This window comes from Corallincola platygyrae, assembly GCF_039544265.1.
In the GTDB taxonomy this organism is placed as follows: domain Bacteria; phylum Pseudomonadota; class Gammaproteobacteria; order Enterobacterales; family Neiellaceae; genus Corallincola; species Corallincola platygyrae.
This window is the reverse complement of sequence record NZ_BAABLI010000008.1, coordinates 115,344-171,696: the sequence shown is the minus strand read 5'-3', so window position 1 is coordinate 171,696 and position 56,353 is coordinate 115,344. Positions and strand designations below refer to the sequence as shown.

62 protein-coding genes (2 of these 62 only partly in view) are annotated in these 56,353 nt (G+C 50.2%); 31 read left to right on the top strand and 31 right to left on the bottom strand.

The features are described from left to right. A protein-coding gene (locus tag ABEA14_RS06340; RefSeq protein WP_345339049.1) for a hypothetical protein crosses the window boundary here: on the top strand, positions 1–243 show its 3' portion. The gene continues 159 nt to the left of window position 1, outside the view; the window shows 243 of its 402 coding nt (coding positions 160–402); its start codon lies beyond the left edge, outside the window; it ends in the stop codon at positions 241–243. Positions 244–408: 165 nt separating this feature from the next. Here the strand turns inward: ABEA14_RS06340 and ABEA14_RS06335 are convergent, their stop codons facing one another. The 6 genes from ABEA14_RS06335 to ABEA14_RS06310 form a co-directional block, all read right to left on the bottom strand. Further along, positions 409–828 carry a hypothetical protein gene (locus ABEA14_RS06335; RefSeq protein WP_345339048.1) on the bottom strand — a complete coding sequence of 140 codons (420 nt, stop codon included), beginning with the start codon at positions 826–828 and terminating at the stop codon, positions 409–411. A gap of 230 nt (positions 829–1,058) precedes the next feature. Continuing rightward, positions 1,059–1,841 carry a metal ABC transporter permease gene (locus tag ABEA14_RS06330; RefSeq protein WP_345339047.1) on the bottom strand — a complete coding sequence of 261 codons (783 nt, stop codon included), beginning with the start codon at positions 1,839–1,841 and terminating at the stop codon, positions 1,059–1,061. Then, positions 1,841–2,755 (bottom strand): metal ABC transporter solute-binding protein, Zn/Mn family, encoded by a 915-nt coding sequence (locus tag ABEA14_RS06325; protein ID WP_345339046.1) that lies wholly within the window; start codon positions 2,753–2,755, stop codon positions 1,841–1,843. Before ABEA14_RS06325 ends, ABEA14_RS06330 begins: the two co-directional genes overlap by 1 nt. After that, positions 2,736–3,992: a hypothetical protein gene (locus tag ABEA14_RS06320; RefSeq protein WP_345339045.1), complete on the bottom strand. Its 1,257-nt coding sequence runs from the start codon at positions 3,990–3,992 to the stop codon at positions 2,736–2,738. Before ABEA14_RS06320 ends, ABEA14_RS06325 begins: the two co-directional genes overlap by 20 nt. 41 nt (positions 3,993–4,033) lie before the next feature. Beyond that, positions 4,034–4,351, bottom strand: coding sequence for a hypothetical protein (locus ABEA14_RS06315; RefSeq protein ID WP_345339044.1), 318 nt, complete (start codon positions 4,349–4,351; stop codon positions 4,034–4,036). A 164-nt stretch (positions 4,352–4,515) separates the two neighbouring features. Further along, entirely contained in the window at positions 4,516–4,740 is a 225-nt protein-coding gene (locus ABEA14_RS06310; RefSeq protein WP_345339043.1) for a DUF2375 family protein, read from the bottom strand. A gap of 396 nt (positions 4,741–5,136) precedes the next feature. Between ABEA14_RS06310 and frdA the strand changes: the two genes are divergently transcribed. The 4 genes from frdA to frdD are packed head-to-tail and all read left to right on the top strand — an operon-like array spanning position 5,137 to position 8,493. Beyond that, complete coding sequence (frdA, locus tag ABEA14_RS06305; protein ID WP_345339042.1) at positions 5,137–6,915, top strand: fumarate reductase (quinol) flavoprotein subunit; 1,779 nt, start codon at positions 5,137–5,139, stop codon at positions 6,913–6,915. Next, entirely contained in the window at positions 6,912–7,751 is an 840-nt protein-coding gene (locus ABEA14_RS06300) for a succinate dehydrogenase/fumarate reductase iron-sulfur subunit (protein ID WP_345339041.1), read from the top strand. The genes frdA and ABEA14_RS06300 overlap by 4 nt, the downstream gene beginning before the upstream one ends. Continuing rightward, positions 7,748–8,143, top strand: coding sequence for a fumarate reductase subunit C (locus ABEA14_RS06295; RefSeq protein ID WP_345339040.1), 396 nt, complete (start codon positions 7,748–7,750; stop codon positions 8,141–8,143). The genes ABEA14_RS06300 and ABEA14_RS06295 overlap by 4 nt, the downstream gene beginning before the upstream one ends. Beyond that, positions 8,140–8,493, top strand: a complete 354-nt coding sequence (gene frdD, locus ABEA14_RS06290; protein ID WP_345339039.1) for a fumarate reductase subunit FrdD — start codon at positions 8,140–8,142, stop codon at positions 8,491–8,493. Before ABEA14_RS06295 ends, frdD begins: the two co-directional genes overlap by 4 nt. Before the next feature lie 69 nt (positions 8,494–8,562). Here the strand turns inward: frdD and ABEA14_RS06285 are convergent, their stop codons facing one another. Next, positions 8,563–9,132 carry an NnrU family protein gene (locus ABEA14_RS06285; RefSeq protein WP_345339038.1) on the bottom strand — a complete coding sequence of 190 codons (570 nt, stop codon included), beginning with the start codon at positions 9,130–9,132 and terminating at the stop codon, positions 8,563–8,565. Between the two features lie 86 nt (positions 9,133–9,218). Here ABEA14_RS06285 and ABEA14_RS06280 point away from each other — a divergent pair, with 86 nt between their 5' ends. Then, positions 9,219–10,508 carry a glycosyltransferase family 4 protein gene (locus ABEA14_RS06280; RefSeq protein WP_345339037.1) on the top strand — a complete coding sequence of 430 codons (1,290 nt, stop codon included), beginning with the start codon at positions 9,219–9,221 and terminating at the stop codon, positions 10,506–10,508. Here the strand turns inward: ABEA14_RS06280 and arfB are convergent. The 4 genes from arfB to ABEA14_RS06260 all read right to left on the bottom strand — a co-directional run bounded on the left by arfB (position 10,505) and on the right by ABEA14_RS06260 (position 14,372). After that, positions 10,505–10,918, bottom strand: a complete 414-nt coding sequence (arfB, locus tag ABEA14_RS06275) for an alternative ribosome rescue aminoacyl-tRNA hydrolase ArfB (protein WP_345339036.1) — start codon at positions 10,916–10,918, stop codon at positions 10,505–10,507. The genes ABEA14_RS06280 and arfB overlap by 4 nt on opposite strands. 73 nt (positions 10,919–10,991) lie before the next feature. Beyond that, the gene (locus ABEA14_RS06270; RefSeq protein WP_345339035.1) at positions 10,992–11,339 is read right to left on the bottom strand and encodes a hypothetical protein; all 348 of its coding nucleotides are present in this window, start codon (positions 11,337–11,339) and stop codon (positions 10,992–10,994) included. 185 nt (positions 11,340–11,524) lie between these two features. After that, on the bottom strand, positions 11,525–12,322 hold the full coding sequence (locus ABEA14_RS06265; protein ID WP_345339034.1) for an alpha/beta hydrolase: 798 nt from the start codon (positions 12,320–12,322) through the stop codon (positions 11,525–11,527). 1 nt (position 12,323) lies between these two features. Next, entirely contained in the window at positions 12,324–14,372 is a 2,049-nt protein-coding gene (locus ABEA14_RS06260) for a VIT and vWA domain-containing protein (RefSeq protein WP_345339033.1), read from the bottom strand. A 174-nt stretch (positions 14,373–14,546) separates the two neighbouring features. On the opposite strand from ABEA14_RS06260, the gene ABEA14_RS06255 reads away from it, so the two are divergent. Next, positions 14,547–15,149: a TetR/AcrR family transcriptional regulator gene (locus tag ABEA14_RS06255; RefSeq protein ID WP_345339032.1), complete on the top strand. Its 603-nt coding sequence runs from the start codon at positions 14,547–14,549 to the stop codon at positions 15,147–15,149. Between the two features lie 58 nt (positions 15,150–15,207). On the opposite strand, the gene ABEA14_RS06250 is transcribed toward ABEA14_RS06255, so the two are convergent. Genes ABEA14_RS06250 through ABEA14_RS06240 form a run of 3 tightly spaced genes read right to left on the bottom strand, consistent with a single transcriptional unit; the run spans position 15,208 to position 17,019 of the window. Beyond that, a complete protein-coding gene (locus tag ABEA14_RS06250; RefSeq protein ID WP_345339031.1) occupies positions 15,208–15,804 on the bottom strand; it encodes a DUF3833 domain-containing protein in 597 nt (198 codons plus the stop codon). Positions 15,805–15,817: 13 nt separating this feature from the next. Further along, positions 15,818–16,384: a chalcone isomerase family protein gene (locus ABEA14_RS06245; RefSeq protein WP_345339030.1), complete on the bottom strand. Its 567-nt coding sequence runs from the start codon at positions 16,382–16,384 to the stop codon at positions 15,818–15,820. 2 nt (positions 16,385–16,386) lie between these two features. Further along, positions 16,387–17,019 (bottom strand): DUF2878 domain-containing protein, encoded by a 633-nt coding sequence (locus tag ABEA14_RS06240; RefSeq protein WP_345339029.1) that lies wholly within the window; start codon positions 17,017–17,019, stop codon positions 16,387–16,389. 148 nt (positions 17,020–17,167) lie between these two features. Here ABEA14_RS06240 and ABEA14_RS06235 point away from each other — a divergent pair, with 148 nt between their 5' ends. Then, positions 17,168–17,728, top strand: a complete 561-nt coding sequence (locus ABEA14_RS06235) for a PhnA domain-containing protein (protein ID WP_345339028.1) — start codon at positions 17,168–17,170, stop codon at positions 17,726–17,728. Between the two features lie 82 nt (positions 17,729–17,810). Here ABEA14_RS06235 and ABEA14_RS06230 read toward each other — a convergent pair whose 3' ends face one another. Continuing rightward, positions 17,811–18,605, bottom strand: coding sequence for a polysaccharide lyase (locus ABEA14_RS06230; RefSeq protein ID WP_345339027.1), 795 nt, complete (start codon positions 18,603–18,605; stop codon positions 17,811–17,813). A 227-nt stretch (positions 18,606–18,832) separates the two neighbouring features. Between ABEA14_RS06230 and ABEA14_RS06225 the strand changes: the two genes are divergently transcribed. From ABEA14_RS06225 to ABEA14_RS06215, 3 genes are all read left to right on the top strand, one after another. Next, positions 18,833–19,024, top strand: a complete 192-nt coding sequence (locus ABEA14_RS06225) for a hypothetical protein (protein WP_345339026.1) — start codon at positions 18,833–18,835, stop codon at positions 19,022–19,024. Positions 19,025–19,281: 257 nt separating this feature from the next. Continuing rightward, on the top strand, positions 19,282–20,253 hold the full coding sequence (locus tag ABEA14_RS06220) for an aldo/keto reductase (protein WP_345339025.1): 972 nt from the start codon (positions 19,282–19,284) through the stop codon (positions 20,251–20,253). A gap of 21 nt (positions 20,254–20,274) precedes the next feature. Next, positions 20,275–20,667, top strand: coding sequence for a GlcG/HbpS family heme-binding protein (locus ABEA14_RS06215; RefSeq protein ID WP_345339024.1), 393 nt, complete (start codon positions 20,275–20,277; stop codon positions 20,665–20,667). A gap of 34 nt (positions 20,668–20,701) precedes the next feature. Here ABEA14_RS06215 and ABEA14_RS06210 read toward each other — a convergent pair whose 3' ends face one another. The 3 genes from ABEA14_RS06210 to ABEA14_RS06200 form a co-directional block, all read right to left on the bottom strand. Further along, positions 20,702–21,475 (bottom strand): hypothetical protein, encoded by a 774-nt coding sequence (locus tag ABEA14_RS06210; RefSeq protein ID WP_345339023.1) that lies wholly within the window; start codon positions 21,473–21,475, stop codon positions 20,702–20,704. Between the two features lie 62 nt (positions 21,476–21,537). Further along, on the bottom strand, positions 21,538–22,515 hold the full coding sequence (epmA, locus tag ABEA14_RS06205; protein ID WP_345339022.1) for an elongation factor P--(R)-beta-lysine ligase: 978 nt from the start codon (positions 22,513–22,515) through the stop codon (positions 21,538–21,540). A 121-nt stretch (positions 22,516–22,636) separates the two neighbouring features. Next, positions 22,637–23,701: a TDT family transporter gene (locus tag ABEA14_RS06200; RefSeq protein ID WP_345339021.1), complete on the bottom strand. Its 1,065-nt coding sequence runs from the start codon at positions 23,699–23,701 to the stop codon at positions 22,637–22,639. Positions 23,702–23,794: 93 nt separating this feature from the next. Here ABEA14_RS06200 and ABEA14_RS06195 point away from each other — a divergent pair, with 93 nt between their 5' ends. Next, entirely contained in the window at positions 23,795–24,679 is an 885-nt protein-coding gene (locus ABEA14_RS06195; protein WP_345339020.1) for a LysR substrate-binding domain-containing protein, read from the top strand. Here ABEA14_RS06195 and ABEA14_RS06190 read toward each other — a convergent pair. Then, positions 24,665–26,119, bottom strand: coding sequence for a glycoside hydrolase family 13 protein (locus ABEA14_RS06190; protein ID WP_345339019.1), 1,455 nt, complete (start codon positions 26,117–26,119; stop codon positions 24,665–24,667). The two genes, ABEA14_RS06195 and ABEA14_RS06190, sit on opposite strands and share 15 nt — an antisense overlap. 241 nt (positions 26,120–26,360) lie before the next feature. On the opposite strand from ABEA14_RS06190, the gene ABEA14_RS06185 reads away from it, so the two are divergent. Continuing rightward, on the top strand, positions 26,361–26,729 hold the full coding sequence (locus tag ABEA14_RS06185; protein ID WP_345339018.1) for a DUF2237 family protein: 369 nt from the start codon (positions 26,361–26,363) through the stop codon (positions 26,727–26,729). A gap of 58 nt (positions 26,730–26,787) precedes the next feature. Here ABEA14_RS06185 and ABEA14_RS06180 read toward each other — a convergent pair whose 3' ends face one another. The 5 genes from ABEA14_RS06180 to ABEA14_RS06160 form a co-directional block, all read right to left on the bottom strand. Further along, positions 26,788–28,959 (bottom strand): S46 family peptidase, encoded by a 2,172-nt coding sequence (locus ABEA14_RS06180; protein ID WP_345339017.1) that lies wholly within the window; start codon positions 28,957–28,959, stop codon positions 26,788–26,790. 450 nt (positions 28,960–29,409) lie between these two features. Beyond that, positions 29,410–30,846, bottom strand: coding sequence for a glycoside hydrolase family 13 protein (locus ABEA14_RS06175; protein WP_345339016.1), 1,437 nt, complete (start codon positions 30,844–30,846; stop codon positions 29,410–29,412). Between the two features lie 156 nt (positions 30,847–31,002). Beyond that, positions 31,003–32,187 carry a maltose/maltodextrin ABC transporter substrate-binding protein MalE gene (gene malE, locus ABEA14_RS06170; protein WP_345339015.1) on the bottom strand — a complete coding sequence of 395 codons (1,185 nt, stop codon included), beginning with the start codon at positions 32,185–32,187 and terminating at the stop codon, positions 31,003–31,005. A 95-nt stretch (positions 32,188–32,282) separates the two neighbouring features. Further along, positions 32,283–33,281: an aldo/keto reductase gene (locus ABEA14_RS06165; protein WP_345339014.1), complete on the bottom strand. Its 999-nt coding sequence runs from the start codon at positions 33,279–33,281 to the stop codon at positions 32,283–32,285. Positions 33,282–33,606: 325 nt separating this feature from the next. After that, positions 33,607–34,164, bottom strand: coding sequence for a hypothetical protein (locus ABEA14_RS06160; RefSeq protein WP_345339013.1), 558 nt, complete (start codon positions 34,162–34,164; stop codon positions 33,607–33,609). 255 nt (positions 34,165–34,419) lie between these two features. On the opposite strand from ABEA14_RS06160, the gene ABEA14_RS06155 reads away from it, so the two are divergent. Further along, positions 34,420–35,448, top strand: coding sequence for a porin (locus ABEA14_RS06155; RefSeq protein WP_345339012.1), 1,029 nt, complete (start codon positions 34,420–34,422; stop codon positions 35,446–35,448). 122 nt (positions 35,449–35,570) lie between these two features. On the opposite strand, the gene efp is transcribed toward ABEA14_RS06155, so the two are convergent. After that, positions 35,571–36,137 (bottom strand): elongation factor P, encoded by a 567-nt coding sequence (gene efp, locus ABEA14_RS06150; protein WP_345339011.1) that lies wholly within the window; start codon positions 36,135–36,137, stop codon positions 35,571–35,573. Positions 36,138–36,170: 33 nt separating this feature from the next. Between efp and epmB the strand changes: the two genes are divergently transcribed. The 3 genes from epmB (at position 36,171) to ABEA14_RS06135 (ending at position 38,005) form a co-directional block, all read left to right on the top strand. Then, positions 36,171–37,226 (top strand): EF-P beta-lysylation protein EpmB, encoded by a 1,056-nt coding sequence (gene epmB, locus ABEA14_RS06145; RefSeq protein WP_345339010.1) that lies wholly within the window; start codon positions 36,171–36,173, stop codon positions 37,224–37,226. Between the two features lie 60 nt (positions 37,227–37,286). Further along, the gene (locus ABEA14_RS06140; protein ID WP_345339009.1) at positions 37,287–37,610 is read left to right on the top strand and encodes a prephenate dehydrogenase; all 324 of its coding nucleotides are present in this window, start codon (positions 37,287–37,289) and stop codon (positions 37,608–37,610) included. Positions 37,611–37,729: 119 nt separating this feature from the next. Further along, positions 37,730–38,005: a hypothetical protein gene (locus ABEA14_RS06135; RefSeq protein WP_345339008.1), complete on the top strand. Its 276-nt coding sequence runs from the start codon at positions 37,730–37,732 to the stop codon at positions 38,003–38,005. Positions 38,006–38,066: 61 nt separating this feature from the next. Here the strand turns inward: ABEA14_RS06135 and ABEA14_RS06130 are convergent, their stop codons facing one another. The 5 genes from ABEA14_RS06130 to ABEA14_RS06110 all read right to left on the bottom strand — a co-directional run bounded on the left by ABEA14_RS06130 (position 38,067) and on the right by ABEA14_RS06110 (position 42,719). Further along, positions 38,067–38,795: a MipA/OmpV family protein gene (locus ABEA14_RS06130; protein ID WP_345339007.1), complete on the bottom strand. Its 729-nt coding sequence runs from the start codon at positions 38,793–38,795 to the stop codon at positions 38,067–38,069. A gap of 215 nt (positions 38,796–39,010) precedes the next feature. Beyond that, the gene (locus ABEA14_RS06125) at positions 39,011–39,640 is read right to left on the bottom strand and encodes a hypothetical protein (protein ID WP_345339006.1); all 630 of its coding nucleotides are present in this window, start codon (positions 39,638–39,640) and stop codon (positions 39,011–39,013) included. 353 nt (positions 39,641–39,993) lie between these two features. Continuing rightward, the gene (gene groL, locus ABEA14_RS06120) at positions 39,994–41,649 is read right to left on the bottom strand and encodes a chaperonin GroEL (protein WP_345339005.1); all 1,656 of its coding nucleotides are present in this window, start codon (positions 41,647–41,649) and stop codon (positions 39,994–39,996) included. A 52-nt stretch (positions 41,650–41,701) separates the two neighbouring features. Further along, on the bottom strand, positions 41,702–41,992 hold the full coding sequence (locus ABEA14_RS06115) for a co-chaperone GroES (protein WP_345339003.1): 291 nt from the start codon (positions 41,990–41,992) through the stop codon (positions 41,702–41,704). Between the two features lie 157 nt (positions 41,993–42,149). Then, positions 42,150–42,719: an FxsA family protein gene (locus tag ABEA14_RS06110; protein WP_345339001.1), complete on the bottom strand. Its 570-nt coding sequence runs from the start codon at positions 42,717–42,719 to the stop codon at positions 42,150–42,152. Positions 42,720–42,846: 127 nt separating this feature from the next. Here ABEA14_RS06110 and cutA point away from each other — a divergent pair, with 127 nt between their 5' ends. From cutA to ABEA14_RS06060, 10 genes are all read left to right on the top strand, one after another. Continuing rightward, a complete protein-coding gene (gene cutA / locus ABEA14_RS06105) occupies positions 42,847–43,212 on the top strand; it encodes a divalent-cation tolerance protein CutA (protein ID WP_345339000.1) in 366 nt (121 codons plus the stop codon). Further along, positions 43,202–44,950 (top strand): protein-disulfide reductase DsbD, encoded by a 1,749-nt coding sequence (locus tag ABEA14_RS06100; protein ID WP_345338999.1) that lies wholly within the window; start codon positions 43,202–43,204, stop codon positions 44,948–44,950. The genes cutA and ABEA14_RS06100 overlap by 11 nt, the downstream gene beginning before the upstream one ends. Before the next feature lie 42 nt (positions 44,951–44,992). Next, positions 44,993–45,547 carry a hypothetical protein gene (locus ABEA14_RS06095; protein ID WP_345338998.1) on the top strand — a complete coding sequence of 185 codons (555 nt, stop codon included), beginning with the start codon at positions 44,993–44,995 and terminating at the stop codon, positions 45,545–45,547. A gap of 280 nt (positions 45,548–45,827) precedes the next feature. Further along, positions 45,828–46,280 carry a type II 3-dehydroquinate dehydratase gene (aroQ, locus tag ABEA14_RS06090; protein WP_345339414.1) on the top strand — a complete coding sequence of 151 codons (453 nt, stop codon included), beginning with the start codon at positions 45,828–45,830 and terminating at the stop codon, positions 46,278–46,280. A gap of 28 nt (positions 46,281–46,308) precedes the next feature. After that, complete coding sequence (gene accB, locus ABEA14_RS06085) at positions 46,309–46,764, top strand: acetyl-CoA carboxylase biotin carboxyl carrier protein (RefSeq protein WP_345338997.1); 456 nt, start codon at positions 46,309–46,311, stop codon at positions 46,762–46,764. Positions 46,765–46,778: 14 nt separating this feature from the next. After that, positions 46,779–48,122, top strand: a complete 1,344-nt coding sequence (gene accC, locus ABEA14_RS06080) for an acetyl-CoA carboxylase biotin carboxylase subunit (RefSeq protein WP_345338996.1) — start codon at positions 46,779–46,781, stop codon at positions 48,120–48,122. A 194-nt stretch (positions 48,123–48,316) separates the two neighbouring features. Next, complete coding sequence (locus ABEA14_RS06075) at positions 48,317–49,819, top strand: S10 family peptidase (RefSeq protein ID WP_345338995.1); 1,503 nt, start codon at positions 48,317–48,319, stop codon at positions 49,817–49,819. A gap of 117 nt (positions 49,820–49,936) precedes the next feature. After that, positions 49,937–51,103, top strand: coding sequence for an HlyD family secretion protein (locus ABEA14_RS06070; protein ID WP_345338994.1), 1,167 nt, complete (start codon positions 49,937–49,939; stop codon positions 51,101–51,103). Beyond that, the gene (locus tag ABEA14_RS06065; RefSeq protein WP_345338993.1) at positions 51,093–52,184 is read left to right on the top strand and encodes a DUF2955 domain-containing protein; all 1,092 of its coding nucleotides are present in this window, start codon (positions 51,093–51,095) and stop codon (positions 52,182–52,184) included. The genes ABEA14_RS06070 and ABEA14_RS06065 overlap by 11 nt, the downstream gene beginning before the upstream one ends. Before the next feature lie 20 nt (positions 52,185–52,204). After that, positions 52,205–52,900, top strand: a complete 696-nt coding sequence (locus ABEA14_RS06060; RefSeq protein WP_345338992.1) for a DNA-3-methyladenine glycosylase I — start codon at positions 52,205–52,207, stop codon at positions 52,898–52,900. A 20-nt stretch (positions 52,901–52,920) separates the two neighbouring features. Here the strand turns inward: ABEA14_RS06060 and ABEA14_RS06055 are convergent, their stop codons facing one another. After that, entirely contained in the window at positions 52,921–53,415 is a 495-nt protein-coding gene (locus ABEA14_RS06055; protein WP_345338991.1) for a putative 4-hydroxy-4-methyl-2-oxoglutarate aldolase, read from the bottom strand. A 226-nt stretch (positions 53,416–53,641) separates the two neighbouring features. Between ABEA14_RS06055 and prmA the strand changes: the two genes are divergently transcribed. The 4 genes from prmA to purH all read left to right on the top strand — a co-directional run. Further along, entirely contained in the window at positions 53,642–54,523 is an 882-nt protein-coding gene (gene prmA / locus ABEA14_RS06050; protein ID WP_345338990.1) for a 50S ribosomal protein L11 methyltransferase, read from the top strand. A 183-nt stretch (positions 54,524–54,706) separates the two neighbouring features. Continuing rightward, positions 54,707–55,672: a tRNA dihydrouridine synthase DusB gene (gene dusB / locus ABEA14_RS06045; RefSeq protein WP_345339413.1), complete on the top strand. Its 966-nt coding sequence runs from the start codon at positions 54,707–54,709 to the stop codon at positions 55,670–55,672. Positions 55,673–55,699: 27 nt separating this feature from the next. Next, complete coding sequence (fis, locus tag ABEA14_RS06040) at positions 55,700–55,993, top strand: DNA-binding transcriptional regulator Fis (RefSeq protein WP_345338989.1); 294 nt, start codon at positions 55,700–55,702, stop codon at positions 55,991–55,993. Positions 55,994–56,118: 125 nt separating this feature from the next. Continuing rightward, positions 56,119–56,353, top strand: the 5' end (the start) of a protein-coding gene (gene purH / locus ABEA14_RS06035; protein WP_345338988.1) for a bifunctional phosphoribosylaminoimidazolecarboxamide formyltransferase/IMP cyclohydrolase. 1,358 nt of this gene lie beyond the right edge of the window; only the first 235 of its 1,593 coding nucleotides appear in the window; the start codon lies at positions 56,119–56,121; its stop codon lies off the right edge, out of view.

The following is a 56,353-nucleotide window of genomic DNA, read 5'->3' as shown; positions in this document are numbered from 1 at the left end:
CAGCAGATAGAAAAGCTGCAAGCGGAGGTTGATGCTCTAGACAAAGCAGCATCTGAAGAATTAGACCGCATGTTAATTGATCGCCGAAATGAGCTAGACAATGCTACAGAGGAGTATGCGCGGGCCGAAATGGACAAAGCGGTTAAGCAGATCACTGCAAAATACGATGCCCAAATCAAACCATTGCAGGCTCAGATCCGCGCCCTAAACGACAAAATTCAAGCCCTTGAACGATCTGAATAAAGAGTTATTGGATCGCGCTTACTAAGCCCCAGATATGCCAATGCTGATACACAGTTTTCAGTCACAAGGTAAAAATGCGTAAAAAAATCCGCACTTTACTTTTCAGTAAGAGTGCGGACTTTATCCATACTATTCGGTGGTTCGCACATTGCTTAGGATGCAGCCTCAGTGAGTCTTACCTAAAACGCTCGCTACACATGCCGCAATTTTATTGGTGTCACTTGCCTGATAATTGTTTGAGCATACCAACACCGCCTTTTCATAATCATCCCCGCTGAAGCTCGGACCGGCTTGGCCACGCAACTTACCATTCGCACACGCAGCGACGTCTTGCGGAGTGCCCTTGCCTTCACTCAAGCAAGATTGAATAGCTTCGTTTTGCGCTTTTTTGTTCTCAATCATCTCAGGGGATGATTTGATAGATGCGCACTCACCTATATCCTCAGAAGCAACGAACTTGGCGCAAACAGCCACGCGGTCGTCATGGGACATCTTGGTAAATTCTTCCAATGTTGTTGCGGCCGCTGGCAGAGCCATAACAAGGGACAATAGGCATACAAACTTTGCAATCAATAACTTTTTCATAAATCACCTCGTTCTGGAGTGGTCGTTTTTTAATCAAATCCGTGTCATGCTAAAAACATAGTTACCGTAATTAATTTGTCAGAAATAATTACGATAACTATTACCCAACCCCAAATGTGCTTGAACAGGTAAACAAGTCGAACGGCGTCACTTCAACCACACGCGTTTCATTACGACAACGTCATGAGAAAGACAAACGAGTCATCAATAGATAAGCTTGATGAAAAGGCTCACGTTAGAACCTTATTTTGATGTGGAAATGCAACACGAAAAATCATGCCACAGCATGCTAGGGCACAAACAACCGTCGCTCCACTTGGCCAATCGAACCAAGCAGATAAACCAAGCCCCAGAATATAGGCGGCAATACCGACCAGGTAACCTGATATCAGTTGCTTTGCGCCGACTTCTACTCGCCAAGTGGCCAGCGTAGGCATAATGAGCGTGGCGAATACCAGATAGACCCCAACCAGATTTACCGAGCTGGTAATTGCAATGGCAAAAATTGGATAGAACCAGCCTCGTTCGAGCAACTGAGAACGAAAATGAATCAGCGTCAGCAGACTGCCGTAAATCAATCCATGTAGCCAAAGATCACTCCAATTAACCCATAGGATCGAACCCGAAAGCGTCTGCTTGATTAGCTCACCACCGTGTGGGTCGTTTGACAACAGCAACAGCGCAGCCGCCGCCGATACCACATAGAAGCAGCCAATAATCGCTTCCAATTCCTGTTTGTATTGCTTTTCCAACCAAGCCAACAAGGCTGCTCCCAACAAGGCAAACACACCGGATGCCAAGTATGGCGCCATAGAACCCAGTTCATTCAGGTGCCACAACTGCGCAACCACTACGCCCAACGCTGCAACTTGTGCAATCGCCAGATCAATAAAAATGATCCCACGTTTCAGTACCTGATAACCCAAAGGCACATGGGTTGCGACAACAAGAAGGCCGGCGCAAAGCGCCGGCAGCAGGATTACTGACAGGTCAGCAAACTCAGCCCAGTCCATTAAGCAGACTCCACCGCGTGCAGAAGCTGCTCAATAATCCGTTGATACAAGGCAAACAGATCTTCCGTACCATCAGCACCCACGGTATAGGCCAAAGGTATCACCGGGAAACCGGTTTTTTCACTGAGCCATTCAGCCGCTTTTGGGTCCTGATAGTTGGAATAAACCACACCCAGAATGGGCTGCCCTTTGATTTGATTAAGCAAACCCGCCAGGTGACTGCTGGTGGGTGGCAAACCTGGCTTGGGCTCCAAGTCCGCCACTTGCTCTATCGATAGCCAATCAAACAAGTAGCGGTAGCTGGTGTGATAGGCAACAACCTGCTTTCCTTGCAGAGGCTTTGTCATCGCCTCCCAATCAGAGGTTGACTGACGCCAGCGAGCAGCAAAAGCTTTGAGGTTCTGCTGATAGTGCTCAGCCAAAGCGGGGTCAATCTCAGACATGCGCTTGGCAAGCGCTTCCGCGATAACCAGCATACGTCGGGGATCAAGATGCACGTGGGGATTACCCATACCATGCACATCCCCCATCAGCCGAGTAACACTCTGCATCACATCCAGGCGCTCGACCTGTAAGGCAGCATAAAACGCACCAGGCTGATTATCACGGACGTCTCGGTTATTCGCCTTCATCTGCAATGCTGGTAACCAACCAATCTCCAACTCTGCACCGCTACAAACAAACATATCCGCGCGGCGAAGCTTAGCAATCAGGCTTGGTCGTGCCTGCACCATGTGCGGGTCTTGATAAGCAGTCGTGGCACTATAGATCTCAGCCTCTGGTGCTAGCTCTCCTGCCAAGGCAGCCCACTCTGGCTCACAGGCAAAGATATTGAGCGCCATCGCCTGAGGCGACAGCACACAGATCAGGCCGGCCAACAGGCCGGCTTTGGTTTTAGTAGAGATGCGCACCATGGGCCCCCAGGGTTCCAACAAACTGGATCGAGAAGATATCGTCTTCCAGATCTTCCATGCTTTCATCGCGGGTGTACTGAACACGAACAGTGGCAAAGTGAGAGTAGTTCCAGTCCAGCATCAAGTCTGTCGCTTTTGGCTTGTAGCCTTCGCTGTAAACATCGGCAGGATCTATCTCGCTGTAACGCACACCAGCAGACCAGTTCGGAGACCAACGGTATACACCTGAGACATACCAGCCACTGTTGCTGTCGTCGTGACGCAACTCTTGCTCATATTCACCTTCATGCTCATGGCCATACCAACCATCTTCATCTACGTAGAAGTACTCACCCTGCAGGGTCAGGCTCTGGTACTTGTAGTTTCCGCCAGGCGCCCATTTCCATACAAAGTCAGCGATGTAGAAGTCTTTATCACCATCGAAATCGCAAGCGCCAAATTCAAACTCGTGATGGTCCTCATCGTGATGCTCTTCGTCATGATGATCTTCTTCATGCTCATCGTGGTCTTCATGATCGTGTTCGTCATCGTGACCATGGTCGTGTGTACCACACTCACCAAACACATGCTCTGTGCTCAACCAAGCCAAACCCGCTTGCCAGCTCTGAGAGTCACCGATGTCACCACCGAACTTGGCATACAGGTTGGTTGCACCAATGCTGCTATCCGCAGCCGCTGGGAATTGGCCACCTTTAAAGCCCTCCACACCCAACTCAATGTATGTATCTGTTGGGGCAACCCAGTTCAGCCGCACACCATCGTCATAGTAGTGGCTACCTACAAATGCACGGTAAACCAGAGGGCGGTCTACGAAGCTGTCGGTATGCATATGTTTGCTGTTCAGATAACCGATGTTTGAAAGGAAACGACCGCCTCGCACTGACAAGCCGTAAGGCATACCCATGGTTTGCACAAAGGCTTCTTCAAGCTCTACTTCTGTCTCATCATCATGCTCGGCCAGGACTGTTGTGACTTTGCCGTAGAACATGTCGTCAAATGCGGCTGACAGAGCCAGTTCAGTATGATCAACCCAGAACCCTTCGTCGGGTCCACCGGCATGCTCTTCATCGATAGGCAGGTTGCCAATACCTTCGAAGTCACTGCGGTCAGTGTAACCAACGTTGATTACAGCAGAGATATTTGGGTTAAAACCACTTTGGCCAGTTTGAGCATAAACAGGGGCTGCCGCACCAAAAATGGCACAGGCAACCGCAACGGAAATTGCGTGCTTCTTCACGTGAAACTCCAAAAATTATTTAAATTGTAGAAATAGCTTTGTTAGAAAATTCGAACTGGCGGATCGCGGATGGGGGTGTTGAATGCACTCTGCTTAGCGGTAGCAAGAGCAATGTCTTTGTAATCAGAAAATTGCGAAATAGGAAGCGCCACCGATGGCATATCAAACAGCACGCAAGGCTGCGACTGCTGGAAATGGATAACGCAATTAGCTTCAGGCTCATCAAGGTGGATCGGATGATCTGCGGCATGTACTACTTCTAATCCCTGCCAAAACAGAAGCAGCACCAACAAGCAACGACCCAAAGTCAGGCGTTGTTGAATGCTGTTCTTGTCTTGATGGGAAAGGAAATTGATCACGATCACTTCCTGCGATGAGTTAATCGGGATTGTATCGCGGCAATGATTTAGCGCAACCTTACAGTCACAATTGACTACAAAAAGATAACAGCCAATCCGTAAGAGTAATCTGGCAATAAAAAAGGCCCCAACGTCGTGGGGCCTTTCGTATGGTTGTTAAGATGTTAGAAATTCGCAGCGGGCGGCAGTTGTGCGTAGCGTTCGCCCAGGGTGTTCAATACCTCGCAATCCCCTTCCAACACGGCGACGATTAAAACCCGCTGTCTAAACCTTGCGGGCAACACAACACGCCCATTGGCGGTTTCGTCCAAGTTATAGAAGCAGCGACGCCTTATCTGCTGCAAATCACTCATATCGTAATAAAGTACAGTTATCGTTTCGTGTTGCATCGCCAGCCCTCCAGGTCCAGGTCGCCGTCAATGCGTTTTCCCGACGCTAAGCACCACTCCATTGCTGCGCACCACATAATCGCTGCTTGTGTAACGGTAAGTGTAGACCCGCGCATTGAATTAAACGAACCTAAATTACCAACGCATCAAGGCAGTTATTGGATCACCCAAGGCAAGCATTTGTTTAGTAAAAACTTAACAAGCTAAAAGATTTTCGATTCGTTCACACTTTTTGATGATAAATCGGTCACTTAACCTTATCCATCTGCAACTTGTCACGAAAATAGATTTAACTCAAAACCTGTGCGCAACTGATCGCTACTATGGGGTCAGACCAATAAACAGAAATAAGGCCTGGTCCCAGGCCAAACATCTACCTCTATCAGGAGGATACCCGTGCAAACCATACAAGCTGATATTGCGATTGTGGGAGCGGGCGGAGCTGGATTACGTGCCGCTATTGCGGCCGCCGAGGCTCATCCCGACTTAGAGATCGCTTTGATCTCCAAGGTATACCCGATGCGAAGTCATACCGTTGCGGCCGAAGGTGGCGCCGCGGGTGTGATCCAGGATCATGACCAACTCGATTACCACTTCAATGACACTGTGTCAGGTGGTGACTGGCTCTGCGAGCAAGACGTCGTTGATTACTTCGTCCAAAACGCAACTGAAGAGATGATCCAGTTAGAGCATTGGGGCTGTCCCTGGTCACGTAAGCCGGACGGTAGCATTAATGTTCGCGCTTTTGGCGGCATGAAGATTGAGCGGACCTGGTTCGCTGCCGACAAAACCGGCTTCCATATGCTCCACACCCTATTCCAGACCTCGACTCAATATCCTCAGATCAAACGCTACGACGAGCATTTCTGCCTGGATCTTGTGGTGGAAGATGGTCGTTGCCAGGGGGTACTGGTACAGGATATGGCCGAAGGCGAAGCCAGCTTTATTCAGGCCAAATCCGTGATCATCGCCACTGGCGGTGCCGGTCGAATTTATCGCTACAACACCAACGGCGGCATTGTGACCGGCGACGGTATGGCGCTGGCATTCCGACATGGCGTACCGTTGCGGGATATGGAGTTTGTTCAGTATCACCCCACTGGTTTGCCGGGCACCGGTGTTCTGATGACTGAAGGCTGCCGTGGTGAAGGCGGTATTCTGGTCAACAAAGATGGCTACCGTTATCTGCAGGACTACGGACTGGGACCGGAAGTTCCTCTGGGTACCACTAAGAACAAACATATGGAACTTGGGCCGCGCGACAAACTCAGCCAATGTTTCTATCAGGAGCAACAGAAAGGCCGCACCATCAAAGATGAAACCTGGGGCGATGTCGTTCACCTCGACCTGCGCCATTTAGGTGAAGCCAAGATCGATGAGCGCCTGCCATTTATCCGAGAGCTGTCCCGCGCCTATGTCGGTGTCGATCCGGTTCACGCTCCTATTCCGGTGCGCCCAACCGTGCACTACACCATGGGCGGCATCGAAACCGATGGCCGTACAGCCACCTCATTGCCGGGCCTTTACGCGGTAGGTGAATGCGCCAGCGTGGGCCTGCATGGCGCTAACCGTTTGGGCTCTAATTCGCTGGCAGAGCTGGTGGTGTTCGGCAAAGTCGCCGGTGAAGATGCTGCTGCATTCGCTAAGGCCAATGACAACAGCGACAACGAGAAGCTCGAAGCACTAGCCAAAGCCAGTTTGGATAAGGCGTTGGCGTTGCTTGAGATTGATGGCGATGAATCCATGCCTGCAATCCGCAACGAGCTGGGTCAGGCGATGGAAACCGGCGTCGGTATCTACCGCACGGCCGAAACCATGCAGACGGCCTGTGACCAAGTTGCTGCGTTGAAAGAGCGCTATAAGCGGATCAAGATTGAAGACAAGAGCAGCGTCTTTAACACCGAGTGGCTCTATGCCATCGAACTAGGCTTCCTACTCGACGTCGCTGAAACCATGTGTCACTCAGCGTTGGAGCGCAAAGAGAGCCGCGGTTCTCACCAACGCATTGACGGTTATGAGCAACGTGATGATGACAACTTCCTCAAACACACGCTTGCCCACTACAACCCTGATGGTGCACCTGAGTTGAGCTACAGCGAAGTGAAGATCACCAAGAGTCAGCCTGCTAAGCGGGTATATGGCGCAGAGCTAGAACAACAGGAGGCTGCAAAATGAGTACAGCCGAACCAACCATCAAGGTAGAGGTGATGCGCTACCGGCCAGAGCAGGATGAGAAGCCCTGGCTGCAGAGTTTTGACGTCCCTTATCGCCATGACATGTCGATTCTTGATGCACTTCATCACATCAAAGATAACTGTGACAGTTCGCTTTCGTACCGTTGGTCGTGCCGTATGGCGATCTGCGGTAGCTGCGGCTACATGGTTAACAAGGTGCCTAAGTTGGGATGTAAAACCTTCCTACGAGACTACATCAAGGCCAATGGCGGTCCCGGCAAAATACGGGTTGAAGCCTTAGCGAACTTCCCTATCGAGCGGGATTTGGTCGCCAAAATCGACGACTTCGTGGAGAAGTTGGAGATCATCAAGCCATATATCATCCGCGAAGAAGAGCAGAAGCTGGCCGATGGTGCATACAAACAGACACCTGAAGAGCTAGCGCGTTATAAACAGTTCTCCATGTGTATCAACTGTGGTCTCTGTTACGCCGCCTGTCCGCAATACGGCCTGAACAACAAGTTCATGGGGCCCGCTGCGCTGGCGCTACTGCAACGCTATAACCGCGATTCACGGGATCAGGGCAATGGCGAGCGTCTTCCCATCCTTAACTCGGAAGAGGGTGTATGGGGCTGTACCTTTGTTGGCTACTGTTCTCAGGTATGTCCGAAAGGCGTTGACCCTGCCGCCGCGATTAACCAAGGCAAGGTCGAAAGCTCCACTGACTACGTGCTGAACCTGGCGGGCATGAGCAAAGCCAAAGAGTACAAGGACAGCCGCAAGCAAACGGAACAAAGCTGCGGTAAAGGCGATTGTGGCTGCGGAGGTAAGTCATGAGTAAGCGTAAACCTTATACCCGGCCGATGGGGCCGACTTGGTGGGCGAGCCACCCCTACTATCGTTTCTACATGCTGCGCGAAGGTACCAGCGTATTTGTAGCACTTTACGGCCTGGCACTGCTTTGTGCCTTGTTCGCACTGGTTAAAGGCGAAGGCGCCTGGAACGCGTATGTCGCAGCGATGAGTTCACCTCTCGCCATCGTGTTCCACCTGGTCTGCCTGGCCATGGCCAGCCTGCACGCAGTCACCTGGTTCTCACTGACACCTAAAACCATGGATATCTGGATCAAGGGTAAACCTTTACCTGAGAAACTGATTGTGGGTGCCCACTACGGCGGTTTTGTGGTGGCCTCACTGGTGATTATCGTTGCAATAGGAGGTTGGCTATGAGTTTTCAACGCTCCCACGAACCTATCGTCTGGTCACTGTTTGGTGGCGGCGGTGTGGTAGCCGCTTTCCTGTTACCCGCACTCATTCTGGTGACAGGATTACTGGCACCAGCAGGTTTATTGGATGGTGACGCATTGAGTTATGCCCGCGTACTGGCCTTCAGTCAGCATTGGCTAGGTAAACTCTGCTGGCTGACCGTTATCGCCCTGCCTATGTGGCATGCTATGCACCGTGTCTATCACGGCCTGCATGACCTGAAAGTCGGCGCTCGGGGTTTGTTCTTTGTGCTCTGTTACGGCTTTGCACTGGTGGTAACCATAGCGACAGGAACACTGTTGCTGGCTATCTAAGCACGTAGGTTCTTACTCTCTTGAAAAGGGCCTTCTGGGCCCTTTTATCGTGCTGGATGAAAGAGACATTCACCCAGCAGCCACTAAGGCCACACCATATAAAGCACCGTGTAGCTGCACCATCACCGAATACATCACAGCACCAATAGCCACTACCACAGCATCTCGCCAATTTGGCTGGGGTGGCAGTTCACAAATTTTCAGACGCTGAATAGCACTGTAAACACTGTATGTCGCATAGATAGCAAAGCTTCCAAACAGCAGTAGCGAAGCAAGGTCACCATTAACCAGTAAATGTCCCCATCCCCAACACGCAAAACCAATTAACATAGGGTGATGTAAGCGACGGCGGATATTGCAGGGAATAAATACGGCCATTAGCAGAATGCAAAAAATCAGATTAAAGGCGTAGGTCAGGTGCCTTAACACGCCATACCAAGGCGGCTCCCATAAGGGTACGAAAGCCGCGGTGGCTTTGCCGTAGATAATCAGCGCCAACCCCGCTAAAGACAATAGGGTAAAAGTCGCTAGATAGATGCGAGTCCCAAGTTGGCGTATCAACTCAAGTTTTAGCTTTGGCTGGTGCGGTATCATATGCAGTGCAAAAAACAGGATTAGGCCTGCAATTAAAAACGTCATTTAAATCTTCCTCGTTTCCACTCGCCGAGCCAGTCTAACTATCTGGTAAACTCCGCTGCTAACAACGCCTGTCGCAGAGCCAACCGATGTCAGAACCCGATTCCACACAAGTGCTAATTATTGGCTATGTATGGCCTGAGCCGAACTCCTCGGCTGCGGGCAGCCATATGATGTCCCTTATCCGCCTGTTTCTTGCGCAAGGCTGGCGGGTTTGTTTTGCCAGCCCGGCACAACAAACCGAACATATGGTTGATCTTACTGAACTTGGCGTAGAAGTGCAGGCGATCCCACTTAATGATTCAGCATTCGACCATTTTGTATCTGAACTGGCACCAGATATCGTGCTTTTTGACCGCTTTATGATGGAGGAGCAGTTTGGTTGGCGGGTCAGTCAACAGTGCCCGGACGCATTAAAACTGCTTGATACCGAAGACCTGCACAGTTTGCGTCATGCTCGCCACACGGCCCATAAAGCTCATCGAGAAATGAACAGCGCAGACCTGACTAATGACTACGCATTGCGTGAAATAGCCAGCATTTATCGCTGTGATCTGAGTTTGATTATTTCTGACTTTGAGCAGACCCTGTTGAAAGAGCACTACGGTGTTCCAGAGCAATTACTGTTTCATTGCCCGTTTATGCTCGACCTCGAAAACCAACCCCAAGCCAAACGGGAATATGAACAACGAAGCCACTTCGTCAGCATCGGCAACTTTCGCCATGCGCCTAACTGGGATGCCGTGCTTTGGCTGAAACAGTCACTTTGGCCAAAGATTCGGAAACAGTTGCCAGAGGCAGAACTGCACATCTACGGAGCCTATCCACCACCGAAAGCGACGGCATTACACGATCCCCAAAAAGGGTTTCTGGTGAAAGGCTGGGCACCAGATGCAGATGTAGTAATAGTTCAGAGCCGGGTACTGCTGGCACCACTCCGATTCGGCGCAGGCATCAAAGGCAAGTTAGCCGATGCTATGCGACTGGGAACGCCCAGTGTCACCACATCTGTTGGCGCCGAGGGTATGGCCAGCCAGGAGCATTGGCCGGGCGCTGTAGCAGATAATGAGGATAGTTTTGTAGCAAGTGCGGTACAGCTCTATAGCAATGCCCAGGATTGGCAACTCGCCAGCGAAAAATCGCTAGACGTACTTTACGCCAAGTTTGACGGTAAGCTCATTGCCGCCCGTTTACTGAATCAAATAGAAACACTGAGACATGATTTAGCTAAACACAGACTGAGCAACTTCACCGGTGCGATGCTGCGACACCACCACCACAGAAGCACACAGTTTATGGCACAGTGGATTGAATCTAAGAACCGATTAAAAGCGCTGGCTGAAAACGATAGTGAGGAAGTAGGACGTATCGACGGTTAAAAATCGACTTTCTTACGCAAATTTTTCGTCTGGCCACGTTGGGTTTTCTTATCCATACGACGACGCTGAGACGCCCGTGTCGCTTTGGTTGGTCGCCTGACTTTCTGTTGCACAGCCGCAGACTTAATCAAGGCAATAAGTCGATTCAGCGCATCTTCACGATTTAGTTCCTGGGTTCGGAACTGTTGCGCTTTGATGATGATGACACCTTCTTTGGTGATTCGTTGATCAGAAAGGGCTAGCAGGCGTTCTTTGTAAAATGCAGGTAAGCTGGAACGCTTAATATCAAATCGCAAATGGATAGCACTAGAGACCTTGTTGACGTTCTGGCCACCAGCGCCCTGAGCCCGGATCGGTGTTAACTCAACCTCCCAATCTCCTAACTCAACGGCATTTGATATCTGTATCACGACAATTCCACCAACATTGTTAACAGGGACTAGCGTAACACTAATCCCTGTTCTGGCGGATAACTAAGCCAAGTTACAGGCCGTAAACGGTGACGTAAAACTCGTCATCCTCATCTGTAAGCTCGCTGGTGTAGGTAATATCAGCGGTCGTTTCGCCGCCTGGACCCTCAGCAATCAACTCTGCGGCACACTCCTGCATACCGGTTTTCTCATTGAAATCCGTAGTACGGATTGCATCCAACTCAAGATCCACGGTTTCAGCTGCAGTTTTACCGATCTGAGAGACCAACTCATCGACCACAATCTCCAATACTAAATCTTTAGTATCGGAATCATCACAGGAGGGTGCTTCCGGACCACCACAGGCTGTCAAACCACCACTCACCAGCGCCGCGAAAACCAAGGCGAACTTAAACTTCATGTCGCATTTCCTTCTAACTGCTAACAGGAACGGCCCAATTGTCTGATTTGACCGAGAACTTGCGCTCAATGTTGCAGCGAAAGTGGACTGTTACGAAGGACGTATGTCACTAATTCAAACTAACGAAGGCTCTTTAAATCAATGGATTAATGGTTATGGGAGATAAATCACCAATCCCTAATATCTTAACCATTAGACCTCTCAGCTCTGTCTGACGAATGATCAGTGGCCGGGTTCACACTAAAGTGCCCCGTTTGGAGAAAGGCTTCAACCTGCAAAGTCACATCAGGTCGCCACATCAATAGCGGATGAGACGCATCAACGACCAGAAAATCTGACATTCCCTCAACTTGTGCACGTTCTACAGACACTTTTCCGTCATCAGCATCTGGCAACCAAAGTGACAGTATCGGATTGACCGTTTGGTTTCCGGCTATGACACCCAGCTCGAACTCAACGGCCCCCAAACTATTGGGCACAGATGTCGGGATGGTACTTAACTGGTTACCCGCAGGCCCCAATAAATCAGCGACAAACTCCCACTGCTGCAATTGGTCAATAATCTCACTGCCCTGGTTTGGTGGCCCTAACATCACCACGCGCCCCAGCGAACTGATCTCATGATGGGCCAGGTAATGCCGTAGCAAAATTCCTCCCATAGAGTGGGTCACAAAATGCACTCTGTCCGCCCCCAAACCACGACACTGCTGCAAGCCAGCTTCAACGGTGGGTGCCGCCAATTGTTCAATTGGCTTACTCAAAGATGGATAGGAGATATTGGCAACCTGATAGCTTTGGCTTAACTCATAGCTAAGCCACTGCATGGAGCGAGCGGATTTACCCAAGCCGTGAAGCAATACCACACATTCGGAGGGCTGTTTTTCGTTACCTTTGCTTAGAGAGGTGATGCCCTGTGCAAAGGCGGTGACCCCGCCTCCAACCAGGGTCACCAACAGAACAAGATGTAGAATTAAACCAGCCATATCAGCTTCCCTGACTCATACGTCGACGCAGACTATAGAGTTGTCTGAACAAGGCCAACGCTACCAGGCCAACTAACCAGCCCCAACCCATGCTGCCACCACCGCCTCCGCCAAGGCTTGGGCGTGGACGGCTGAACTGCTGATTGGTTTTATCCACCTGACGATTGGTTGGTTGAGCCTGCTTACGCTGCTGACGCGCCTGCTGTTCTTTCTCAATACGGTCGGCGTTAGTCTGATCGATACCGTAATCAGCAAATTTCTCCTGTTCCAACACCAGCATCGACGTGTATTCGGTTACCAAGCCATATTGCTTGGCCAGGTCGATGACGGCATCTTTACGGTCAGCATCTTCGCCAAAGTCTCTTTGCTCGGCCATCAGGTGGTCGATCTGAGCAAAGGCCCATAGGCGTTCTAACTCAGGAAACTCATTGGTCTGCTCAGGCAACTGGAAACGGGTTTGATAGCGAACTTTTTCTCCTCCGCGTCGGCCTGAAATGGTGACCTCCACTTCACCTGCTTTCCAGTAATGACCAAACAGCTGCAGTTGTTGACCACGATAGAGACTACCTATGTTGGCGGGTTGCAGATCCCCCACTTTCACGCCATCAATCTCTACCTCGATATCATGCAGAGCCTGATGGTTCACTTTGCTAGCAGCCAGCGTTAATTGACCCAAGATGTCATCGGCATTAGACACTTCGATAGCAAAGCCATTACTTCGTTTCGCCAATGCATTCAGCAGTGGTCGGTTAGCCTCATTGCCCAGGATCATGGTGAACAAGCGCAGATCTTTATCTTTCACCAGCTCCAGGAATTTACGCTGTTTGGTTTCACCTACATTGGCTACACCATCCGTCACCAACCAGATCCCTGTTGTTCGGTCAGCATCGACCTGTTTCAGTCCCAGCTTCAAACCCGCCATCAAATTAGTACCACCACCGGGCGAGCGTGCCGCCAGATCATTGGCCAGTTGATCCAGATTGGCAGGTGTCGCGGGTACATAGCCGTTAGTAAACTCGGTGGCATTGTTATTAAACAGAACGATACGTACACGGTCATTGGGACCAAATTTTTCGAACCCACGTCGAACGCCTTCAACCAGGGTTTGGAATTTGCCACTCATTGAGCCTGACATATCCAGAATCAGTACCCAGTCTCGCCCCACAGTCAACGGTTTAAGATCATCTGAAGGCGTCAGGGTCAACATAAAAGTACCCTGGCTTTGTGTATCAGGTTTATAGCTGATCAGCTCAACGCTGCCGGGTAGATCCTGCTTAAGTCGCCAATAGAACAGAATGTCCTGATCGATGCGAAACTTGCTCGCACCCGCTTCCAGATCAGACTCGCTTAATGTACTGAACTCAGCCTTCCAATGTTGCGGCCCAATCTGCTGCATATGGAACTGAGGATGCTTAGGAAAACGCAGTGCTTCCACCGGAAATCCACTCTTCAATTCCAGCTCAAAGGAAAACTCGCTATGTACTATCGGGTCCGCCGTCCAGAATGCCTTCTGAGCCTCATCCACACCGCCACTCTCGAGTGGGTAGAGAAATCGGCCAACTCCATGATCAATGGAAACTGGCTGCAAATAAACAAGACGAATTTTCACTTCATTCTGCGCCTTGACTGGAAAAACTCGGATCTCAAAGCGCTGGAAACTCTCCTGCTCCGTCAGGGCAACATGATTACCCTGCTGTTTTTCCTGCTCGTAGATTTGACGCGCTTTTTGTTTCTCAACCACTTCGCCATGAACTGGCTGACCATTTATCCAATAAGTAAATTCACCGACTGATGCGCGACTCGGCACAGGGAAGCTATAAATCGCTTCCAAATCCTGACTATGAGGATTACTAAATACCTGCTCTACCGTCGTGGTGGCAAAACCATCGGCAATGGTGACTTTGACCTTGTGGTCTTTAATGTCGAGCTTGGGCAAAGTGCTGTTGATAGGTGTCATAAGCCCTGCCGCATGAGCCGTTGAAGTCAATCCCGCAATCGCAACCATAAGGGCAGTTGCGGTGTTCCGTATTCGTTTCCAAACCTTGTTCATCTTCGGTTCCTCGAATTAATTGAACAGCGTTCAAAATAAATCCATAAAAAACGCAATCCAACATCAACTCAAATCTGACTTTTTGGTTAAAAGATGATTGAAATTGAACAGCGTTAAATTAAGATAAGCGTATTGCATCACAGTCGTCAAGAAATTATTTAACACCGTTCAATTATGGCTAGAAGAAACGACCACCGCCCAGAAGAGCTAAAAGCCCTGACACTTAAGCTGGTGGATGAATTCCTACAAAACGAACCGGCCCATCAGTTAAGCCTAAGAAAAGCGGCAAAACTCGTGGGGTATTCGGCAGGCACACTAATCAACCTGTTTGGCAGCTATTCCTACCTGCTGTTGGCTGTCAATGGCGAAACCATGGATCGCTTAGCTGATAAGTTGCAACAAGCGATTGAAGCAGCCTCATCACCCAAACAAAAGCTGGTTGCGATGGCCCACGCCTATCAGGTATTTGCACTGACACACCCCCACCATTGGAGGCTTGTCTTTGAGCACAGACTGGCTGAGGGAGAAGCTATTCCAGAGTGGCAGCAGCAGCGAATTGATAGATTACTTTTATTGGTCGCAGGCTGTGTTGCGCCTATCTATCCCGATATTGACGATGACACCTTACAGCTCAGAGTAAGAACGATATGGGCCAGTGTTCACGGTATCGTACAACTGACACTGGAAGATAAGCTTTTCGGCTCACCAGGCGTCGATGGCGGAAAGTTGATTGATGACTTGTTAGAAAATTGCCTTCCGGTTGGCAGCCAAACCTGAAGGTCAGGCTCCCTCGAAACCTAACCAGAAAGGTAATAAGCCACCCAAAGTCCGCCCGTTAGGCATTAGCATCACAAGTAAGACGGTCACCTTTCTCAAAATAAAGTGTGACCTCACCAACCGTGATACCAAATTTAATCAATTCTGATCTGTTAAACAGTTTTTCCTCATCAAATAGATACATCCAGTCGTCGACGTTCAAGTCGTACTCGGTGACGCTACCATCTTCATCTCGGACGGGAACTCTTAACACGTATTTCCAGTGGAATGCGTTGCCGACAGTGCGCCCTGAAGCTTCACCGATAACGTCGCCTGCGGTTCCGGTGTAGTGGACGCTTTCTCCGTTTTGATGTCTGACCAACCGCCAGATACGCTTCTGTTTTTCACCATCATCAAAGAAAAAATCTTCGTCCAGAATGCCGACTAAGTTGCCTTCTTCTTGTTTCCACTGACCATTTAGCTCAACACAAAAGCGGCGGGTAAGTTTGCCGCTATAGTCCTGCAAAATGCCGTAGGCAATCAGGTCTCCGTCAAAATACTCCTCAAGAACCAAGGGCGGCTCTTCTGCCCGATAGTCATCGATATCAGCCGAACAAGCGGTCAAATAAAACAAAATGACTACTAAAGTCAGAAAAATCATTGGCGTATGCTGCATGGCTGTCAGCTCCTTAGTCGCCCTTTCCGGACTTGCCCAACAGCGCCATCCTCAGTTCAGGACGACTAGTATTCGGTGATAACCAGATATCAGTGAAGCTGGTGCCAAAATCGGGGTCAGTAATCTCACCAATCGGTACTTCGTTGTGAGTAAACAAGCTTTTGCCAGCCTCGTCTACGATGATCGCAAGCCTGTCTCCTTCTTTAATGTTTGGCCACATCGCCTGCAAGGTCGCCACCCAGTATGGCTGCTTACCGTTGCGTACTTTGAGATGCCGCCACTCGTCCTCAGTCTTCTCGATCAGATCCTCAGCATCAATATCCATCAGGTATTCGATTTCCAGCTTAATCGGCCTTTGCCCCTGCTGATAGCTGCCGTCAGGTGTGTACAAGCGAGAGCGATATACATTCCAGAACATAACCTTCAGCTTGGCCTCTCCAACCATCTCCAATCCCGGTTCAGGCAGAAGAGTGGTGGTGGTACCTGTTGCTGCCTTCAGTGTGCTAACTGGTAGCAGCAGAGATAGAGTGATGGCGATGGCAAAGAGTCGAGCCGCCACCGATTTGATTAAACCAAACATGCCTACCTCCTTTGCTCCTGTTGGGGCTTTTCCAGGCTGGGCATTTCCTGTCTGGGCTTTTCCTTCCTGGAGCTGGCTCGCTCTTTAACCGCATCTGCCAGGCTAGCCATCAAAGGCAAAGTGATTGCCCAAAGAAAAGCGAGTAACAGGTATGCCTGCCAAAAACTAAGACTTATTTCGACCGCCCCCAGCTTTTGGCCGGCAAAGTAACTCAGCGGTACGACGAAACCTATAAGGGCGGCAAGCCATAGTCGGCGAGCCATAAATCTCAGGCTTCGGTTCAGTGTTGAAACAAACCCGAGCCAAAGTGCGATCAGCCAAACGGGAATAGGTGAGTATTGGCTCATTATGTAAGCGTCACCGAAGTCGAAAAGACCAGCGTAGGTGAGACCCGCATCGAGCAGTACACCAATCGTTGCCAATGCTAACCAAAGTTTGACCTCCGCTACCCAATCTGACGTAAAAAAGAGATGCAGTATCAGCAACCCGGCTGTGACGGGTAGCCAGGCGTCGCCACCAATAACGGCACTGGCCCAAACCAAATCGAACCATATGGCGTTTATCACAATGTTATCCGCCAAAGGCAGGCTTGGCCGGCGAAATTTGGTGGCGATAGTAAGCACTGACTGGCGCATGAGATCTCCTAAGCATCGACATTCATACGAATGCCATCGTAAAAAGATCCCTCAAATTGCGTTTGCGCAAATCGAACGCGACTTTCCAACACCACGGAAGCGATCCTCGGGTGTATACTTGCCCCATTTACAATCTACGAGAATTCCCATGTCTATTTCGAACACGCTGATGACGCGTTGTGAAGGAAAGTGCGAACTGTGTGGTGCCATAGAAGCACTGACGGCACTTGAAGTTGAAGGTGCATCCAATATTGGTGAAGACAGTCAGATCGTTGTTTGCGAAACCTGTCTGCCACAAGTGGAAGGTGGTGACCTGGAAGTTAACCATTGGCATTGCCTCAATGAGAGCATGTGGAGCCAACAGCCTGTCGTTCAAGTAGTGGCATACCGCATGCTGCACCGCTTGAGCAGCGAAGGTTGGGCGCAAGATCTCCTCGACATGATGTACCTCGAAGATGACGTCAAAGCCTGGGCAGATGCAGGGATTGCGGAAGAAGCAGAGAAAACACTGGACGTAAATGGCACCGAGCTGAAAAAGGGCGATAGCGTTACTGTCATCAAAGACTTACCCGTTAAAGGTTCATCTCAGGTAATCAAGCAAGGCACAGTCGTGCGGGGCATCAGCCTGTCTGATGACCCAACACTGATTTCAGGTAAAGCTAATGGCCAATCAATGTATCTGATCGCTGCCTACTGCAGAAAGAAATAGCTGTCATCAAGACTGGTGCAGCTAGGTAATCGGTTTCGTGAGAATATCCTGCGTTGTAAACCTGTCCTAGGAATAACAGCGTTCAATCGCAACTCGGCTTGGTACTTAGACTCTCTATTGTATAGTCGCGGTACCACATTTTCTGGTCTTTTGGAGATTGGCTTCCCCACAAATAGATATTACCGCCCCACAAATCGGTCAGCAGAGGCCCTCGAATCCACCAATCCCACGTATTACGAAACAGCAAGCCAGTTTGATGGAGAACTTCTTCTCCAGCCAGATACAACCATATTTCACCATTGAAATAACCCGGCCGGTTGAGCTTTACAACAACAGAGACTGACACCCACTCACCAAGTGGCAAGTTGACCCCACTGTGAAATACCTTTCCATATTGAGAGCCCGATAGCTCTACCTGTGTGCCTCGATTTAAATGGTAGCTGTATAAGTTAACTGCGCCAGCGTCATTGGTAAGCCTCACACTGAAACCGTCCTGCTGGGATACGGGGCAGCCACCAGCCATACACATGCTGTCAGATCGTCCTCCCCAAAAACCCAAGGGTAGCTTATGACCCGCAACACTGAAGCCAAATTCATGGGGAAGGAAAATCTCAAACGTGATCCTGGCAGCATCCAAGCGCTTGTTGAAGAGGTGCAGCTTTACTTGAGCAATATCATTTGGCCCCTTGACCACTGCCCGTTGAATGGCTTCTGAGCCATCATCTGCAATCCCTATCGACATTGCATCTTCAGCAGCACCCAAAAACTTAAGCTCGTTGTTATCAGGAAGCCAACGGGTCGAACAGGTATAGAGTTCTACGGCTTCGGCTGGCACCGCTGCAATCAGTAGCAAGAAAATAGATGACCTAAGTAACATAAAATAAGCCTCCTTTAGGGAAACACTGGGGAGCAAAATGCGGCCGGGAAACGTTAAGACAACATGCTGTTTATCCGAAGTATATGGCTTGCAGTGTTGTTTAGGGGCGATATGGCGTATTCAAACGATTTTTTTCAGCTATTCGACAGATTGAACCGATTCAATAGCCACACTGTAGAACCTTCTATACTAACATAGATGGCCACCCACCCGATGGAGCTAACCCTATGGATGTTTCAAAGGCAAAGTTGGGCAATTACTGCGCAACTAAAAAGGGCGATGGCCGGATACGCAGTATCGATAGAGAGCACCACCTGCTGCTGTTGAACGATTTCGTTGATGACCACGAGTTTGTGGTGAGATTCGATGAAGTAATCGACGACCCGCAAGTCCACAACAGTGACGACATTTACTATTGATATCGCGTCAGCCGTCCCTCGGGATAATGGACTATCTTCTATGCGAGTGAGCTCGCTAGCACAGCATTTGTGCCCTTCCAAAACTCGAACTAAAGTTCGAGTTTTTCGTTCTTTGGTGCTTGGCAGCTCTCCTGACTAGATTTAGCATGAACCAAATTTGAAGGCTTTTGACACTAAATAATCCGCTACGCGGTTTTGCCACGAGCCTTTCGGGAAGCAAACAAACACAGCTAGGGTCCACTACCCCGGGAGTGATCATGAAAACCTTACCAATTCAAAACCACCTGCCAGAGGTTAGTCGCTTGATATTCGGCTGCATGGGGCTGGGAGGAAGTTGGGATAACCAACCCTATTCTGGCCAGGATCTTGAGCTGGCCCACCGTTCAGTGGATGTTGCTCTAGATTGTGGCATCAACTTTTTTGACCACGCAGATATCTACACCCTTGGCAAAGCGGAACAGGTATTTGGTGAAGTGCTAAAATCTCGCCCTGGATTGCGAGAAAACATCATCCTGCAATCCAAATGCGGTATTCGCTTTGAAGATGACCACGGGCCAAAGCGCTATGACCTGTCCCCAGAGTGGATCACGCAGAGCGTAGATAACATCCTGAGCCGCCTGCAGACTGAATACCTGGATATTATGTTGCTGCACCGTCCTGACCCTTTGATGGAGCCCGGCCTTATCGCAGAAGCATTTGAAAAGCTTCAGCGCAGCGGCAAAGTGCGTCATTTCGGCGTATCGAATATGAACCAGCATCAAATTGAACTGCTGCAATCAGAGATCGAACAGCCTCTGATCGTTAACCAGTTGCCTCTCAGCCTAAGTCAGAATGCGTTTGTTGAAGATGGTGTACTGGTGGGTACCGGCGATAGCGCCAATGTTGGCTACACACCCGGTTTGACAGAATACTGCCAGCGCAACGCTGTACAGCTGCAATCATGGGGCAGTTTGGCGCAGGGTCTGTTCAGCGGTCGCGACGTCAGCGATCAGCCGGGCCATATTCAAGCCACTGCAAACTTGGTGAGAGAGATGGCCCATGGCTATCAAACCAGTGCCGAGGCGATTGTGCTGGCCTGGCTCATGAACCACCCAGCAGCCATTCAACCTGTATTAGGAACCACCCATGAAGGCCGACTGCGCGCATGTGCGATGGCCACAGAGGTGAACCTGAGCCGAGAAGATTGGTACAAGCTTTACGTGTCAGCCCGTGGCAACGAACTGCCTTAATCGAACATTTTGGGAATTATCATGGATATTCAGTTTTCTGACGCTCAAGCACTGGTCAATAAAGCTATTGAACTAGCGCAACAGAAAGGTGTGGCAGTGGCTGCTGCGGTTGTTGACGCCCACGGTGAGCTGGTGACCTTTGCCCGTATGGATGGAGTGGCATTTCACGCCGCACTACTCGCTCAGAACAAAGCCTATACCTCAGCCCGAGATCGCCAACCAACGGCTAACCTGGCTCAGTGGGCTCAGGAAACAGGGAAGGACTTAGGTTACTGGAGCGATCCAAAATTCACCGGCATCGGTGGTGGCGTACCTGTCTACCTTGATGGCCAGGTGGTGGGCGCCATCGGCATCAGCGGTATGAGTGAGCAAGACGATGCCGCACTCGGTCAGGCGGCTATCGACGCACTCTAAACAGCGAGAGTGGGCCTTAAAGGCCCACTCTTTCTTACAAACAAATACCCTGTTCTAAGTTTTGAGTGATAAGTGCACTTAGTTGCACATAAGAGTCTGCGACTGTCTCACGAAGTAGCAAATAGTCATCCTTCATAACCACTTCGATCGCTTGAGCTTGTTCCACACTTTTGTCTAACATTTGCGAAGAAACGAATAAACTTTTGCGGTAAAGGGTCTTATTCTGTTTCAGTTGCCCCACAGACCTAGCGTCGAAAAGATATTCTTCCTTAAAGTTCACTTTTCTAGGATGCAGTGACACTTTGGCATTCAGGTAGATAGCCCTGGAGTTTACCAACTCGTAGTAATACTCAATAAACATGACAACGTTGGCATTGGACGTCTTAAATGCAGCTTCTCTTTCCTCCAATTGAAATGAGGGAAGAGAGACTACTTCATTGACTTCGACCCAATTCGCTCTTTCCAGATTGCTTTTAACTAGGCCCCCCAAAATGTCATTGGCATTACTATCTGCGCTGAATTTAAGCTCCTCTCCGGGGGCTTCGGCAGCTCCAGGGTTATATACAGCTACCGGAATCCCACCTGCAAACATAACATCAACATCAGCCAACCTTTCCATAAAGCTCTTTGGCTTGATACCACGATTTTGAGTCATCTTGTTTTTGGTGCTGTTTTGGTAAACCACTATGTCCAAATTACCCAGTAACGGTTTAACGTCAGGACATAACGACTGAGAATAAGTCGCGTTGTTTGACTCACACCCCGACAGCAGTAGCGCGAGAGAGAAAACAGTAATTCTTATAAACACCAATGGGTTTCCTTACGAACATCTTTTCCTAAGGCGTTTTATCACTGATTAGCAAAACGTTATCAAGCGTTTCTGATGACAAAACCCACAACATCATCAATATTGTCTGACTCTGTCGCCAACATCACCAATCTGTCGATCCCAAGTGCGACCCCGGCACAATCAGGAAATCCGGCCGCAAGGGCATTGATAAGGTGCTCATCGATGGAACGCTGAGGTAAACCCGCTTCGACACGTTTTTGATTGTCGGACTCAAAGCGGCGACGCTGTTCACTGGCATCTGCCAACTCATGAAAGCCATTGGCCAGCTCAATGCCTTTGAAATAGACTTCAAAGCGCTCAGAGACACGGGGATCTTGGGTTGAGATACGAGCCAGAGCCGCTTGGCTGGCCGGAAAGTGGTAGATAAAACAGGGCGCTTGCTGCTGACCAATCACTGGTTCAACACACTCAGCAAACAGCAGTTGCAGAAGGGTATCTTTATCAGTCTCATCAGCTACAACACTCTGCAGTGAAGCAGGCGCCAGCGCACGCAGAGACTCTACCGTTGCCTCAAGCGGATCACAGCCGAATACGGATTTAAACGCCTCACTGTAAGTCAGACGCTCTGCTGGCTGACATCCAAGAACCAGCTGCAATAGCTCGTCCATCTCACCCATCAAATCATGATGGTCAAAACCCAGTCGATACCACTCTAATATGGTGAACTCAGGGTTGTGAAAACGTCCCGCTTCTTCATTACGAAACGCTTTGCAGATCTGATAGATGGAGCCACTGCCCGCACTCAGCAGCCGCTTCATATGAAATTCAGGTGAGGTCATTAAGTAAAGGGGCAGTCCTTGCGCAGCCCCGGGCCCCACAAATCGCGTCTCAAAACTGTGCAGATGCAGATCTGTGGTCGCAGCCTGAGAAAGCAACGGCGTGTCCACTTCCAGTACATCACGATCCTGGAAGAACCGTCTTATCTTACTGATTAACTGGGCGCGCTGTTTAAGCGTCTGGATATTGGCTGTGGGTTGCCACTGAGCGTTACTTTCCACCTTGCTTTGCACCTTGCTGACCCTGGTTGGTAGGCGTGGCAGGGTTATAACAAACTCGCGCCTTCGCCTCCAGTTACATTGCCAAAGAAGCACGCCAGCTTGTAAACAAGCCTGCTCGCTATCAAGCTGCTTTTTTCATAGCCCGCATAAATGCGCAAAGGTAGTGAGCACATACATAACTGACAATGACAAACGCGACAGACAGCTCAAACTTGCCTGCGATAGCAGCCACATCGGCCAACATGCTCATCTGCTGTGCCACAGCCCACTCTGATAATAACAGCTGTGCCGTTGCACCAATGACTAATGGAAACGTCATGGCGGCGTAACCCGGGCTGAACGATAGACGAAGCAGCTTAAGCAACGCCAGGTAAACCAACCCCGTCATCAACAGCGCCAGCGGAGCCAATAGCAAAACCAAAACTGGCTCAGGTTGAGCGAAAGCGCTCAGGTAACCCGCCAATAACAAGCTGGGTGGCGCGCCCATAATCGCCAGGGTGCAGAGAGCACTCTCAGGAATTTTTTCTGCAAACAACAATCGGTACATAACAACTGGGAGTTGAATGGCGTAGAACAGCAAACCAAACCAGAACAGTGGCTGCGTCAATAACTCAAGCCCAAATGCTGGTGCGGTCACGCAGGCCGCAACAATGCCTATGGGAGGGACAAACCAGCTTGGCACGACCTTATTAAGCGTGAATCCACGACTTTGTTTACTGGCAAACCCCAGCAATAACAAAAGATGCAGGGCAACAGCCGCCACCCAAACGGTCTCCGCCACCATCTGCAGCGCAACAAACTCTGACTTTACCAGCCAACTTGTGGCCACCATCAGTGCCATGCTGGTGGTCGGCAGCACACTGCCAACAACCGGATGGGCCAGCTCGCTTTTAAGAAGGCGGCTATGAACCAAGTACTTAACGACAACCGGCACCAGCCAGACAGTCGCCATGGTAAGAAACACGCCTGCCAAGAACTCCAATGCGCCAGCGTAACTCGCATTCAGCCCTGCAAATAGCACCAGTGCCGAGGCCAGACTAAAACAGGCCAGAGCCAGACCACCGGTGGGAGCAGGTACATTTGCCAGCGTTTGCCAACCGGACCACTTGCGAATGCCATTGCGACTTGTTGCAGACGCGCCAGTCAGCAGTTTTTCACTGAGTGTGGTTGGGTTGTTGGCTTTCATCTGGGCACTCTCCATTGGGTACGGCAGGAGTGTACAAAACCAACCAATAAACTAAAATCGATTAATATTTATGTATTGATAGATTTTGCTTGTATGAAATATACCCTGCGCCAACTCCAGGTCTTTGTCGCCATCGCCGAACATGGCACCGTCAGGTCAGCGGCTGACAACTGTTTTATCACTCAGGCTGCCGCAAGCGCCGCCCTAAAGGAATTGGAGCAACATCTGAATGGTGCTCTTTTTGACCGACTGGGAAAACGGCTGCAATTAAATGCCAAGGGGGAATGGTTGGTGCCTAAAGCCCATCATCTGTTGCAGGAAGCAGAAGCGCTCGCTTCCGGTGTCGAACAGTTGGACGAAATGACAGGTGTTCTCTCCATCGGTGCCAGTCAGACCATCGCTGAGCATTGTTTGCCTGACATCATTCGGCACTACCATCAAAACTACCCAAACGTCACCTTAAAGGTGGAAGTCACGAACAGCCGTGAAGTGATGCAACAGGTTGAGGACGGCAAGCTTAATTTGGGTTTAATCGAATCAGAATGCAGCGATAGCAAACTCAACCCAACCCCTTGGCGCGAAGATCATCTGGAAGTCGTCACCTGCGCCGAGCATCCCCTGGCTAAAGCGCAGCGCCCCGCCACGCTCGGTCAGCTAGCCGGTGCACAATGGTTGCTGCGAGAAAAAGGATCGGGCACCCGCGCTATCTTCGAGCAGGCGCTAGCCAAGTATGAGCTGAGCCCAAACGTCGCCATGACCATTAACCACCCGAAATCCTTGTTCGGACTGCTCCAAAGTGGTCGCTACCTAAGCTGCGTCTCTCGAACCTGGATAGATTCGATGGCACAGCCGGTGCCTTTGACTGTGATTACTCCCAAAGAGCTTAGTCTTAGCCGACATTTCTATCATGTCAGCCTGAGTAGCAACCAACACCTGCCACGCGTTCAGGCGTTCATAGAGTTGTTAATGCTCAAGTAGGAGCACCGCCCCTTGTTGTGGTGGAATGGCAAGGCGACGCTGATTACCAATAGCACCTGATTGATGGGTTGCCGGCCACTCCTGAATATAATTTTGAAACTCCGAGGCGGGAAGATTCAAAGACTGCAATGATTTGGTCCGATTAACCACGATCAATGCTTTCTGCTTACCTTTCTCCCGCATAAACAGCAGTAATTCAGGATTATCACAGTCGATAAATCGCACTTCACCGGTACGCAAAACTGGGTGATCGTGGCGCAGCTGGATCAGCTCCTGGTAGGTGGACAGCAGTTCTTGATCCTGCAGTCCCGGTTCATGCCAAGGATAAGCTTCGCGACAGAAGGGGTCATCTGCACCTGACATACCCACTTCATCCCCGTAATAGATACAAGGGGCACCCGGTAGGGTCATTTGCAGCAAGGCGCACAAGGCCAAGGCTGATTTATCTTCGCCCATGATCCAAAGCGCGCGGGCCGTATCATGGCTATCAAGTAAGTTGAGCTGAGCGTGGTTCACCTCAGTGGAATACCAGCCTAACATGCGCTCTACCACCTGCTTGTACTCATGAACGCTTAGCGGAGTGAGCGGCATATGTTCCTTAATGTAATCCCGGCGCAATGTCGCAGCGCCAACAAAACTCATGGCCGACCAGGCAAAGGTATAATTCATGGTCGCATCGAAGCGGTCGCCTTTAAGCCAATCCGCTGCGTGCCCCCATATCTCGCCACAGATATAGGCATCCGGATTGATCGCTTTAACCTCACGGCGAAAGGCTTGCCAGAACGCCTCATCATCGATCTCTTCCGGCACATCCAAACGCCAGCCATCAATGCCAAACTCCAACCAGAAGCGGGCGACTTCCAGCAGATAATCTCTGACGCCAGGATTTTTGATATTGAACTTAGGCAGCGCCGGAAGATTCCACCACGCCTCGTAGTTGGAAGGATTTTGCTCGTCGCTATGATAGGCTCGCAATGGCCAATCTTTAATTAAAAACCAGTCCAGATAGGGGGAGTCAGTGCCATTTTCGAGGATATGATGAAACGCCCAGAAGCCGCGGCTGGCATGGTTAAACACACCATCCAAAACGACTTTGATACCGCGATGATGCGCCTGGTCAATCAGCTCTCTCAAGGCGGCATTGCCACCCAGAAGGGGATCAACTTCCAGATAATCGTAAGTGTGGTATCTGTGATTAGAAGCAGAGCTAAAGATGGGGTTGAGATAGAGGGCGTTGATTCCCAATCGTTTCAAATAATCCAGTTTATCGACAATGCCATAGAGGTCACCCCCCTGATAGCCCTGTTCCGCTGGATCCGTGCCCCAGGCTTTAAACTCTAAACCCCTGGCATGTTGTATCCTGGCGCTGCGCGCAAAACGATCAGGGTAGATCTGGTAGAAAACCGCATGCTTTACCCAGTCTGGCGTCTTTACCTGCATCCTCAGCGCTCCTTGGCTAACTCGAATGATCCACTGAAACACCATCAGGCCAGATTTGACTACTCATATCTCCAGCCTGACTCACGAAATAGAGAACTCTATGTTTTAGCGTGTAAAAATTTTTATTAGTTTTAAGTACCGAGATTTATAAACAGTTTAGTTTTTCACCACCAAACACACCCATGAAATACACCAAATATCTACTATGGTGAATAGCAAACCACTGACCCGCTAGTTCGATATGGAACAGAATGAGAAAAGTTTGCTGGGCAAGCCACTAATCCCCTGTAGCACAGCACCCATGACGGGATTTTTCCGCGATGGTTGTTGTCGCCACAGTGATCATGATCCCGGCAGCCATACGGTTTGCGCCATGGTGACCGAGGAGTTTTTGGCTTTCAGTGCCGAACGCGGCAATGACCTAAGCACACCCAGGCCAGAATTTGATTTTCCTGGCCTTAAGCCGGGTGACAGATGGTGTTTATGCGCGCCGCGCTGGTTAAAGGCCCACAAGGCAGGCGTTGCGCCGCCGGTCATATTGGCCGCGACATCAGAAGCAGCGCTGGAGATCATCGACCGGGAGCTATTGATGGCCTTCGGTATTAACTAGCTTTCAAACACAAAAAAGGCCTCATATGAGGCCTTTTCAGAGAGGTAGAAGAATGCGATTACTCTACGATTTCCATCTCTTCAAGCAGGTTATCTGCACCATCCACATGTTTCATCACCCACAGCATATAGCGCGTATCAACATGGATTGAACGGTTCAGATCTTTATTGAAGTCCCAGTCACCAATGATGCTCTCGTAAACACCATCGAATAACAGGCCTACCAGCTCGGCACGGGCGTTAATGGTTGGAGAGCCAGAGTTACCACCCGTTGTATCCACTGTCGACAGGAAATTCACTGGCACTGAGCCCAGAGATGGCAACAGGTAGTCACCGTACTGTTTCTGTTTGATCAGCTCCAGTTGCTTGGCTGGGGCATTGAACGGCTCTTCGCCTGTGTCTTTACCCACAATACCTTCCAGCTTGGTAAACGGCAGGTTCACCAGACCATCTTTTGGCGAGTTGCCTTTAACCTGACCATGGCTCACTCGCAGAGTGCTGTTGGCATCAGCGTAGATAGGCTGGCCTTTACTCTTGGCATAGGCGATCAATGCCGCCATGTACTGTGGACGCCACTGCTGGAATTCACCCGTTAGAGCTTTGTCGGCTTTTTCCAGGCGCATGCGATCATTGTATGTAGCGCGGGCAAACTTAATGAACGGGTCTTTTACCTCATCCAGCGTCGCAACGTCTGCTTCCATCCAACGCTCACGAGTCTTGGCATCGCCGATACGGGTTTTCTCGTATAGGTTGTCCAGGTGTGCATTCAACACTGAAGCCTTCACTTTAGAGGTGATACCAAAGAAGGTATCAATGCTGGGCACACGCAGCTCTTTTGGCAGCTCGGCGTACTCCATCAGCAGGAAGCTGAGGATCGCTTTATCCACATCAGGTGAGTAACGACGGTCCATACGAGCCAGTGACTCTTTAAAGCGTGTCATGTCACGCTCTTGATAACCCGGTTCACGGTCAGCATCAGGCTTTTGTTTTTCATGGGCAAGGCGATACAGCTTCTTCGCCATTTGCGGCGCCTGCGCGTAGTACATGTAGTAGAAGATCAGATCACGTGCTTGAGTACTCTGCGATTGGTCTACCAGCTCGCCCAGCGCTTTAACCGCCTGCCCGTACTCTTTCTGGCGCTGACTGTCAGCTTTGATCCAAGCATTCAGGTCACTTTCCAGCTGCTGCTTACGCTGCAGGAAGTCTGAATGGTGATAGCTCTCTACCATCGACTTAAAGTTCTTGGCGTAGTTAGCCAAACTGGCCAAGGTAGACTCGTACTTAATACGTGCGTCAGAGCCTTCAGCAGCAGTTTCCTTGATCAGGTCGATCAGGGCTTCACGCATGATACGGCCCTTTGGGTAGGCCCACTCAAACTGGTTCTGAACTTCATCCGCGGTGCGGTAGCGGTTGGTACGGCCGGGATAACCCGCAACCATCACCAGGTCGCCCTCTTCCACACCTTTGGCTGACACTTTCAGGAAGCTTTTTGGTTCGTAAGGTACATTGTCCTTACTGAAATCTGCCGGTTTACCATCTGGGCCTACGTAGGCGCGATAGAAAGAGTAGTCACCAGTATGACGCGGCCACATCCAGTTATCGATGTCACCGCCGTACTTACCCACACTCATGGCTGGCGCATGTACCAGGCGCACGTCGCGGATTTCCATTTTCTTGATCAAGAAGTACTCAAGGCCATGGTGAAAGCTGGGCACATCACAACGATAGCCAGCTGACTGCTCACACTCAGCAACCAGCGCTTTGCGCTTTGCTTCGATGGCCTGATAGCGCTGTTCGCCGTTCATTTTGTCAGTTACGGCACCCAACACTTTGTCAGTCACATTGGTCACTGATTCGGTAACAAATACTCGAGAGCCCGGTGCGGCAGGTAGTTCTTTATCGAAACTCTTGGCCAGAAAGCCATCTTCCAGATAGTTCTGCTCTGGAGTCGAGTTAAACTGAATGCTGCCATAAGCACAGTGGTGGTTAGTCACCACCAAGCCTTTAGGCGATACAAATGACGCAGTACAGCCACCCAGGCTGATCACTGCATTCATTGGAAATTCAGTCAGACTGCTAAGCTTTTCAGGCGCAATCTCAAGACCGCGAGCTTTCAGTGTGTCGGCGAGTTGAGGTAGCTGGTGGGGCTGCCACATCCCTTCATCGGCAAATGACGCGCTGGCAGTCACAGCTAACGCAGCGCCTACCAGTGTTCTGGTGAGTTTTCTCATGGATCTCTTCCTGGAGGAATTCTGGTATGTCAGGTGCTTTGGCACCTATTTTTTAGTCCGATGCAGTTTCGTCTTCTTGGGCGCTTGAATCAAGTCAGAAGCCCAGCTTCGCGATTATTGCCGCATTCTTTTGATTAAAATCATGCGAATGATAATGATTTCTATTTACAAAAAGAAAAACAGTGGCTATCTTGTATCTCAAGTGAGGCGAGCGATGGGTAGTCAGCTTGTTTTGCGAAGTTAACCAAATCGTATGCTACGCGGCTTGGTTAACCGGTAGGGTTGGTTCACTCCCACGAATCGGCACTGCCACAGAGGTTTGTTGTTGCGCTTTGGAGCATTTAGCGCATCGATAAACCTCGCCTCCATCAGGCGGGTAGGTCGTCTGAATGGTTAACGGGAATCTTTCTTTGGGGCGGCCAATGGCCGCCCATTTTTTTTGTCTGGCAATCAGCCTAAAGCAACAATTACCCCCGACTGTGCAGGCAGCGTTAGCTGAGTGTCCTGCAAACTGGATTCACCACCGGTCTGCCAAATCAATTCGCCAGTTTCAGGTAACGAAACGGTCACCCCTTCAGCGTTAGGGTTAAGCGCTACCAGATATTGCTGATGCTCTGTTGTACGAGTAAACAGCACCACATTGTTTTGTGGCGGCAGGAACGCCAAACGTCCGTGACACAGAGCATCACTACCCTTACGCACTTCAGCCAATTGCGCAATATAATCAAACATCTCGCGATCCTGTTTGGCTGGCTCGTCCCAGGGGTAAGCCTCGCGACAGTAGGGGTCATCTCCCGCTGACATACCGATTTCGTCGCCATAATAGATACAAGGTGCGCCCGGCGTGGAAAACATGGTCAGCATCGCCAGTTTCATGGCTGATTTCTTGTCTCCCATGATCCAAAGCGGACGAGCCATATCATGGCTGCCCAATAGATTTAGCTGAACTTCGTTGATGCCCCAGTCATAACTGGCGTACATATCTTCCATGACATCCACAAACTGTTGCGCGTCAATAGGAGAGACTTCCAGGTTGTTGCGACGATAGCCGTTCCAACTATCTGCACCGATGTAACTCAAGGTGGCGCAAGTCTGAATGTAGTTCATGGTGGCATCGAACATGTCACCTTGCAGCCAGCGCTCTGACTTGGTCCAGATCTCACCACAAATGTAAGCCTCTGGGTTAACCGCTTTACAGCGGACGCGGAATTCTCGCCAGAAATCGTCGTCCTCGATCTCTTTTGGCACATCCAGTCGCCAGCCATCGATACCAAATTTCAGCCAATATTCAGCGACATCAAAGATGTGAGCACGCCAACCGGGATTTTGGTGATTGAACTTAGGCAGCGCAGGCAGGTTCCACCAGGCATCGTAGTTAGGCGGATTGTCGTCATCACTATGGTAAGGACGCAGCGGCCAATCCTGGATTTTGAACCAATCGATGTAGGGGGAATCACCACCATTTTCGAGAATATGATGGAAAGCCCAGAAGCCTCGGCTGGCATGATTAAACACGCCGTCCAGTACCACTTTCATATCACGGGCATGCGCTTCGTCCAGCAGCTTGCGTAGTGCATCATTACCACCCAGCAGTGGATCCACCTGCATATAGTCGAAGGTGTGGTACCTGTGGTTGCAGGCACTGGCAAAAATAGGACACAGGTAAATCGCCGTGACGCCAAGGGACTTCAGGTAATCCAGCTTATCGACCACACCATAAAGGTCGCCACCCTGAAAGCCCTGCTCAGCAGGATCTGCCCCCCACGGCTTAAACACCAAGCCCGGCGTATGCTCAATGGCTTCACCACGGGCAAAACGGTCAGGGAAAATTTGATAAAACACCGCATCTTTTACCCAGGCAGGGCCTGCTATTTGCTGCTCACTCATCGAAGACCTCGTAGCTAATCAGTATGGAAAAATCGACGCTCCTGTGCATTGGTATGCCCCACGAAGTGTTTTGGGTACCATGCACCCGCGTCATACCGTACTTCCTGTACATAAAAAAGCCGGCTTAGCGCCGGCTAAGGGACTGACAATCGAAACTTATCGTATTATGCGCTTGGCTGCTGTATCCAGCGCTTTATCAACGGGTTGTCGACCCGTTGTAATGTTACTGATGATGGTACCCATCGCTGACCAGAACCGTCCCATTGCTGGCGCATTGGGCATCGGCTCACCTACGGCAGCGCTGGCGTAAACTGCTTGCACCATTGGATCTTTTTCAAGCTCCACCTGCAAGGTCTTGTTGGCCATCGCGCCCAGCTCTCCGCTGGTATAAAGCAAACGCTGGTTATCCACCGTCATCAGATAATTATGAATAAACTCCTCAACCAACAATTGGTTGGGTGATGCCAGGTTAACCATAGCAGCCCAGATCCCCACAAATGGTCTGGCGGGGTGACCATCAACGGTGGGGAGTGGCGTGACACCAAAATCGATGCCCTCTTTTTGCAAATCGTCCCAGTACCAGGGACCATTGATCATCATCGCCACTTCTTCTTTTTTGAACTTCATCTCCATGATGGAGTAATCGCTGTTACGTGGCATCAGACCTTCGTCTATCATGCGCTTCAGCAGCCTGGCACCTGCTTTAGCACCGGGAAGGTTGACGCCTGTATCTTTGACATCGTATCCAGCACCTTTACGAGCAAAAACATAACCGCCATTTGCCGCCATCAAGGGCCAGGTGTAATAGGTATTGTTGTAATCCCAGAGAATGGCATTGATGCCTTTTTCAGCCATCAACTTTTTATCCAGCTCAAACATCTCTTCGAAAGACGCTGGCGGTGTATCAATCAGTTTTTTGTTGTAGATAAGGCTGATCGCTTCGATAGCGATAGGATAACCGTAAATCCGGCCATCAACCGTCACTGCATCCCAGGCGTAATCGATCGTGGCAGCACGCATCTCTGGCGGCGGAGTTACCTCATTAATTAAACCGCCTCGGGCCCAATCGCCCATACGGTCATGTGCCCAGAAGTAGATATCGGGACCGTCACCTGCACCCGCCTGGATCTCAAACTGTTTAGTTGAGTCGACTGGGCTTTCGACGTTCACTACAACACCAGTGTCTTTGCTGAATTGCTCAGCCACCAGTTTAAGCTGGTCGGCACCTTTACCGATCCAGATAGTGATCTCGCCTTCGACCATGCCGGCCATGGCAGGTGCTGCCAAGCTGCAGGAAAGTAGGGTTGCAGCCGTCAGCGGTCTCCATTTTTTAGTTATCATTATCTACTCCATTCTTATTTCGATGACCAAGAATCAACCAGTGGAACCTGTAATGCAACCGGTAACATTGCATGACCGGAGCTCGATCACATTCACTATTCGACGCCAGATTCTCCGCCCACAAATGGCGCCAGGATCTGCTCAAGAGCATCCAGTTGAGATTGGCTAAGCGACCAATCCATAGCCCCAAGGTTCTTATCAAGTTGCTCAGAACGTGTTGCTCCAGCAATAACCGAAGTCACTGATGGATTGGCGATCAGCCAGTTCAAAGCGACTTCATTCAGTGGTTTACCCATACCAGCGGCAAATGCTTTAAGCGCTGCTACCGCAGGTGACAACGACTGCCACCCCTGTCCATTTAACTTAGGGTTGTTGGCACGAACGTCACCACCCGAAAACTGCTGCGGCCCTGAAAAAGCGCCGGAAAGAACACCCTGCATCAGCGGGCTGTATGGAAGAAAGGCAATCCCCTTGTCTTGGCAGTAAGGCAGAATTTCCTGCTCAATTCGATAGCCTAGGCCTATGCCATGGTAACTACTGGCATTGCGTTCAAGCAGGTTGTAGAGCCCCTGGTAAGAAGCGATTTCAGTTACCGACTCAGCAGCTTTTAGTTGCGATAAAGAAAAGTTACTCACACCAATGTGACGAATCTTGCCACTTTGTTTTATCTCGGACAGCGCCGACATCGTTTCTTCAAGCGGGGTGTCATCAGTTGGCCAATGTACCTGCCACAGGTCCAGGTAATCTGTCTGCAGTCGTGCCAGACACTGGTCGATCTCCTGCTTTAGCGCCTCGGCACCCAGCTTATTAGAGACATTGCCTTCTGCGTCCCACACCAAGCCACATTTACTGGCAATAAACGCTTTATCACGCCTACCCTTAAGCGCTTTACCGAGCACCTCTTCGGCAACCCCCAAGCCATAGACAGGGGCAACATCAAACAGGTTGATGCCTTTTTCGATAGCTTGATGAACAATGTCGATGGAACGACTGGCATCCGCATGACACCAGCTACTTTTGCCCGCCAGTGACCAGCACCCCATGCCCAATGCAGACAGCTTTGCATCAATGCGTTTGCTCTGTTTGTATTTCATAACTCTGACAAAACCCAGCGCTCAAATTTCATATTTGAAATTTGATTTCACAACCTGCCTGCTACCATACGTAGCCACTAGATGAGTCGCAATCTTCAGGTTCAGAAGTGTGGCTTAGATAACAAAACCTGATTTCGCTACGACCTTAGGATCAGCAACGAAATGAGCACAAATTACAGTACTCTAGGATTATAAAAGGGGTTGGATATTCTGGAATTGCATGCTCGCGCGTCAGCCCCTAATTCAAGCACAGATCGCCGAACGACTTGAGCTTAAAGTCAGCAAGATATTTCGCATGCCATCAAAGCCGAAGTAACCAAACAGGCTACTTCGGTTTAGCAGAGTTTAACCAGGCTCGTAGTTGAGGTTCGAAAGGCTCTACTGCGGCAATGTCAGCATCGGGCACGCCCTTTAGGGTTTCAATGGTACTCAACATAGCCTGGTACTCCTGGATCAGCCGATCACGTGTACCCGCAGGAATATTGGCGTCTTTCTCTAACTGTTGTAGCGCTGCTCTGAGTGTGGATTCCACATTATTCTGCTTCAATTGCAGAGCCCCCATGGCCAACATGATCCGCTCGAACGTATCAGACCAGGCTTTTACGTCTTTAAAGCCATAAGGCTGAAGTGCTTTCGTGAGTTGATCAGATGAATCACCAGAGTCATTCACTTGCTCAGTAAACACTTCAGAGATCTGAGTAATGTCAGAGGAGTGTTGATCCTTACGCTGGTACTGCAGGTTGCGTTTACTCCAGTCCTGAACCACTGGAGCAGCTTCAAGCCACTGCTCGATACGTTGCGCCGACAAACTTTCAGCAGACACAGGGAAGGAGCACATGATCAACAGTGTGGTGCACCATCCCAGGCACTTGTACAAAAACATACGACTTATCCTTTTCAGCCATCGTTTAAATTGTAGCCGATCCGTTGAACGTCGCTTGTTACATTTCGGGGCTAACGCATTACAAACAACAGCCTTTTCCCACCTTAAAACAAACTCTTCTACCGCTTAGAAAAGAATATAACAAATCATTATCTTATCTAATTAAATCAATGGATTACGATCATAAAGCTGTCATAATACACAGCCAGACTCCAAGCCGCTCACTGAGAATTAATGAAGTACAGGAGTCTAAAAATGCACATTCCATTTCGTTATAAATCACTTGTTTTAGCTATCTCTTCTGCTGCGCTTTTACCAGCAACAGCGCATGCCGATACCACGGTTTCTGAAGTATTCGAAGGCGTCGAGGTTTACGGTAAGTTGAATCTCTCCTGGCAGCGCTCAGACGAAGGCGATGGTTCTTTCACCGACATGTCGAGCAATGCATCTCGCTTCGGACTCAAAGGTAAAGTAGGCGTCGATGATGACCTCACGGTGATCTACCAACTCGAATATGAGGCTGTTATTGAGGATGGCAGTGATGAAATCAAAAATCGTAATCAGTTTGTCGGTCTGCAGAGCAAAACCTGGGGTACAGCCAAAATAGGCCGTCACGACACCATGTTCAAAATGAGCCAGGGTAAAGTCGACCAGTTCAGTGATTTTGAGGGCGATCTGAAATATATGTTTGTCGGTGAGAACCGAATGTCAGAAACACTCTCCTACGTCAGTCCAAGTTTTCATGGTTTCTCACTCGGTATGACCTGGGTGGCAGCGGGTGCGGATAACGAATCGGACTCAGTCAATGGAGAAAGTGATAGTGATGGCTTCTCGACTGCACTGATGTACGGTGACAGCAAGCTAAAAACGTCACCCTTCTATGCCGCCGTCGCCTATGACGATGACGTCAACAATTTCGATAGTATCCGCACCACGGTGCAGGCAAGGCTCGCCAATCTGACAGTCGGTGGTATGTGGCAGGAATCAGAGCGCTCTGACGGTACCGGCAGCGCCGAGTCAGGCTGGCTGGCCAGTGCCTCTTACCAACTGACCCACAAGGTATCACTGAGAACGCAGTACCAGCAGAGTGATATGCACAAACTTGAGCATGTCGATGGTGACCGCCCCGCGGTGGATTTCAAGGAGGGTTACAGTGTTGGTGCCGCCTACGATCTGACCAAGAAAACCTCGCTGTACGCCTGGTACACAGACAGAACTGCTGCCAGTGACAGTAGCAAGTCCGATTCAGATTACTTCTCTGTCGGCGTTAGCCACAGTTTTTAGGGAGTTCGATGAATAGGCGAACGGACAGGGACGTCCTCTACTTTTCCAGCGCAAGGTTAGTTACAGCACAATGCAAAAAGCCGCTCAAAGAGCGGCTTTTTTAACAGCTTGATACCCAGCGATTACTTCACGCGAGAAACATACTCAGCGCTACGGGTATCCACCTTAATCACTTCACCGATCTGGATAAACAGAGGTACACGAACCACCGCGCCTGTGCTCAGTGTGGCTGGCTTACCACCGGTACCGGCAGTATCACCTTTCAGGCCAGGATCTGTTTCAGTCACTTCCAGCTCAACAAAATTAGGTGGAGTAACAGAGATAGGGTTACCGTTCCAGGTAGTGATGGTACAAACGTCTTGTTCAACCAACCACTTCTCCTGATCGCCAATCGCTTTTGCATCAGCAGCGATCTGCTCGAACGTGTCGTTGTTCATGAAGTGCCAGAACTCACCGTCGTTGTACAGGTAAGCCAGCTCTGAATCCATCACGTCAGCCGCTTCTACAGATTCTCCGGACTTGAAGGTCTTTTCCAGTACCTTACCAGAGATCAATTTGCGGATTTTGACTCGGTTAAATGCTTGACCCTTGCCTGGCTTAACGAACTCGTTTTCAATAATTGCGCAGGGCTCGCCATCAAGCATGATCTTTAGCCCTCCACGGAATTCGTTGGTACTATACGTCGCCATTTTTACCTCGTTTCCATAAAGCAGATTTTTCAAATGGTGCAGATGATAACCCGAAACGCCCCCGAGGGTGAACGATCATGGCAGCAGGAGCTGGCAAATGCGATCACGGATCCATCTGAACTACTGTCGCTACTCACTATAGACCCTACCCCTTACCTCGCTGGCTTCACCGCCAGAAAAGGGTTTCCAATGCGCGTTCCCAGGCCATTTGTCGAGCGAATGACTCAAGGGGATATCAATGACCCACTGCTGAAACAAGTCTTGCCAGTGGCTGCTGAGCTGGAACAGGTACCGGGCTATGTGTCAGATCCGTTGGTCGAGCACGACACCAAAACTCCAGGCATGCTGCATAAATACCAAAGCCGGGTGCTGCTGATTGTCCGTGGTGGCTGTGCGGTAAACTGCCGATACTGTTTCCGCCGTCACTTCCCCTATGCTGACAACAGTCCCAGCAAACGTGATTGGCAGCAAAGTTTCGAATACATTCAACGCCACCCAGAGATCAACGAGGTGATTTTATCTGGCGGCGACCCATTGATGGCCAATGATGATCAGCTGGGTTGGATGGTCAAACAGCTGGAGCAGATCCCACACCTGAAACGCCTGCGTATTCACAGCCGTTTGCCTGTCGTGATCCCGTCACGGATCACTGCGCAGCTCGCCCAGGTATTGCAGGCAAGTCGTTTAAAAGCCGTCATGGTGCTTCATATCAATCACCCCCAAGAGATCGATAACGCGCTTGCGGCTGCCTGCAACCGGCTGTCAGACGCCGGGGTATTGCAGCTTAATCAAAGTGTTTTGTTGGCGGGGATTAACGATGATGCAGATACACTTTGTGAGCTGAGTGAGCAGTTATTCGATATCGGTATTCAGCCTTATTATCTGCACCTGTTGGATAAAGTCAGTGGTGCGCAACATTTTGATACCGACCTCGCCAATGCCCGACTGTTAAACCTTGCCATGTTAGAGCGGTTACCTGGTTTCCTGGTACCAAAATTTGTGCGAGAAATAGGTGGTCAACACAGCAAAACGCCTATCGACCTCGGGCTGGAAGGTGTGATTGTCGAGGCAGACAGAGGCCTACTGTAAATATCGGCAATAAGCGCTAAAATAGCGCCGCTTTCTAACGCAACACAGAGTGCTATATCCATGTCTGAACACGCCGCCCTATATGAGCATCTTAGTAATAACCTCAAGCAGGCTTATCGCCAGGCCATTGATGCCGATGCCATTCTTAATGAGATGTTGAAACTGGATGTGGGTAAGTTCAACGCCGTGTTTACCGAAGAGTCGGGCTTCGAAACTGAGTCGGTACGATTCAAACCCTACGTCGAAGAGTTAGCTGAACAAATGGAAGGGCTGAAAACACTGGAAGGTGAGACATTTGAACAGGCTCTGAAAGCCTGGGTCGGCAAACTGGAGTTACTGTTGCGTACGCTGGCTGAATTTAAACGCAACCTGAAATCCAAGTAACAAAGACCTGCACACGCGCTCGATTTAGCAGCCCCGGCTAACTGGACTAAACTTAAGAAAGTTTCTTCACCGCCATCATTCGCTTTGTTCTCGCATTTGTATGATGGCAGGAGCATGTCATGGAGCCAGTCAGCCTGGTAACCAGTCAAACAGTGGCGCCGTCCACCGCCAGTACCAACAGTAGTGTCGCTGACGCGGGCCCTGCTTCCGTGCGTCAAAATAGCAACCTGGCTGCGATTGAGCAGGTTGCAGCGACAACTACAGAGCAAGAACAACCAGAACAAGGCAGCGAATCCGTCACTGTTTCCACCAGCCTTGGCCAATCAAGTGAAGCAGGCCAGCTCACCCGCAGCAATGCCATAGAACTCTATCGCCGCGTAGCCGCATTGGTTTAACAGATTACTTATCAGGAAAGGAATCAAAGTGGATTTGATGGTTTACTTAGATATCTGAGGCCTAAAAGCTGTAGGCAACACCCACACCTAATCGGTACTCAATGTTCTGAGAATCATCCGCTTGCTGCTCACCCTCGTCGAGCTTATCCACAGCCGCGCTGTAATTTAGTTGCCAATGATCGCTGAGGCCCTGTTTGGCCCCCAAACCCAGACTCACTTTACTGGTGCTACTGGTTTGCTCAGTTTCGCTGGGTTTGTTCGAAACAGGTTGGCCGAGATAGTGCTCCGCATAAACACCGTTCATGTAGGTATAGCTGAGCTCTGGGAATAGTTGGAAGTCGCCGCCGAGATGGATCGGATAGCTATAACTCAACTTACCGTACTCACCTCGTTGTTCGTCAGACAACTCAGATACCAGTGATACCGCGACGGAGCCCCAGAAATCCTGGTAACGATATTCAGCCCCAAGATTTACCCGCTCACGACGCTCAGCCTCGGAAAATGCTAACTGCCAGGGGTCCTGGCTATGTTCAACCAGAGTAGAAACAGAGTGCTTGGTGCTGTTGAACAGGGGTTGGGTTTTGCTTTCGGCCACCACAAATTGAGCACCGCGATATTCGGCCTGAAGTTCAGTGCGAGGTGACGTGTTGACCAGTTCAGCTTCTAGCAGGGGGTAATCAGGAAAACGATCAATAGCGGCAGCCACACCTTGAGTCAGTTCAGTGGCCTGAACCGTAACCCAAGGCGCCAACAACATCGACACGCAGGCGACTTTTACGGCAGTGTGCATTGGCTTCCCTTATTACTTTTTATCGTTTTGATTTTCAGTATAGACCCTGAACGGGCCTTCTCAGGATCAAGATCATACTTTGCGATCCTTTATTGAACTTTTTGTGATCGAAAACGATCGCTGCCACATCTCTCTGAAAGCGAGCAGCGTGAAGTGCTGACGTCTAAACCGATAGAAAGCATAAGTGGGGGCCACCTGCGAGCTGCGTTTACTGCCTAGTAATACTGAACAGGCTCAATCTCGTCTTCTTCGGTCTCTTCATGGCACGTCCATGGGGAAAGAAGCCTCTTTTTATACACAAACTGTTCTGAAACCTTTGGGAACTCGGACTTTGCGGCATCAACGGCGGTTTCAAAACTATCTTCTAATCCAAATTGATAACCAATCGTGTGGACAAAAAATCCGCGATCAACGTCACCTGTATTCAGATGGAAATCTCCCGCATAAACGATCTCGCCTGCGTTAATTTTTACCTTACCCATACACGCAAAACTTTCTTGAACTAAGTCGGCAGAGATCGCCAACTGAGCGGGGATCCAAGAGACAGTGCCTAACGAATACTCCCCGGGTTTAAACTTAAGCAGCATGTTCTCATGGGGAACATAAGCGGTGACATGAGAGTGCTCACTATAGAATTGCTGACCGTCTATATACTTTTTAAACGAGACTCCAACGATTTCACTCTCTTTGAAAGGGTTATACGCCACGCCGCTTGCATTAATACCTACTAGCAAAAAGCCTTCCGTCTCAGGATCAGCTTTTTCACCCGCCTGAAAATGATGATTTGCACACCCGCTAGTTAGAAAAATCAACGACATCAATACAATTAATTTTACTACTTTCATCTATTTCATCCCTGTCTCGTCGTTACGTTTAAAACATCGTAGCTATTTGATTTGTATGAGATATCAAATATCTGATAATGCTAATGAGTAGCAAATCAATATTCTGAGATAAAACGCACAAAGTAATGACCCTCATGGTTTACTCATCAAAATTGCGAGATTGTACCTGAAACCACTTAAGCCCGAGGGTGGCAAGAAGGAGAAATGAAACAGTTGTCTACACCATATCAATCTATGTTGTTAAGGAGATCAGATCATCTGGAGTTTGAAAAAGGCGTTACAAACAAAAACCCCTCTAAATAACTAAACATATCTAGAGGGATTTTTAGGGTGTAACTTAATGGGGACTAGGGCTACATCATGCCGCCCATGCCACCCATGCCACCCATACCGCCCATGCCGCCCATATCTGGCGCAGCTGGTGCATCCTCTTTCGGCAGTTCAGCAACCATGGCTTCGGTGGTGATCATCAGGCCACCGACAGATGCTGCGAACTGCAGCGCTGAGCGGGTTACCTTAGTTGGGTCAAGGATACCCATATCAATCATGTCACCGTACTCGCCAGTTGCTGCGTTGTAACCGTAGTTACCTTCGCCACCGCGAACGTCGTTAGCAACAACAGAAGCTTCATCACCAGCGTTAGTTACGATTTGACGCAGAGGCGCTTCCATCGCACGCAGAGCCAGCTTGATACCGTGGTTCTGATCTTCGTTGTCACCAGTCAGCTCAGTGATCTTGGCTGCAACGCGAACCAGGGCAGTACCACCACCGGCGACCACGCCTTCTTCAACCGCCGCACGAGTCGCGTGCAGGGCGTCTTCAACGCGTGCTTTCTTCTCTTTCATTTCGATTTCGGTAGCGGCGCCAACCTTGATTACCGCAACACCACCAGCCAGCTTGGCTACGCGCTCTTGCAGTTTTTCACGGTCGTAATCAGACGTCGCGTCTTCAATCTGCTGACGGATCTGAGCAACACGGCCTTCGATCATCTCAACATCACCGGCACCATCAATGATGGTGGTGTTGTCTTTGTTGATTACAACGCGCTTAGCAGTACCCAGGTCTTCCAAAGTGGCTTTTTCAAGCTCCAGACCAACTTCTTCAGAGATAACCGTACCACCAGTCAGTACCGCGATATCCTGCAGCATGGCTTTACGGCGGTCACCGAAGCCAGGCGCTTTAACCGCAGCCACTTTCACGATGCCACGCATGTTGTTTACAACCAGTGTCGCCAGCGCTTCGCCTTCAACATCTTCAGCGATGATCAGCAGAGGCTTGCCTGTTTTCGCCAGGCCTTCCAGCACAGGCAGCAGTTCGCGGATGTTAGATACTTTCTTATCTACCAACAGCAGGAACGGGCTTTCCAGCTCAACGTTGCCAGTTTCCTGGTTGTTGATGAAGTAAGGAGACAGGTAACCACGGTCGAACTGCATACCTTCAACCACGTCCAGTTCGTTTTCCAGACCCTGGCCGTCTTCAACAGTGATAACGCCTTCTTTACCTACTTTCTCCATCGCAGTGGCGATGATCTCACCCACGTGTGCGTCAGAGTTAGCAGAGATAGTACCTACCTGAGCAATCGCTTTGCTGTCGGCACAAGGCACAGACAGTTCTTTCAGCTCGGCTACCGCAGCAACAACTGCTTTGTCGATACCGCGCTTCAGGTCCATTGGGTTCATGCCAGCAGCAACCGCTTTAACGCCTTCGTTAACGATCGCTTGTGCCAGTACAGTCGCAGTGGTGGTACCGTCACCGGCATTGTCAGAAGTTTTAGAAGAAACTTCTTTTACCATCTGTGCGCCCATGTTCTCGAACTTGTCTTCCAGCTCGATCTCTTTAGCAACAGAAACACCGTCTTTAGTCACGGTTGGCGCACCGAAGCTCTTATCCAGAACAACGTTACGGCCCTTAGGACCCAGAGTAACCTTTACCGCGTTGGCCAGGATGTTTACACCAGCCAGCATTTTTACGCGTGCGTCTTCACCAAATTTGACTTCTTTTGCAGCCATTTTTTTATATCCTCAAATGCTTTCGTTGTGTGTCAGTGCGAAGGGTCAGGACTTAGCCTTCAACCACTGCCAGCACGTTGTCTTCTTTCATGATCAGCAGTTCCTGACCATCGACTTTATGAGTTTTCTCGATGTAACCACCGAACAGAACTGTGTCACCTACGTTCACGCCAACAGCTTTAACGTCGCCGTTGTCCAGAGCACGGCCAGGGCCCACAGCAATAACTTCGCCTTTGCTGGATTTTTCCGCAGCGCTGCCAGTCAGGACGATGCCGCCTGCTGATGTGGTTTCCTCTTCGAGGCGTTTAACCACAACACGGTCTTGTAATGGACGGATAGTCATCAATTGATCTCCCGAAAGTAACCTTTAAGTTGATATAAGAAGCGTCGTTAATGACGCTGGTGGATTTTAAATGGGGATGGGGAAACAAAAACCAAGCGAGAACCCCAAAAATTTTTCAATTTTCTGCGCGTCTCGCTGATTTTCTTACTTCCGAGCGTTAGTCCTTTCGCTCGTACTCGCCATCAATGGTGTGGCCCTGGCGTGGTGCTGCGGGCTCTTCTCGATCTGCAGGGTGCACATTTTCGGCCTGACTGTGCGCATGATTTTGCGACTGCTGGTGTGATTGTCCATGGGAAGGTCCCTGCTGATGACCAAAGCCACCACCATACTGATGGAAGCCACCGGCATGACCGGTTGCGGCGTTGACCACCTGGAACTGGAAACGCTTGATCAGACCCAGCGCCATCATCTTACGCACGGGCGCGGTCAATATCAGGATACCTACCACGTCGGTAACAAACCCCGGTGTCACCAGGAGTACACCAGCAACCAACAGCAGCAATCCTTCAACAATTTCGGTGCTGGGCATCTCGCCCATCGACAATTTCTGCCTGACCGAGAACATGGTCGCGATACCCTGGCTGCGAACCAGTGAGGCACCAACCATGGCAGAAATGATCATCAGGCCGATGGTTGGGATCGCCCCCAACACGCTGCCGACCTGAATAATCACACTAATTTCTAGAATAGGAACAAGGACAAACAGTAAAAACAGAACAAATGCCAAAGGAGAACCTCTCTATCTAGGCGATGAGCCAAGCATGGCCCTAATGACTAGATTGGGGCCCGGACCACTTTATTCAATGATCAAATCGGTTAAAAATGGGACAGATTGAACTGCGCTTGGTTCCCCAATGACAAAATCCAGCTGCGAACGAAAGCTAAACCAGCCTTGTCTGGTCTTATCTACCAGCCCTGACGAAGCGATAGCAAAACGTCTCGCTCAAACGTTAGTTGAGGAGCAACTTGCCGCCTGCGTCAGCATGATCCCGCAGATCACATCCGTTTACATGTGGCAGGGTGAAATTGAGTCGGATACCGAGGTACAGTTGTTAATCAAAAGTGACCGCGTTAGATTGCCCGCACTCGAATCCCGCCTGATGTCACTGCACCCTTATGAGGTGCCGGAATTCCTGGTATTGGATGTGGATAGCGGAAGCGAAGATTACCTGGCTTGGCTGGGACAGAGTTTAAAGAGAGAAACACCTGATGTGGTTTAAGAAGTACCTGTTATTGATCTCCATGCTGCTGGCGTTTGTCGCGTCACCTCTTTCGGCATCAGGCCTGGGAGATCTGTTGCCTAAAGATGACCAGTTCTTACCGGTAGACGATGCCTTTATGTTCAGCTATCAGCAGGATGGTGATCAGCTGAAACTCAGTTGGCAGGTAGCTGATGAGTATTATCTCTATCGCGACAAGTTCCAGTTTAAAGTGACAGGCGCTGAGATTGGCGATGTGTTTAAGCCGGAAGGCAAGCTCTATCAGGATGAGTATTTCGGCGAAACACAGGTTTACTATCAGCTTGCTGAATTAACCGTACCTCTGAAAAGCGTCACCAAAGATGCGGAGTTAGTGGTTACTTACCAGGGCTGCGCAGCAGCAGGCCTTTGTTACCCGCCGACGAAGAAAACAGTATTCCTGATGCCACTGGCCCAGGAGGATGCTGAAGCAGCCGCACCTCTGAAAGCGAACACTGGTTTGCCGATGGACCAGGGCGGTTTTAATAGCCTGCTGAGTGAAGCCAGTGTCGGTTGGGCACTATTGCTGTTCTTTGTTTTGGGTGTTGGTCTTGCCTTTACCCCCTGTGTTTTCCCAATGTACCCGATCCTTTCAGGCATTCTGGTGGGTCAAGGGGATAAGCTCACAACGCGTCGCGCATTCAGCCTCTCTTTTGTTTATGTTCAGGGCATGGCGATCACCTATGCCATCCTAGGCCTGGTAGTGGCGACTGCTGGTCTGAAGTTTCAGGCAGCATTACAACACCCCGCCGTCCTCTTGAGTTTGGGTGGCCTGTTTGTGGTGCTGTCACTCTCCATGTTTGGCGTATTTAACTTCCAACTACCTACCAACTGGGTAGCCAAAGTCAGCCAAGTGAGTAACAACCAAAAAAGTGGCAGTTACATCGGTGTGGCCGTGATGGGCGTGCTAAGTGGCTTAGTTGCTTCGCCTTGCACCACTGCACCGCTGTCTGGCGCTCTACTGTATGTTGCTCAATCAGGCGACCTACTACTTGGCGGTACCGCACTCTATCTATTGAGCCTGGGCATGGGTTTACCTCTACTTATTATTGGCACCAGCGGCGGTAAATTGCTGCCGAAAGCGGGCGCTTGGATGGATAGCATCAAAACCCTGTTTGGTTTCGTGTTGTTAGCCGCTGCCTTGTTGCTGGTAGAGCGCCTGCTACCTACTTTGGTCGGCAGTCTGTTATGGGCGGTGCTAATCACCATCACCCTGCTTTATCTGGCATTTGCCAAATATGGCTCTGAACGTGGTAACTATTCGGCACGCGCCTTTGTTGCAGTAGCCGCCATCGCATTGGGTGGCTGGACAGCGGTCAACGGCATCAATAACAGCCAGCCTGCAGCTATCACTGGCCAGTTTATAAAAGTGGTCACTGTGGAAGATTTGGCAGAACAGGTAAAAGTAGCTGCAGCTTCCGGCAAGCCAGTAATGCTTGATCTATACGCAGACTGGTGTGTTGCTTGTAAGGAATTTGAGCATAAAACCTTCCCTAAACCGGAAGTGGTACAACGACTAGATCAGTTTGTCCTGCTGAAAGCCGACGTGACCAACAATAACGATCAGGATATCGAGTTGCTGGAGTCACTCGGCGTACTTGGACTACCGACACTGGTATTTTATAGCCCAGAAGCGGAAGAGCTTGTTGATATGCGTGTCACTGGCTTCCAAGGGCCAGACCGTTTCTCCAGTCATCTGGATAAAGTACTGGCAAACTAAAAAGCCTGACATGCAACTGGAAAGTAATAGAAGGAACTACGGATGACCAAACTGCGCCAATTCACTATTGCATGTGTAGCTCTGTTCAGCCTGCTAGTCGTAGGTTGTGCCAGTGTTCCCCTCTCCACCATGGTGAAGATGAGCCAGTTTGGTCCCGAACAATTTGTTGAGCTCGACGGCAATGCCCTACGCGCCAAAGTCACTGTTGAGGAAGCGGTAGGCCTTAAACCGGAACAAACCCGCCTGGCCGTCACTATTGCAAGCCCTCAGGGAGAATTCACTAAAGAGTTCGATTTTAAACTGGTATCTGAAACACCCGTCATTGAGAAACGCCTGTTCCGGGATCCGCTTTATTGGCGCGACTATGAACTGAAACTGTCTCAACAGGGTTACCAGACATTTCAGGAGTTTCAGCAGTTGGTCAAAGCGGATCCGCAACTGGATAGCCTGTCACTTAGTGTGGGCGCCCGCTTGAAGAACCCTCCACCGGAAGGTGAAGTCGTTACCCTATCGATAGCACTCAAACTGTACGAACAAGAAGACTATATGCCGCTGTTTGATAAAGCAGAGGTGAAAATGGGTCGAACAGAGTTATAGCCAAACAGCAGATCGAATAACCCCACCAAATCCCCGTATATCTTCTATTCTTTGCCCTGACGTCATCTCTTTGACTGCACTAATTTAGAGTAACCACTCTAATTAATGTCAAACTTTGTACTGATACGACCAGAAAAATGCTGTGATTTTCTGCGAAAACAATATAATTTCGTCAAAAGCGGGAACTAAACATGGTTCAGACGGCTCAAACTGCTAAAATTTGGCCAGAACTGGACTGTTTTTAGTCTTCACAAACTGATAACAACAAAAAGCCTGCATGATGGAAGCAAAACCCAACATTTTACTGCTAAATGGCCCTAACCTAAATTTACTGGGATTACGTGAACCGGAAATCTACGGTCACCAAACCCTCACTGATGTCGTCCAATCTCTGGATGCACAGGCCGCTGATTTAGGCGTTCAACTGACCCATTTACAAAGTAATGCGGAGCACGAGCTGATAGAAGCTATCCATAAAGCTCGTGGCAAAGTTGATTTCATTATCATCAACCCGGCAGCGTTTACCCACACCAGTGTGGCGATCCGAGATGCCTTGCTTGGTGTTGCCATCCCGTTTATCGAAATCCACCTGTCCAATGTCCATGCGCGGGAAACCTTCCGTCATCACTCCTACCTGTCTGATGTGGCAGAGGGTGTGATCTGTGGCTTTGGTACTCAGGGGTACGAATTTGCATTGCAGGCGGCTTGTCGCCGTCTGCTTCCTAACAGCTAAAACAACGAACTAACGCAGAGAGAGATCCATGGACATTCGCAAAATCAAAAAGCTGATTGAGTTAGTTGAAGAATCAGGTATCAACGAACTGGAAATCACCGAGGGTGAAGAATCCGTTCGCATCAGTTGCGGCGGCAGTGCCGTTGTATCCGCACCGGTTCAATATCAAGCAGCACCTGCACCTGCAGCGGCGCCAGCTGCGGCGGCAGCACCTGCTGCAGAGGCACCGGCAGCCGCTGCTGAGCCTACTGGCCATATCATCCGTTCTCCAATGGTCGGCACTTTCTATCGCGCCTCTTCTCCTGAAGCTAAGCCATTTGCCGAAGTAGGTCAGCACGTGAATGCGGGCGACGTACTCTGCATCGTTGAAGCGATGAAGATGATGAACCAGATCGAAGCTGACACCTCAGGTGTTGTAAAAGAGATCCTGGTTACCAACGGTGATGCCGTTGAGTTCGACGAACCTATGTTTGTTATCGAATAACAAAGAGACCTGTCATGCTGGATAAAGTCGTCATCGCCAACCGAGGCGAAATCGCACTTAGGATCCTCCGCGCTTGTAAAGAGCTGGGGATCAAAACGGTGGCAGTGCACTCAACTGCTGACCGCGATCTGAAACACGTTCTTCTGGCCGATGAGTCTATCTGTATCGGTAAGGCCCCTGCGCCAGAAAGTTACTTGAATGTCCCTGCCATTATCGCTGCTGCCGAAGTCAGTGATGCTGTGGCAATCCACCCGGGTTACGGCTTCCTGGCAGAAAATGCCGAGTTTGCCGAGCAGGTGGAGAAGAGCGGATTTATCTTTATCGGCCCGAAAGCTGACACCATTCGCCTGATGGGTGACAAGGTATCGGCGATCGAAGCGATGAAAAAGGCAGGCGTGCCTTGCGTACCAGGTTCAGATGGCCCACTGGGCGATGATGAAGCGAAAAACGTCGCTATCGCCAAACGTATTGGCTACCCAGTGATCATCAAAGCCTCGGGTGGTGGCGGTGGTCGTGGTATGCGGGTGGTTCGTGAAGAGAAAGAGCTGATCCAATCGATTGCACTGACCCGCGCCGAAGCCAAAGCCGCCTTCAACAACGATATGGTTTACATGGAGAAATTCCTTGAAAACCCACGCCATATCGAAGTTCAGGTAATGGCCGACGGTCAGGGCAATGCCGTACATTTTGGTGAACGTGACTGTTCAATGCAGCGTCGCCACCAGAAAGTTGTGGAAGAAGCACCTGCACCAGGTATCACTGATGACATGCGCCGCTTTATCGGCGAACGCTGTTGCCGCGCTTGTGTCGAAATCGGCTATCGTGGCGCCGGTACCTTTGAATTCCTGTTTGAAAACGGCGAGTTCTATTTCATCGAGATGAACACCCGTATTCAGGTAGAGCATCCTGTCACAGAGATGGTCACTGGTGTTGACCTGATCAAAGAGCAGCTGCGTGTTGCTGCAGGTCAGCCGCTGAGCTACACCCAGGACGAAATTAAGATCCGCGGCCACGCTATCGAGTGTCGTATAAACGCCGAAGATCCAAAAACCTTCATCCCGTCGCCGGGCAACATCAAGCGCTTCCACGCGCCGGGTGGCCTGGGCGTACGTTGGGACTCTCACATCTACACCAACTACTCAGTACCACCTAACTATGACTCCATGGTAGGTAAGCTGATCTGTTACGGTGAAAGTCGTGATGTGGCGATTGCACGTATGAAGCACGCGCTCAACGAGATCGTGGTGGAAGGTATCAAGACCAACATCAATCTACACAAAGAGATTATGGCGGACGAGAACTTCCAGTTTGGCGGCGCCAACATCCACTATCTGGAGAAAAAACTGGGCCTACAGTAATGCCGCTTAGTTTCTCCTAAAAAAGGCTGCTTCGGCAGCCTTTTTGTTTTCTGCCGAGCCAGGCACTTGCCACAAGCTAGTAAGCCTGTTTGATACCAATCCGCATAAAGTGATTCAAATTCCCGATGGTAGAGCATATTCTTATTCGGATTGGTATCACTTTACTGCTCATCACGTACGGTTCCGAGAACTCAATGAAAACGCTTCCTTTTATCTACGCGGGCATCTTCTGTTTGATGTTCAACTATGGTTTGCAGGCAGAAGAAGCACCTGCTGATCCTATCGTCACGCCTGACCCTGTGCATGTTGAAAAACAGCGCAGCGGAAAATTCCACAATAAAAAAGTCAGCTATCGCGTGATCGCTGCGGATACACATCTGCAGGATGATGAAGGCAAGCCGATGGCCAGCATCTTCAGCACGGCTTATTTTGCTGAAGACACCAATGAGCAACAACGCCCACTGATCTTCTTCTTTAATGGTGGACCGGGCAGTGCATCTGTTTGGCTGCACCTGGGTGGTTTTGGTCCTAAACGTGTGGTGGTGCCTTCCCAGGGTGAAAATGCTGGTGCGCCCCCCTATCCCCTGATTGATAACCCGCTGGCGATGCTGGATATCGCCGATCTGGTGTTTGTTGATCCTGTGGGTACCGGATACTCCCGCGCCATCGGTGAGTACAAAAACGAAGACTTCTGGGGTGTGAAAAAAGATGCCCAGATCTTGTCTCGTTTTGTCCGTCACTTTATCAGTGAGCACCAGCGTTGGAATACGCCACGTTACCTTGCCGGTGAAAGCTATGGCACGACACGTATCGGCGCCTTGGTCAGAGAGCTACAAGAGGGCTGGAACGCAGTTAACCTTAACGGCATCTTGCTTATCTCAGCGATTGTGGATTACCAGACCGGCGATTTCTTCCCCGGCAATGAGCAGGCATTTGTGAACTTCCTGCCTACCTATGCCGCCACCGCCTGGTATCACGATGCACTGCCAAACAAACCTGAACTGCTGGCGCCGTTTTTAGATGAAGTGCGCGAGTTTGCACTGAATGACTATACCGTTGCACTGGGCAAAGGCAGTCGCTTGAGCAAAGAGGAACGGGCACAGATCATCGACAAATTGCATCAGTACACGGGGCTGTCTAAGCAATACTTGGAATCGACCGATATGCGTATTCATGAGATGCGTTTTATGAAAGAGCTGCTGCGGGATAAGGGCCAGGTGGTTGGTCGACTCGACAGTCGCTACTTAGGAACCGATGCCGATAGTGCTGGCGAGATGTTTGAAGCTGATCCTTCCGGCTATGGTATTGCTGCAGCCTACACGGCTGCCATCAATGATTATCTGGGTCGCCAAATCGGTGTTGAACGGCCAGAAACCTACCAAATCCTAAACAGCAAGGTGTATGTTGCCTGGGATTGGTCCATGGGTGGTTCGCCAAGGGAAGAAAACGTTATAAACGTAGCACCTCTGATCGCCAAAGGCATGCGCCAAAACAGAGATCTGCGAGTCTTTATTGCCAATGGTTACTATGACCTCGCCACGCCGTTCTTTGCCACTGAACAGAGTTTTGCTCACTATGGTATCGACCCGCAACGCGTCACCATGACCTATTACCCGGCTGGCCATATGATGTACGTACACGAGCCCAGCCTGAAGCAACTGACCGACGATGTACGTCAGTTCCTGCTGAATCAGTAACCCACTTTCCTTTTTTGCGGCCTAATCATAAGGTTGGGCCGCTTGTCATCTATCCCTTTTCCGTTCTACTCTTGGCCTCATAACAAGCAAAAACGCATGCAACAAGGGTTTTAGGGGATGAGTGACAAGGAAAACGAGCAATCCACGTCAGAAAAGGCCAACACAAAAGCCGCTGACACAGAAGTAACCAGTACCGAAAGCTCAAGCGCAGATGCAACGGCGAAAGCCAATAAAGTGAAAAAACTGACTCAAACCATTCTTATAGTGGCGGGGTTGTTACTACTTTGGTACTTGATTGCTGACCGCATCACCCCCTCCACCGACCAAGCACGACTGCGAGCCTTTGTCATCCCGATTGCGTCTGAAGTACCCGGTTCCATTCAAACCGTCGGTGTTGAAAATAACCAAGTTGTGCAACAGGATGACCTGCTGTTTCAGATCGATCCTGAAAGATATCAACTCGCGGTATCGCAGGCGGAAGCTAATCTGGAATTAGCAGGTCAGGGCGTTGGTGCAGATATAGAAGCGGTAAGCGCAGCACAAGCCGCTGTACTGAATGCACAGGCACACCTGACCAACCGCGAAGCGCAGGCCAAGCGTACTCTGACCCTGACCAAACAAGGCATTATGGCGGCCTCTTTTGGTGATCAAGCGATTGCCGGCGTGAAGAAAGCTCGCGCCAGCCTAGCCAAGGCAGAAGCGGATCTGCGTGCTGCTAAACAAAAACTGGGCGCGGAAGGCGAAGAAAACGCCAACATGCGTAACGCCATCACAGCACTGCGCCAGGCCCGACTAGATCTGCAAAACACCACGGTAAAAGCCCCTTACCTTGGCGCTGTTACCAACCTACAGGTTGCTGAGGGACACTACGCACAGACAGGTGCGCCGTTAATGACCTTTATCTCAGCTGAAGATGTGTGGGTTGAAGCCTACATGCGTGAGAACAACTTGGGCAACATAACCCCCGGAGACGAAGTCGAGATGGTGCTCGATGCCGCGCCCGCGCGAGTCTTTAAAGGCAAGGTTGCCAGTGTTGGATACGGTGTCAGCTGGGATAACAATAACCAACTGGGTCAGCTACAAACCATCAATAGTTCAAGTGGCTGGTTGCGAGAAGCTCAGCGAATTCCGGTCATTATTCGTTTCAGCGACGATGAAAGTAAAGGCTTACGCCGCGTCGGTGGCCAGGTAGATGTCATCGTATACACAGGTGATAACTGGATCATGAACGGTATCGGTAAGCTTTGGATCCGTGTGAAAAGTCTGTTGAGCTATGCCTACTAATTTGGGCAAACAGTTGGCGGGGTGGCTACCACAGGATCCGCAACAGCGGCGGATGCTGAGGTTTGCCATTGGCACGACATTAGCGATGGCGTTCGCGGCAGTGTCCGGAATGCCGGTGGGTTATCTGATCCCAGTGCTAACCGTGTCTTTGCTGGGGAACAGCCAACCCTGCCTCGATGTCAGCAGCGGTCTCAAGATCATTGTCTTAATCGCAGGTAGTGCACTGTTTGGCTTGCTGTTTTCCGCGGCCACTCTCCGCTATCCATTGCCTTGCATGCTGCTGGTGATACTGCTGCTGTTCAGAATTTTCTACTCTGCGGCCAAAGGTGCGCCCGCGATTGTCAGTGCCATGTTGCTTATCGCGATCACCATGGTCCCCGTAGTGGCACTAACCCATCAGGCATTGGCATTGATGGTTGCCGGAGGGTTGGCAACTGCTGGACTATTTGCCGTGTTTTTCCTGTGGCTAAGTCATACCCTGGTCCCCGATTTGGGAACCGATGCGCCTGCGGCCCAAGCACCCAAACCCGATCCAATCAGTGAGGCAGACGCGACCCGATCTGCACTCATTTCAACCTCTGTGGTAGCACCTGCTGTAGTTTTGTTTTACTACTGGGGCATCACCAGTCACCTGCTAACACTGGTGTTTATCTGCCTACTGGCACTCAATCCCAATCTACAAAAAAGTGGTAAAGGTGCATTAGCCCTGTTATTGGCCAACTTTTCAGGCGGTCTGGTTGCCCTCCTGCTATTCCAGCTACTGGTAGCCATGCCAGAGTTGACCGCATTGATCATCTTTGTGTTTGCAACCGCTCTACTGTTCTCCCAGCGGCTGTTTTCAGATCGCCCAACCGCACCTCTGTATGCAACAGCATTTTCCACTGTATTACTGTTAATAGGCTCAACCACGGGCGACTTTGGGGGCGACGCTGATGAAAAATTTTATGCGCGTATCATCGGTATTGGCCTGGCAGCGGTATATGTCATTTTTGGTTTTGTAGTAGTGGCTATCTTCAGTCCTAAAGCCAGGGAGCATATCGCCACACCCAAAAGCCAAACTGCAAACAATGCCGACGCATAATCAACAAGACTGGAACCTTCATGGCCATAGAAACCTTTGATCGTATTTATCACCGTGCCGCTGAACGTAAAGGTGGCGAACGCGCCTTGGAATTTCTGCTTGGAGAACCACTCTCTTCGGCTGAGCTTGCGCATATTCCTGACGATCGCTTTCTGGCGACCATCACCAAAGTCATTTTCCAAAGTGGCTTTGTCTGGCGTGTAATTGAAGACAAGTGGCCCGCGTTTGAAAAAGCCTTCTTTGGCTTTGCCCCCGAAAAGATGGTGCTACTGAACGATATTCATATTGATCGCCTAATGCAGGACGCCAGTATCGTCCGCAATGGTCAGAAGATAGCTACGGTCCCGAAAAACGCGCAGATGATTCTAGACGTGGCAAAACAACATGGCAGTTTTGCCAGGTTTATTGCTGACTGGCCCAGCGATGACATCACCGGCTTATGGTTGTGGCTGAAAAAAAATGGCGCTCGATTGGGTGGCAATAGTGGGGCCTATATGTTGCGCCGCATGGGTAAGGACACCTTTGTGTTGAGCAAGGATGTGGTTGCCCATTTAGTTGGCGCAGGGGTAGTGGATAAAAACCCTACCAGCCAAAGGGATCTGAAAGCGGTGCAGCAAGCCTTTAATCAATGGGCCGAACAATCACAACGGCCACTGACTCAAATCAGCCAGGTTATCGCCTACAGCGTGGGCGAAAACCACGTGCAGGCTACCTGACAGGCTACCTAAATAGTGCATTATTCTAGGTTGGGGATCGCCAAGGCCTGGTCGCTGACAGCAATCCCATTCAAATCAGCATAAAGATATTCGCCGGGATGGATCTCGATGCCCGCTATCTCTACAGCGATACCTACCTCTCCCTGTCCGCGCTTATCAGTTTTTATTGGGCAGGTACCCAATGCTTTGACACCAATTGGCATCTGATTAATGGTACCTGCATCTCGCATACAGCCATTGATGACAACCCCAGCCCAGCCATTATCAATGCCCTTTTGTGCCAGATTGTCTCCTAACAACGCCCGGTTGTGGGACGCCGCACCGTCGACCAGTAGCACCTGTCCATCGCCAGGTGAGGCAAGCAACTCCGCGACCTTACTGTTGTCTTCGAAACAACTGACTGTCTGAACCGGCCCCCAGAATATGGGCTTATCACCAAAATGTTTCCAGTTGAGATTGAGTAGGCGCAGGCGATCTGAATAAAGGTCATATAGATCGGGCAAGAGATCTAACATGGGTAAGAGCCTCCAAGCGTTCAACCATGCTGACTTATCAATATCAGCGTCATTAGAGTTATTACTCAAGTTTGTCTCATAATTGACCATATGCAAGTGACGCAGGCACGTTTTTTCACGTCAGCAAAAATAGAAAATCTGACCAATCGGTTATCTCTCTGTATTAACGCTCCCCAGACCGCTACAATCCGCCCATTAAAACCTACCCTAGCTTGCGAGGTTCCTCATGCCCTGGCTTCAACTCCGTCTCAATGCCACCGCCGAAACTGCCGAAAAAGTTGGCGATCTGATGTCTGCCTGCGGTGCACTTTCTGTCACCTTTCTCGATTCCAAAGACACGCCAGTATTTGAACCTTTGCCTGGCGAAACTCGGCTGTGGGGAGAAACCGATGTGATGGGTCTTTGGGATGCCGAGGCCGATATGGACATCGTGGTGAACTATCTACAACACCATGGCGGACTTAGTGAAGGCCAACGCTACAAGCTAGAACCTTTGGAAGACAAAGACTGGGAAAGGGAGTGGATGGACAACTTCCACCCGATGCAGTTTGGCAAACGCCTCTGGATCTGCCCAAGCTGGCGAGATGCCCCGGCCCCGGATGCGGTTAATGTGATACTCGATCCCGGACTGGCATTTGGTACCGGCACTCATCCAACGACTTCTCTTTGCCTGCAGTGGCTCGATAGCCTGGAGCTGAAAGACAAGACCGTCATCGACTTTGGCTGTGGCTCAGGCATTCTCGCCGTTGCCGCGCTTAAGTTGGGTGCGAAACACGCCATTGGCATCGATATCGACCCTCAGGCCATTCAGGCCAGCCGAGATAATGCTGAGCGCAACGGTGTCTCTGACCGCCTCGAGCTATACCTGCCAGAGCAACAGCCAGACAATCTCAAGGCGGATGTAGTGGTTGCCAATATCCTCGCAGGCCCACTCAAGCAGTTGGCCTCACAGATCGTCACCCTGCCAAAAAGTGGCGGACACCTTGCACTGTCAGGCGTGCTAGAGAGTCAGGCTGAAGACGTTGCTACCGCCTACAGCGGTGCCATTACACTGGATCCCATCATTCATCAAGAGGAGTGGGCCCGTATCAGTGGTGTAGCGAAATAGCTACATAACCGACTATTTCAATGACAATTCAGTAGCTTAACTTGCACAAATACTTAATAAAAAAGTGCCTCGGTTTTGCGTCTGGTCAATCGCTACACAAAAGGCTAAAAACTGACCTTTCGTGCAGCATAAAAACCGAGTAAACTACGCCGCTCTCAACAGACAGGTGGTGAAACTTTGAGCATTACGATTGGTCCTTACCGTCTAGACAATCCGCTGATTGTCGCTCCGATGGCGGGAATTACTGATCGACCTTACCGACAGCTGTGCCGCAAGATGGGCGCGGGTTTGGCGGTTTCAGAGATGCTTTCAAGTAACCCTAAAGTCTGGGGAACAGAAAAATCGCAAAAGCGCATGGATCACGCTGGAGAGTCTGGCATACGGTCGGTACAGATCGCAGGTTCAGATCCCGAGCTGATGGCAGAAGCCGCCCGCTTTAATGTTGCCAACGGTGCCCAGATTATTGATATCAATATGGGCTGTCCGATGAAAAAGGTGAACAAAAAGCTGGCTGGTTCAGCGCTTTTGCAACACCCGGAACTGGTCGAACAGATACTGACCACGGTGGTAAACGCCGTCGAAGTGCCTGTGACATTAAAGACCCGAACCGGATGGGAACCCGAACATAAAAACGGGGTCGAGATCGCCCGCCTGGCCGAGCAATGCGGCATTCAGGCAATAGCCATGCATGGTCGCACACGCGCCTGTATGTATAAGGGTGATGCGGAGTACGACACCATAGCCGCTGTAAAGCAAGCCGTGTCCATCCCCGTTATCGCCAACGGTGATATCGACAGCCCAGAGAAAGCGCAACAGGTTCTGAATACCACAGGTGCAGATGCCCTGATGATAGGCAGAGCTGCTCAAGGAAGACCTTGGCTGTTTAAGCAAATTGCCCACTACCTGGAAACGGGTGAGCATTTGTCAGAGCCGCCCGCGGAGGAGATCCGCGATATTGTGTTAGCGCACGTGGAAGCGCTGCATGAGTTTTATGGTGAGGTGACAGGGCCGCGAATCGTCCGCAAACATGTGGGCTGGTACTTGCAGTCAATTGACCCCACCAGGGAATTTCGAAGCAACTTTAACGGGCTGTCGTCAGCGATGGAACAGCTGAGCGCGTTAAATGCATTCTTTGCATCAGAAAATTAATCAGAAAATTTTAGCGAGCTAAGGCGTATGTTTGAGACTAATCTGAAATCCGAAGTTATGGGTACTGCAACGCAGGTAACTGGCACTAACAATGCAACACCTCTGCGTGAGTCAGTAAAGAAAGCAATGCGCAACTACCTGACTCAGCTGAACGGCCAGGACATCAATGACCTGTACGAGCTGTTCCTGTCTGAAGTTGAAGCGCCACTGCTCGAAGAAGTAATGACTTATACCCGTGGCAATCAGACCCGTGCGTCGAACTTGCTGGGTGTCAACCGCGGTACGCTGCGTAAGAAGCTCAAAAAATACGGAATGAACTAATCTATATCGACAGGGCCCAATTGGGCCCTTTCGTCTATTTAAGACCTGTCTCTAAATGGGAACATGGTCACCTTTGGGAAGCTAAACTAACCCCACCAATCAATTGAGTTGAGGAAGATTACTCGATGGAAGCTGCTAGACCGATCCGCCGTGCGCTTATCAGCGTGTCAGACAAGACCGGTATCGTAGAGTTCGCTCGCGCACTTGCCGAAAAGGGCGTTGAAATCCTTTCTACTGGCGGTACTGCCCGCCTGCTTGCCGAACAGGGCATTGATGTTATTGAAGTCTCTGACTACACCGGATTCCCAGAAATGATGGATGGCCGTGTTAAAACACTGCATCCAAAAGTTCATGGCGGGA

Coding starts and splice junctions, on each gene's coding strand:
- frdD (WP_345339039.1), top strand. CDS start 8,140: ATGAGTTTTCAACGCTCCCACGAACCTATCGTCTGGTCACTGTTTGGT.
- accB (WP_345338997.1), top strand. CDS start 46,309: ATGGACATTCGCAAAATCAAAAAGCTGATTGAGTTAGTTGAAGAATCA.
- ABEA14_RS06235 (WP_345339028.1), top strand. CDS start 17,168: ATGTCTATTTCGAACACGCTGATGACGCGTTGTGAAGGAAAGTGCGAA.
- ABEA14_RS06265 (WP_345339034.1), bottom strand. CDS start 12,322: ATGGCTGGTTTAATTCTACATCTTGTTCTGTTGGTGACCCTGGTTGGA.
- fis (WP_345338989.1), top strand. CDS start 55,700: ATGTTTGAGACTAATCTGAAATCCGAAGTTATGGGTACTGCAACGCAG.
- ABEA14_RS06075 (WP_345338995.1), top strand. CDS start 48,317: ATGAAAACGCTTCCTTTTATCTACGCGGGCATCTTCTGTTTGATGTTC.
- ABEA14_RS06195 (WP_345339020.1), top strand. CDS start 23,795: ATGAAATATACCCTGCGCCAACTCCAGGTCTTTGTCGCCATCGCCGAA.
- epmB (WP_345339010.1), top strand. CDS start 36,171: ATGGTGCAGATGATAACCCGAAACGCCCCCGAGGGTGAACGATCATGG.
- ABEA14_RS06140 (WP_345339009.1), top strand. CDS start 37,287: ATGTCTGAACACGCCGCCCTATATGAGCATCTTAGTAATAACCTCAAG.
- ABEA14_RS06325 (WP_345339046.1), bottom strand. CDS start 2,755: ATGGTGCGCATCTCTACTAAAACCAAAGCCGGCCTGTTGGCCGGCCTG.
- ABEA14_RS06160 (WP_345339013.1), bottom strand. CDS start 34,164: ATGTTTTTGTACAAGTGCCTGGGATGGTGCACCACACTGTTGATCATG.
- ABEA14_RS06180 (WP_345339017.1), bottom strand. CDS start 28,959: ATGAGAAAACTCACCAGAACACTGGTAGGCGCTGCGTTAGCTGTGACT.
- ABEA14_RS06185 (WP_345339018.1), top strand. CDS start 26,361: ATGGAACAGAATGAGAAAAGTTTGCTGGGCAAGCCACTAATCCCCTGT.
- ABEA14_RS06095 (WP_345338998.1), top strand. CDS start 44,993: ATGACCAAACTGCGCCAATTCACTATTGCATGTGTAGCTCTGTTCAGC.
- ABEA14_RS06175 (WP_345339016.1), bottom strand. CDS start 30,846: ATGAGTGAGCAGCAAATAGCAGGCCCTGCCTGGGTAAAAGATGCGGTG.
- ABEA14_RS06295 (WP_345339040.1), top strand. CDS start 7,748: ATGAGTAAGCGTAAACCTTATACCCGGCCGATGGGGCCGACTTGGTGG.
- ABEA14_RS06125 (WP_345339006.1), bottom strand. CDS start 39,640: ATGAAAGTAGTAAAATTAATTGTATTGATGTCGTTGATTTTTCTAACT.
- ABEA14_RS06200 (WP_345339021.1), bottom strand. CDS start 23,701: ATGAAAGCCAACAACCCAACCACACTCAGTGAAAAACTGCTGACTGGC.
- ABEA14_RS06330 (WP_345339047.1), bottom strand. CDS start 1,841: ATGGACTGGGCTGAGTTTGCTGACCTGTCAGTAATCCTGCTGCCGGCG.
- ABEA14_RS06190 (WP_345339019.1), bottom strand. CDS start 26,119: ATGCAGGTAAAGACGCCAGACTGGGTAAAGCATGCGGTTTTCTACCAG.
- cutA (WP_345339000.1), top strand. CDS start 42,847: ATGACAAAATCCAGCTGCGAACGAAAGCTAAACCAGCCTTGTCTGGTC.
- accC (WP_345338996.1), top strand. CDS start 46,779: ATGCTGGATAAAGTCGTCATCGCCAACCGAGGCGAAATCGCACTTAGG.
- ABEA14_RS06070 (WP_345338994.1), top strand. CDS start 49,937: ATGAGTGACAAGGAAAACGAGCAATCCACGTCAGAAAAGGCCAACACA.
- ABEA14_RS06115 (WP_345339003.1), bottom strand. CDS start 41,992: ATGACTATCCGTCCATTACAAGACCGTGTTGTGGTTAAACGCCTCGAA.
- ABEA14_RS06220 (WP_345339025.1), top strand. CDS start 19,282: ATGAAAACCTTACCAATTCAAAACCACCTGCCAGAGGTTAGTCGCTTG.
- ABEA14_RS06230 (WP_345339027.1), bottom strand. CDS start 18,605: ATGTTACTTAGGTCATCTATTTTCTTGCTACTGATTGCAGCGGTGCCA.
- ABEA14_RS06285 (WP_345339038.1), bottom strand. CDS start 9,132: ATGACGTTTTTAATTGCAGGCCTAATCCTGTTTTTTGCACTGCATATG.
- ABEA14_RS06135 (WP_345339008.1), top strand. CDS start 37,730: ATGGAGCCAGTCAGCCTGGTAACCAGTCAAACAGTGGCGCCGTCCACC.
- ABEA14_RS06055 (WP_345338991.1), bottom strand. CDS start 53,415: ATGTTAGATCTCTTGCCCGATCTATATGACCTTTATTCAGATCGCCTG.
- ABEA14_RS06255 (WP_345339032.1), top strand. CDS start 14,547: ATGGCTAGAAGAAACGACCACCGCCCAGAAGAGCTAAAAGCCCTGACA.
- ABEA14_RS06260 (WP_345339033.1), bottom strand. CDS start 14,372: ATGAACAAGGTTTGGAAACGAATACGGAACACCGCAACTGCCCTTATG.
- ABEA14_RS06155 (WP_345339012.1), top strand. CDS start 34,420: ATGCACATTCCATTTCGTTATAAATCACTTGTTTTAGCTATCTCTTCT.
- ABEA14_RS06225 (WP_345339026.1), top strand. CDS start 18,833: ATGGATGTTTCAAAGGCAAAGTTGGGCAATTACTGCGCAACTAAAAAG.
- ABEA14_RS06300 (WP_345339041.1), top strand. CDS start 6,912: ATGAGTACAGCCGAACCAACCATCAAGGTAGAGGTGATGCGCTACCGG.
- ABEA14_RS06100 (WP_345338999.1), top strand. CDS start 43,202: ATGTGGTTTAAGAAGTACCTGTTATTGATCTCCATGCTGCTGGCGTTT.
- ABEA14_RS06240 (WP_345339029.1), bottom strand. CDS start 17,019: ATGCGCCAGTCAGTGCTTACTATCGCCACCAAATTTCGCCGGCCAAGC.
- ABEA14_RS06310 (WP_345339043.1), bottom strand. CDS start 4,740: ATGCAACACGAAACGATAACTGTACTTTATTACGATATGAGTGATTTG.
- ABEA14_RS06130 (WP_345339007.1), bottom strand. CDS start 38,795: ATGCACACTGCCGTAAAAGTCGCCTGCGTGTCGATGTTGTTGGCGCCT.
- ABEA14_RS06165 (WP_345339014.1), bottom strand. CDS start 33,281: ATGAAATACAAACAGAGCAAACGCATTGATGCAAAGCTGTCTGCATTG.
- efp (WP_345339011.1), bottom strand. CDS start 36,137: ATGGCGACGTATAGTACCAACGAATTCCGTGGAGGGCTAAAGATCATG.
- malE (WP_345339015.1), bottom strand. CDS start 32,187: ATGATAACTAAAAAATGGAGACCGCTGACGGCTGCAACCCTACTTTCC.
- ABEA14_RS06245 (WP_345339030.1), bottom strand. CDS start 16,384: ATGTTTGGTTTAATCAAATCGGTGGCGGCTCGACTCTTTGCCATCGCC.
- ABEA14_RS06270 (WP_345339035.1), bottom strand. CDS start 11,339: ATGAAGTTTAAGTTCGCCTTGGTTTTCGCGGCGCTGGTGAGTGGTGGT.
- ABEA14_RS06335 (WP_345339048.1), bottom strand. CDS start 828: ATGAAAAAGTTATTGATTGCAAAGTTTGTATGCCTATTGTCCCTTGTT.
- ABEA14_RS06060 (WP_345338992.1), top strand. CDS start 52,205: ATGGCCATAGAAACCTTTGATCGTATTTATCACCGTGCCGCTGAACGT.
- ABEA14_RS06280 (WP_345339037.1), top strand. CDS start 9,219: ATGTCAGAACCCGATTCCACACAAGTGCTAATTATTGGCTATGTATGG.
- aroQ (WP_345339414.1), top strand. CDS start 45,828: ATGGAAGCAAAACCCAACATTTTACTGCTAAATGGCCCTAACCTAAAT.
- prmA (WP_345338990.1), top strand. CDS start 53,642: ATGCCCTGGCTTCAACTCCGTCTCAATGCCACCGCCGAAACTGCCGAA.
- groL (WP_345339005.1), bottom strand. CDS start 41,649: ATGGCTGCAAAAGAAGTCAAATTTGGTGAAGACGCACGCGTAAAAATG.
- ABEA14_RS06215 (WP_345339024.1), top strand. CDS start 20,275: ATGGATATTCAGTTTTCTGACGCTCAAGCACTGGTCAATAAAGCTATT.
- ABEA14_RS06065 (WP_345338993.1), top strand. CDS start 51,093: ATGCCTACTAATTTGGGCAAACAGTTGGCGGGGTGGCTACCACAGGAT.
- ABEA14_RS06250 (WP_345339031.1), bottom strand. CDS start 15,804: ATGCAGCATACGCCAATGATTTTTCTGACTTTAGTAGTCATTTTGTTT.